Origin of the sequence: uncultured Sanguibacteroides sp., from assembly GCF_900543425.1 — a bacterium.
Taxonomy (GTDB): domain Bacteria; phylum Bacteroidota; class Bacteroidia; order Bacteroidales; family Marinifilaceae; genus Gabonibacter.
The window spans coordinates 1-54,565 of sequence record NZ_UQRQ01000021.1; the positions used below are offsets into that span (position 1 = coordinate 1).

Genomic DNA, 54,565 nt, shown 5'->3' on the forward strand with positions numbered 1-54,565 from the left:
AATTCTGATCTTGCCATCTTTAAATCTAAAATCGGCAATCAAAAATCCGAAATCGTAAATCTTTTTAATCTCAGAATCTACAATTCTATATATGTATCACCTCGTCATAAGCCGCGGCAGCCGCTTCCATTACGGCTTCACTCATGGTCGGGTGAGGATGAATGGTTTTAATGATATCGTGTCCGGTAGCTTTTAATTTCCGGGCCAATACCATTTCGGCAATCATCTCGGTCACGTTCATCCCTACCATATGAGCTCCCAGCAGGGTGTTGTCGGCGGCATTGAATATTAGTTTAATAAAGCCTTCGTTAGCACCTGCGGCGCTTGCTTTTCCTGAAGCGGTAAATGGAAATTTTCCGATTTTGATTTCATATCCGGCTTCTATCGCTTTAGCTTCGTTCAGTCCTACCGAAGCGACCTCCGGTGTTGTGTAGGTACATCCGGGAATATTGGAATAATCGATGGGATCGGTGTGAACTCCCGCGATATGTTCGACACAGCAAATGGCTTCGGCTGAAGATACGTGTGCTAAGGCTGGTCCCGGAACAATATCTCCGATAGCGTATATACCTTCGACATTCGTACGGTAATATTCATCTACCTTTACTTTTCCCCGATCCATTTCGATACCGAGTTCTTCCAAGCCGATATTTTCCACGTTAGGGGAGATGCCGACGGCTGAAAGCACAATCTCTGCTTCGTGTACTTCGATCTCTCCCTTTTTGTTTTTGATATTCACCTTTAGCAGTCCGTCGGTAGAGTCGACACTTTCTACTGAAGATTTTACCATGACTTCAATACCTGCTTTTTTAAATGAACGTCCTATTTGTTTGGAGACTTCTTCATCTTCCAGCGGGAGGATGTTAGGCAAGAACTCTACTAACGTTACTTTGGTCCCCATGGCGTTGTAAAAGAAAGCCAATTCGGAACCGATCGCTCCGGATCCCACAACGATCATGGACGCCGGTTTATGGTCGAGTGTTAAGGCCTGACGGTAACCGATGATGCGTTTCCCGTCTTGCGGAATGTTGGGGAGCTGACGAGAACGGGCTCCTGTTGCTAACAGGATATGGTCTGCCTCCACCGTGATTTTTTCTCCTTCATGAGGAGTTACTTCCACTTTTTTATCGGAGGTCAGTTTTCCATGTCCCTCGATAACGGTAATATTATTCTTTTTAAACAGATATTGGATTCCTTTACTCATTTTATCTGCAACACCCCGGCTTCTGGCGATGATTGCTTCAAAATCCGGTTCGGCTTGTTCGACCTTTATTCCATAATCGGCGGCATGGTGAGCGTATTCCAGCACTTGTGCCGATTTTAATAGGGATTTGGTCGGGATACATCCCCAATTCAGACAGATTCCTCCTAATTCGGCACGTTCTACAACGGCCACTTTCATCCCGAGCTGGGAAGCGCGAATGGCAGCCACGTATCCTCCGGGGCCACTACCTATTACGAGTAAGTCGTATTTCATATTTTAGTTTGTTTATGATGTAAATAATTTTTGACGCAATCATTTGCGTTACAAATTTAGGGGAATAGTTTAAAATCGGAAAATAAACGACTTTGTTTTCTGAAAAAGTTGGAAAATAGATGAATCCGGAAAGAAAAAATTAGCTTTGGTTGAGATGTCCGGAGCTATAGTCTTTGTTTTTCTTGGGTAACGGAAATGGGATGCGGACAAGTTAAAATTTTGTATTTATAACTTGAAATACTATCTTTACGCACTTAAAAAGAAATAGTGTTAATACAACTGTATATGGAGTATTCTATCGATAGTATTGGTATGAATTTATTGGTAAAAAGATGATTAGGATATTTCATGTCGCTTTAAACATAAAATTGGATTTATATGAAAGGACTAAAAATTGTTGTTCTTGCTAAGCAGGTTCCCGACACGAGAAATGTGGGAAAAGATGCGATGAAAGCAGACGGAACTGTAAACAGGGCAGCTTTACCTGCCATCTTCAATCCGGAGGACTTGAATGCTTTAGAGCAGGCTTTACGTTTAAAAGATACAATTGAGGGGACTACTGTTCATGTATTGACCATGGGACCGGGACGTGCTGCTGAGATAATTCGCGAGGCGATGTACAGGGGTGCTGATGGTGGATATTTGTTGTCAGATCGGGCTTTTGCCGGTTCGGATACGTTGGCTACTTCTTATGCTTTGTCTTGTGCGTTGCACAATTTAGAATACGATGTAATTATTTGCGGTCGTCAGGCTATCGATGGAGATACGGCTCAGGTCGGCCCTCAGGTTGCGGAAAAATTAGAATTGCCGCAGGTAACTTACGCGGAAGAAATTCAAAAATGCGACGGCAAGAAATTGACAATCAAACGTCGTTTGGAAAGAGGTATCGAGGTGGTTGAATGCCCGCTGCCTTGCGTGGTGACGGTAAACGGTTCTGCTGCTCCTTGTCGTCCGAGAAATGCTCGTTTCGTGATGAAATATAAATACGCGAAAGCTACTCAGGAGGCACAGGAAGCCGGAGAGGATTATATCACGTTGGTTAACGAACGTCCTTACCTGAAGTTAACGGAATGGAGCGTTAATGATATTACCAGTAAAGCGGAAGATTTGGGATTAAGCGGGTCTCCGACGAAGGTAAAAACCATCGAGAATGTTGTGTTCCAAGCTAAAGAGGCTAAGGTCTTAAGCGGAACCGATGCCGAAATCGATGAGATGATGAAGGAATTGATTACCAACCATACAATCGGATAAGTGAAGAGATTGAAAATCTAAAATCTAAAATATGAATAGTGTATTTGTATATTGCGAGATAGAGGAGAGTACGGTTGCCGATGTCAGTTTAGAGTTACTGACGAAGGGACGGACTCTTGCCAATAAATTAGGTGTAAAACTGGAAGCTATTGCTTTAGGACACGGATTAAAAGATATAGAGAAACAAATATTTCCTTATGGAGCCGATGTAGTATGGGTTGGGGATGACGCTCGTTTGGCTCCTTACACGACATTGCCTCACACGAAGATGCTGGTACGTTTGTTCGAGCAGGAAAAACCGCAGATTGCTTTGATGGGAGCTACCAGCGTGGGACGTGATTTGGGCCCTCGCGTCTCTTCTTTCCTGCATAGTGGGTTGACGGCAGATTGTACCAGCTTGGAGATCGGCGATTACTCGGATGCCAAGAGCGGCAAAAAATACGAGAATCTGCTTTACCAAATTCGTCCGGCTTTCGGAGGTAATATCGTTGCCACGATTGTCAACCCGGAATGCCGTCCGCAGATGGCTACCGTTCGTGAGGGTGTGATGAAGAAAGAGGTGGTTGATGCCAACTACAAGGGTGAGGTTAAAAAATTAAACGTGGATGAGTTCATCGATGACACGGATTTGGTCGTGAAAGTGATCGAACGTCAGATGGAGAAATCCAAGGTAAATATCAAGGGAGCTCCGATTATCGTGGCCGGAGGCTATGGCGTCGGATCGAAAGAGAATTTCAATCTGTTATACGAACTGGCTTCCGTGCTGGGGGGAGAAGTCGGTGCTTCTCGTGCTGCCGTGGATGCGGGCTTCTGCGAACATGAACGTCAAATCGGTCAAACCGGAACGACTGTTCGCCCCAAGCTGTATATTGCTTGTGGTATTTCCGGACAGATACAGCATACGGCCGGAATGGAGGAGTCCTCTATGGTTATTGCCATTAATACGGATTCGGATGCTCCGATCAATAAGTTTGCAGACTACGTGATCACGGGTGATTTGAACGTTGTAATCCCGAAGATGATTCAGTATTACAAGAAGAACAGCAAATAATATTTACGATTTACGATTTTAGATTGTCGATTCAGATCGTAAATTAAAAATCAAAAATTAAAGATATGGCAAATTTCTATATAGATAACGAGGATTTGAAGTTCCACCTGGAACATCCTCTCATGAAAAAAATTGTTGCGCTAAAAGAGCGTAACTTTGCGGATGCCGGAAAATGTGATACTGCTCCGAGGGATTTTGAAGATGCGTTGGACAATTATGATAAAGTGTTGGAGATTTTAGGGGAGATTTGTGGAGACGTGTTGGCCGAAAACGCAGAGGGAGTAGATGCAGAGGGACCGGAGGTGATTAACGGAAGAGTAAAATATGCAGCCGGGACCCAACAAAATCACGATGTGTTGACACAGGCCGGATTGTATAATATGTCTTTGCCGAGAGAGTACGACGGACTGAACTTTCCGATTGTTCCTTACGTGATGGCGGCAGAATTGGTTTCTCGTGCGGATGCCGGTTTCGGAAATATCTGGGGATTGCAGGATTGTGCCGAAACGATTCATGAGTTTGCGAGCGAAGAACAGAAGAAACATTACCTACCGCGTGGAGCTAAGGGAGAAACTTATGCGATGGATTTGACGGAGCCGGATGCCGGGTCGGATTTGCAAGCGGTACAATTAAAGGCGACTTATTGCGAAAAGAGCGGGAAATGGTATCTGAACGGGGTGAAGCGTTTTATCACGAACGGAGATGCTCAAATTGCCTTGGTATTGGCGCGCTCGGAAGAAGGAACACACGATGGTCGCGGACTTTCTATGTTTATATACGATAAAGCCAATGGCGGAATGACCGTTCGTCGCATCGAAAATAAATTGGGTATTAAGGGTTCTCCTACTTGTGAGTTGGTGTTTAAGGATGCTCCGGCAGAATTGGTCGGAGAGCGCAAGTTAGGATTGATTAAATACGTTATGTCGTTGATGAACGGTGCTCGCTTGGGAGTGGGAGCTCAATCGGTAGGTATAGCGGAGGCTGCTTATCGCGAGGGGTTGAAATACGCTCAGGAGAGACGTCAGTTCGGTAAAGCTATTATTGAATTTCCTGCGGTATACGAAATGCTGACCAATATGGAAGCAAAACTACAAGGGGCTCGTGCAATTCTATACGAGACAAGTCGTTTCGTGGATATGTATAAGACCTATACTCATATTTCCAGTGAACGGACGTTGGACAAGACTGAACGGGAGGAGATGAAAAAATACCAGAAATTGGCTGATATCTATACTCCCATGTTGAAGTTGTTTTCCAGCGAATACGCAAACGAGATCGCTTACGATGCGTTGCAGATTCATGGGGGATCGGGTTATATGAAAGACTACCCCATTCAACGTTTGGTCCGTGATGCCCGTATCACCAATATATACGAGGGAACATCTCAGTTGCAAGTTGTGGCGGCCATTCGCGGGGTGACTACCGGACAATACGCCAAGTATATTCGTGAGGAGTATGAAAAAGCACCTATATGTCCGGAACAAGAGTATATTCGTGAGATACTGAAAGGTATGACGGCTGCTTTCGAAGCTGCCGTAACGAATGTGACGGCTGTCGGGGATCCTGAATACGTCGATTTCCACGCTCGTCGTTTAGTGGAGATGGCCGGGTATGTGATCATCGGATACTTGTTGCTGTTGGATTCTCAGAGAGATGCTCGCTTCTATAAATCTACGGAAGTATTTGTGAGATACGGACAGTCGAAAGTTGCCGGATATGCGGCGTTTATCAATGATTTCGAACTGAAAGATATGGGGATGTATAAAAAATAATACAATCCCTCTCGGATATAAAAATCGTCTGCTTTTAAAGGCAGACGATTTTTTTTATTGCAAATTAATTTTTGATTTACGATTTACGATTTATGATTAAGATCTTACCCTCTTTAAATCGTCAATCTAAAATCTACAATCGTCAATCTTTTTAATCCCTTAATCCCCAATCCCTAAATCCCTGAATCCTTTAATCCCAGAATCCCTTGGTTTTTTAAATCATAAATCAAAAATCCGAAATCGTAAATCTCTTTAATCTCTTAATCCCCAATCCCTAAATCCTCTAATCCCTAAATCTTACAATTAGCGGGGTTATATTCAGCTCATTAACATCTTTCGTGTAAATAGATCTATATTGCGTGATTTATACAATAATGAATTATATGAGACTGACGTATTTAAAATAAAATATATTTCCTTGTTTTATATACATATATATTAGTTTAAAATATGTTAACATAATGATTAATTTTAACCATAAAATTTATAAACTGTTTTTTGATTTTTCATGTTTTTATTCTTGTCGAAATGAATGAATCGAATGGATGGAATTATTTCTTTCTATGTCTGTTGCATATATGATTTTTTATTTATAATATGTTGATTGTAATTATATTATCATCTTAAATCGATGAAAAAGATTTGTGGATTAATGTAACGGGGAAAGTAAAATGTAATATGAAAAAACGATCGTTTTTTAGTACATCCAATATTAAAATATTTTCCATAAATTAACATATTTAAACTACACGGAAATATTTGATAATGACCACTTATTTTGTTAGTTAAATTTTACTGTTATTATTTATTTAATTATATTTGCAGTTGAATTAAACGATCATTTATTGATCATTTTCTGATACTATTAATCAGTGTGCAGATATCAGAGTTTTATTGATCGGCGTGGAAAATGAATGTCGTATGAAGTTGCAAATGGTCGACCTGAAAGGTCAATACAACAAAATTAAAAACGAGATAGATGCCGGGATACAAGAGGTATTGAATAGCACGGCTTTTATAAACGGGCGGGAAGTGATGGAGTTTAGTGGAGAGCTTGCCCGTTACCTCGGAACAGAGTATGTAATTCCTTGTGCTAACGGTACGGATGCATTACAGATCGCTTTGATGTCTTTGGGATTAAAAAAGGGAGATGAGGTTATCGTTCCGGCTTTTACTTATGTGGCGACAGCGGAAGTCATAGGTTTATTAGGTCTTATTCCGGTTATGGTTGATGTCGATCCTGTTTCTTTTAATATAGAGGTAAAAGAATTGGAAAGAGCTTTGTCTTCCCGAACGAAAGCGATCGTTCCTGTGCATCTTTTCGGGCAGAGTTGCGATATGGAATCCATATTGGTGTTTGCCCGGGAACACGGCTTGTATGTGGTGGAGGATAATGCACAGGCGATAGGAGCTGTTTATACCTTTTCTTCCGGGAAATCTTTCCGAACGGGAACGATGGGAGATATCGGGTGTACCTCTTTTTTCCCTTCCAAAAATTTGGGTTGTTATGGGGATGGGGGAGCCTTGATGACTCGGGATAAAGAATTAGCCGAACGGGCTCGTTGTATAGCGAATCACGGTCAGGCGGTGAAATACTACCATGAGATGTTAGGCTGTAATTCTCGTTTGGATACGATCCAAGCCGCGATATTGAAAGTGAAATTAAAACATTTGGATAAATATAGTCGGGCCAGGCTGGAAGCTGCCCGGTATTATACTTCCCGCCTGAAAGGAGTAGAGGGAATTATAACGCCGGAGGAGATGCCTTATTCTACTCATGTCTATCATCAATATACATTGAAAGTAGAGGACGGGCAGCGGGATGGTTTGAAGGCATTTTTGGCGGAAGGAGAAATTCCGTCAATGATTTATTATCCGCTTCCCTTGCAGCGGCAAAAGGCTTTCGAGGAGATAGCGAAAGTTGCGGGAACGTTAGAGGTGTCGGAGAGGTTGGCGGATTCCGTTCTTTCGTTACCGATGCACACGGAGCTTACGCGGGAACAACAAGATCGGGTGATAGCAAGGATAAAGGCGTTTTTTAAGAGATAAAACGGTAGGAGATATACCGTATTTGGAGAGCAGGAAAGAAAAAGAGTATAAAAGTTCGGTATTTGGTTTCTGTTTAAGAAGCTAAAATATTGACGCGTGGTTAATTGAATGAAAGCCGGAAGAAGGTTCAGGCGCGAAGCGTGTCCGGTCGGTTCGTGAAAAAAGATTATTAAGAGATTATCGTTATAATTTTATGATAAAACGAGACAACGGGAAATACTGGTATGCGGCCTACACGCGGGTAAATCAGGAGATGAGTATAAAAAAGAGATTAGATGCCTTAAATATAGAAAACTACCTGCCTCTTCAGGAAGTGGTGCGACAGGGGCCGGAGGGACGAAAGAAGGTTCAGGAACTCCTTATTCGCGGTTTGATTTTTGTGCGTACGGATCGACGCACGAGTTTTGCCCTGCTGAATGATTATTCTCTTAACATTGTCTATATCAGAGATCGGGAGACCCGTCATTCGTTGATCATTCCGGATAAGCAGATGAAAGACTTTATGTTTTTACTCGACTTCTCTGATGAGGTGATCGAGGTTGTAAATAAGGAGTTGAGGCGGGGAGACAAGGTGCGTGTGATCAAGGGGCCTTTTCTCGGTCTGGAAGGTGAATTGGTCCGGGTGAAGGGGCATAGGCGGGTGGTAGTGCGGCTGGAGGGGGTGGTTTCTATTGCGACCTCTTACATACCGGGATCCTATCTGGAAAAAATAAACTAAGATTTTATATTGAACGTGTAATGAAAAATTTTGCATTAATCGGGGCTGCAGGCTATATCGCCCCCAGGCATTTGCGTGCCATAAAAGAGACCGGTAACCGGTTGGTGGCCGCTTACGATGTTTTCGATAGCGTGGGAATCATGGATAGCTATTTTCCGGAAGCGTCGTTTTTCACGGAGTTTGAACTTTTCGATCGTCACCTCTCGAAAAATAAAGGAACAGACAAAGAGGTGGACGTGATATCCGTTTGTACACCCAATTACTTACACGATGCCCATGTGCGTTACGGTTTACGCTTGGGGGTAGATGTTATCTGTGAGAAGCCATTGGTGTTGAACCCCTGGAATATCGATGCCTTGCAAAAGGTAGAGGAGGAAACGGGGCATCGGGTTTTCACGATCTTGCAATTAAGACATCATCCGGCTATCCTCGCTCTAAAGAAAAAGGTAGAGGAGGGGCCGAAAGATAAGATATATGATGTAGACTTGACCTATATTACCTCCCGGGGGAATTGGTATTATACCAGCTGGAAAGGGGATTCGCGGAAAAGCGGAGGAGTGGCGACTAATATCGGGGTACATTTTTATGATATGCTCTCCTGGGTGTTCGGTCCTGTTCAGGATAATATCGTGTACGTGACCAGTCATGACCGGGTGGCCGGTTTATTGCGTTTCGAAAAAGCTCACGTCCGTTATTTCTTAAGTATTAATTACGATACTCTTCCGCCGGAGGTAAAGGAAACGGGGAAAAGAACCTTTCGTTCGTTCTGTATGGAAGGAGAAGAGATCGAGTTTAGCGATGGTTTTACCGATCTGCACACGGAGAGCTACCGGCATATTCTTGCCGGTGAAGGATACGGTCTGGAAGATGCCCGTACCTCCATTCAAATCGTGCATGATATCCGTCACGCGAAACCCATTGGACGTTGTGGGGATTATCATCCTCTGGCTGAATTGGCATTGGAGAAACATCCTTTTGGTTGGTAATTTTAATAAATAAATGCATTATGTATACTCGATTGGTTTCTAAAAAGGCAAAGATAGCTTTGGTGGGCTTGGGCTATGTGGGGTTACCCATAGCCTTGGCATTTGCGAAAAAAATCTCCGTGATCGGTTTTGATATCAAAGAAGATCGGTTGGAGAAGATGCGGAACAGAATCGATCCTTCCGAAGAGTTGGCTCCCGAAGCGTTTGATCATAGTGATATAGAATTTACCTCTTCGGTGGATAAATTGCGGGAGGCCTCGTTTTTTATTGTGGCGGTGCCCACTCCTATTGACGAATACAATCAACCGGATCTGAAGCCTTTGCTGTCGGCGACCCGGACAGTCGCAAAAGCCTTGAAAAAAGGAGACTACGTGGTTTTCGAATCGACTGTTTACCCGGGGTGTACGGAGGAGGATTGTCTTCCCTTGTTGGAAGAGATCTCCGGTTTAAAAGTCGGTACGGATTTTAAAATCGGTTACTCTCCCGAGCGGATTAATCCGGGAGATTCCCTGCACGTTTTGACGAATACGATAAAAATTGTTTCGGGATGTGATGCCGAAGCGTTGGAGACGATAGCCAAGGTGTACGAGTTAGTAGTGGAACCGGGAGTTCATCCCGCTCCCTGCATTAAAGTCGCGGAAGCAGCCAAGATTATCGAGAATACCCAACGGGATGTCAATATTGCTTTGATGAACGAATTATCCATTATCTTTTCCCGGATCGGCATCAACACTTTCGACGTGTTGGAAGCAGCCGGGACAAAGTGGAATTTTTTGAAGTTTTATCCCGGATTAGTCGGGGGACACTGTATAGGTGTCGATCCTTATTACTTGGTTCATAAGGCGAAGGAGCTGAAATACCATCCCCAGATCATTAATGCCGGGCGTTTTATCAACGATTCGATGGGGGCCTATATCGCCAAAAAAATGGTAAAGAAATTGATTGCCATGGGCAAAAATGTGTTAGGTGCCCGGGTTTTGGTCATGGGAGTAACTTTTAAAGAGGATGTTTCGGATATCCGTAATTCGAAAGTAGCCGATATCATTCGGGAGTTACGGGATTTCGGGGTAGATGTGGATGTTGTAGATCCTCATGCCGATTCGGAGGCCGTACAGGAAGAGTACGGGTTTAAATTGGTAGAGAAACCCCGGGATAATTACGATGCGGTCGTTGTAGCCGTCTCTCATAAAGAATACGAAATGTTAGATGAGGCTTATTTTAAGTCGTTAACTTATGATAACGCTCTTTTGGTCGATATAAAAGGAATTCTACGGGAGAGAATACATTCGTTGAAATACTGGAGTTTATAACGGTTATAGGAAGAATCTGCGGTTTATTTATTTCTGAACATTAGCATGAAAACGACCCGGCGTTGGGGAATATTAACCCTTTTCGATCTTTTACTGGTTGCCTTGGCTTTTGGCGCTTCCGGTTGGGTGGGGAAGCTTCCCGGATGGTGGATATTGGGAAGTGCCGCGTGTCTGTGGGTTTTGTTAGGATTGATTTCGCAAAAACTTAATTTCACGAAATTCCAACGGATCCGTTATGCTTTTATTACGATCGGATTGGTAGATGTATTATCTGCCTTTATAATCTATGCACTTTATGAAATATCGGATCTGACCCTCCATTTCGGTTGGAACTATATCGTTGCTATCGGGATGTTGATCGTGTTGGAGTGTTGTTTTTATCTTGCCGTCCGATTGTTGGTCATGCGGAAAATTCCTTTCCAGCAGGAGGACGAGACTATAAAACGTTATCATCAACTTTCGGCAAAACATGCGGCCCGGATGTTAACCGGGGAGCAAACTCCCGATCTAAAGAAATTATTGGAGTTGATCCGGCGTTATCCTATTGTCAACCCCGTGAGGTGGAGAAATATTTACGAGACTCATTTTACCCGGGAAACGAAATTGATGGCGATCAGAGAACGGGAAGAATTAGAGGGATACTCCTGCGGTTGTTACAAAATGTTCGTGAATCTGACCCGGGTGAATAAGATTTGCCGTGTAAATAAGTTCTTTATCGATGTAAATAAATTATTGAATGTAGGGGATGTTTTCGTTTGTTGTTGCCAGACGAGTGAAATACGTAAATCACAAATATTAGGTATTTATCCCTGGGGATTAAACTATTTGATTTATACAGTGGATTACGCCTGGAACCGGATTTGCCCGAAGTTACCTTGTTTAAAAAAAATATATTTTACCGTGACGGGAGGAAGATACCGCGTATTTCCCCGTCCTGAAATATTAGGACGTTTGTATTGTTGCGGTTTCGAGGTGAAACAGGAAGAGTATATTCACGGCCTGCTTTACGTGATTGCGGTCAAAACCAAGCTGCCTTTCAATGACCCTTCGCCCAGTTACGGCCCTTTGGTTCGATTGAAACGGGTGGGGAAAGGTGGAAAATTGATCGGGATATATAAATTCCGGACTATGCATGCTTATGCGGAGTATCTGCAACCTTATATTTATCAGCATAATAAATTGCAAGAAGGTGGAAAATTTGCGGATGATTACCGGATCTCCGTTTTCGGCCGATTTATGCGAAAATGTTGGTTGGATGAACTGCCGATGCTGATCAATATTTTAAAAGGCGACATGAAGCTGATCGGGGTACGCCCGCTAAGCCAACATTATTACAGCCTTTACACCCCGGAGTTACAGCAACTGCGTATCCGTACCAAACCGGGACTCTTGCCTCCCTTTTACGCAGATATGCCTAAAAATCTGGAGGAAATAGAGGCCAGTGAACGCCGTTATTTGGAAGCTTATTTGCGGCAACCCTTTTTAACGGACTGGAAATATTTCTGGAAAATCTGGTACAACATCCTGATAAAGCACGAACGTTCGGCCTAAAAGTTTTAAGTATACTTAAAATTTTATGGAATTTCACGGAAAGTTTTAATCGTATTTAAAACTTTGCTACTTGTATTTATTGTATATTCTAATTTTATATTAAAATGACGATATGTTATTGACTTTGTATTTAAAACATAATAACTTTGATGTAAATAACAAAAATATGGAGTCATGACAAGGTGTTCATGGATGAAAATTTCTAAACAAGTGTAGTAAATGAATATAAATCCTGCATTATGCGATATAATTTAAGTGATATTATTTCAAATGGTGAAGGATTAACTGTAGAATTTAAGTCGACCTTCAATGTTGCGGCGATAGAATCTGTTGTTGCTTTTGCCAATGCAAAAGGAGGATGTGTGTTGCTCGGTATTTCTGATGCCGGAAAGGTAACAGGAGTAGAGGTCGCTCGGGAAAGTATTCAGCAATGGGCTAATGAAATAAAGAGCAAAACCGAACCTGCCGTCGTTCCGGATATGGAGGTCATGGCATTTCAAAATAAGAAAATTGTTGTTATACAGGTTTCGGAATATCCTGTAAAGCCGATATCTGTTCAGGGGAGATTTTATAAGCGAGTGGGGAGTTCCAATCATTTGATGAGCGTGGCTGAGATTTCGGATTTGTTTATGCGTTCCATGCAATATTCTTGGGATTCGTATCCTTATCCGAACGGTACACATAAGGACTTGAATTTGCAAAGTGTCAAAAAATTTATTACCAAGGTCAATAACATAGGACGTTTTCATCTGTCAATAGATCCTTTGGAAGCGTTGACAAAGCTTCATTTACTGAAAGATGGAGTTCCTGTAAATGCTGCCATGTTGTTATTTTCGAAATCGAATCTTTTATATAATGTCCATATAGGGCGTTTTAAGACGCCCAGTTTGATCATTGCGGATAATATGGTGAACGGAAATCTATATGATGTGGTTGATGAATCGATGCGGATTATAGTATCGCATCTTAAATTTGCCTTCGAGATTACCGGAAAGACAACCCAACGAACCGAGATACCGGAATACCCTTTGGAAGCTATCCGGGAAATGCTTTTGAACGCTGTTATTCATAGAAATTACCAGAGTTCTACGGATATACAAATAAAGATTTTTGATCAGAAGATTGTCTTTTTTAATCCGAGTGGATTATACGGAGATATTACGGTCGATGAGTTGAAGACGGATAATTATACGGCAAGTACAAGAAATAAACTAATTGCAGAGGCTTTTTATTTGACCAACGACATTGAAAAATACGGTAGCGGATTTACCCGTATTCGGGAAGCTATCGCATCTTATCCCACGATGAAGTATGATTTTTACGTGATGGGAAACGGTTGTTTTTCGGAATTAAGCTATGAAAGACAAAAAATATCAACGGCCGAAATCGAAGATAGCGGATTAAAAGATTCTGTGGAGAAAACTGTGGAGAAAACTGTGGAGAAAACTGTGGAGAAAATAGTAGAAGCGATAAAGCTTAATCCTTTTATAACACAAAAAGAGTTGGTGAAAATAACAGGATTATCGCGTCGTGGAGTCGAATGGAATCTACAACAGTTAAGGAAGAATGAGATAATTTTGAGAGTGGGGCCTGCTAAAGGAGGTCATTGGGAGATCAATAAAGAAACGGAGTAAAAACAGCTATACCGTAATTTGAATATTTTTTCGGATATAACTTATCGTTCCTCTTCTGTTCTTGGATAAGAGGATATCTATTTGCGTTTAGTAATGAATAAAGTTGAAAATACAGATCACCCTTGCCTCGTGGACAATAGGCGTGGAACTCCGCTATGGAAAGTCAATTACTATCGTTCGAAGATTTTGACAGCTCTTTTGGATGATTTTGTGGAAATGGAATCGGTCGAGATAGATGCCGGGAGTTTTGCCGAGATCAGACGTTCTTTGGAGTACTATATCAATGCCATAACGGAGGTCCCGAATACTTTACTATCCGGTAAACCCTTGTACGAGACGGTGGAGGACTTTTTGGATTTGTGTCAGGAGTGGAGTGAGGTAAAGGGGACAGGCCGGGATAGCGTCATGCAACGGCGGGCCGTCATTCGAAAACTCAGGAAAGTCAGGCAACGAATTTCCAATAAAACGCGTAAGCTACAATACCAATTGGAGAATAATACCGATATACAATTACTGTCCAATGCCTATAAGGCCATTGGAGGTATAATGAATCTGCTTCCGGATACATTTAGGCATGTCGGGAAAGCGGTAAAGAAATACCTGAAGATCGATTAAGATTCAGTGATTCTAAGATTAAAGAGATTTACGATTTGAAGAATCAAAAGATTCTGGGATTAAAGGATTCAGTGATTGCCGATTTTAGATTTAAAGATGGCAAGATCAGAATTGAATCATAAATCGTAAATCTTAAATCAAATTAATTTACAATTGATTAAAGGGAGAAAAACGGAGGGGTATAAATAGAGAACGGCGAGCGTCGTGTTCGAGTTTCGGAACGGCCACCCGATGGTTTGTTTGAACGAAGTGAGTCCCGGAGGGTAGTGAACGAAAAGCGTTTACACGACCGACGAGAACGTCTCGACCCCGGAGGAGTTATCCCTTCCAATTGTAGATTTACGATTTCGGATTTTAGATTGACAATTTAAAGAGGGTAAGATCAGAATCTTAATCATAAATCGTAAATCTTAAATCAAAAATGAATTTACAAGCTACAATTTAAAATTTACAATTAGAAGATGCATATTTTGAAAATAGTAGTAACCGGAGGCGCAGGCTTTATCGGTTCGAATCTTTGTGAGTATTTTTTGCAACAGGGCTATCAGGTTGTTTGTTTAGATAATCTGGCAACCGGGCATATGGAGAATATGACGGAGTTTATCGAACATCCGGCTTTCACTTTTATCAAAGGCGATATCCGGGATTTGGAAACGTGCCGGAAAGCTGTTGAGGGAGCCGATTACGTGTTACACGAGGCTGCTTTGGGGAGTGTTCCCCGTTCCATTGAAGACCCCCTTACCACGAATGAAGTAAATATCGGAGGATTCTTAAATATGTTGGTTGCGGCCCGGGATGCCGGGGTAAAACGATTTATTTACGCGGCGTCTTCTTCTACTTACGGGGATTCCAAAGAATTACCCAAAGTGGAGGAACATATCGGTCGTCCGCTTTCTCCCTATGCCATCACCAAGTATGTCAATGAGCTGTATGCCGATGTCTTCAGTAAAACCTATGGAATGGAGTGTGTCGGGTTACGCTATTTTAATGTATTTGGGAAGCGTCAGGATCCGAACGGGGCTTATGCGGCCGTAATTCCGCTTTGGGTAAAACAATTGCTTCGAGGAGAGAGTCCCGTGATCAATGGAGACGGTTCCTTTTCCCGGGATTTTACTTATATCGACAACGTGATTGAAGCCAATGAAAAGGCTATGATTACTCCCACCGAATTGATCCGGCAACGAGCTAAATTTTACAATTTGGAGTTATCGGACGATCATGCAATCAATTTAGTGTTTAACGTGGCTTTTGGCGGTAATACCACGTTAAAAGCTCTATATAAAACCCTTCGGGACAACCTGGCATTCCATGACTCCCGGATTGCAACCCTTGAACCGGTCTACGGTCCCGAACGTGCCGGAGATATTCCGCATTCCCAGGCTTCCATATTAAAAGCTCAACGGATATTGGAATATGCCCCGAAATATGATGCGGCTGAAGGTTTTAGAATGGCTTGCGAATGGTATTGGAAAAATTTGAAGTAAAAATTGATAGGTATTTTGCAGAATATGAAAGGAATAGTTTTGGCAGGAGGAAGCGGAACGAGATTGTATCCGATTACCAAAGGAGTATCTAAACAGCTTCTTCCCGTTTATGATAAGCCGATGATTTATTATCCGGTTTCAGTGTTGATGCTGGCAGGCATACGGGAAATATTAATAATATCAACACCTCAGGATATTCAAGGTTTTAAACGCTTATTGGGAGATGGTTCCGATTATGGTGTTCGTTTCGAGTACGCGGAACAACCTTCACCCGACGGATTGGCTCAAGCTTTTATTATAGGCGAGAAGTTTATAGGTCATGATGCTGTATGCTTGGTACTTGGGGATAATATTTTTTATGGACAAGGTTTTAGTCCTATGCTAGTTGCGGCCGTGAAGCAAGCGGAACGGGAAAATAAAGCTACTGTATTTGGTTATTACGTGACTGATCCTGAGCGTTATGGTGTTGCTGAATTTGATAAAAACGGGAATGTTTTAAGCATAGAAGAAAAACCGCTTTGTCCAAAATCAAACTATGCCGTAGTTGGACTTTATTTTTATCCTAATGATGTTGTAGGAGTGGCTAAAAATATAAAACCTTCGGCACGTGGAGAGTTAGAAATAACAACAGTAAATCAAGAGTTTTTAAAGAAGGACGCTCTTAAGGTACAGTTATTAGGAAGAGGATTTGCTTGGTTGGATACCGGGACTCATGATTCTTTAGCTGAAGCTTCTATTTTCGTCGAGGTGATTGAAAAGCGGCAAGGGTTAAAAATTGCTTGTTTGGAAGCAATTGCTTTTCGAAAAGGGTGGATAAGTGAAGAAAAATTACGTTCCGTAGCTTTACCTATAGAGAAAAATCAATATGGGCAGTATTTGTTGAAAATTATTCAGGAATCAGGAAGCTGATAACTACCTTTTATTTTGAATTTATGAAAAATATATTTACAACTCAATTATCTTCAGTAAATAATTGTTTCCAAAAGCAAGTACTTATTCCGGTATTGCATGCTATCCAAAGTTATCCGGAGAAGAATGCATTTTGTATTAACGAGCAATTTTATACCTATAAATATTGGGGGGAATGTATTTCGAAAATCAGATTTGCTTTAAAGGAGAAAAATTTCTCAAACGATAAAGTAGGATTAGTTGTTAATGATGATCTGGAAACATATGCTTCCATTTTTGCTTTATGGTTGGAAGGGAAATGTTATGTTCCGCTTCATCCGGGGCAACCTTTGGAGAGGTGTAACGATATTATCGAACAAGTGGGGATAGACTTAATTTTAGACTCGAGTGAAGTATCTCGTTATCCTGAAAATATGATTATTTCAACAATCATTTCGTCTCGTAAAGAGACGAAGATTGCACTGGACGTGAGTGAGTATTCGGATGATAAGTTAGCTTATATATTATTTACTTCTGGTAGTACAGGAAAGCCTAAAGGAGTGATGATTTCCCGAAGAAATATCGGGGCGTTTATGGATTCTTTTTGGAAAACCGGAATCGTAATAACACAAGAAGATAGATGTTTACAGTGTTTTGACTTAACTTTTGATGTCTCTGTTCAGTCTTATTTAGTTGCTTTGACGAGGGGTGCTTGTGTATATACTGTCCCGTCCGGGAATATTAAGTATGTTTCTGCGGCAACTTTAATAGAGGAACATAAGATTACTTTCGGAGCGATGGCTCCTTCCATGTTAAGGTATTTAAAACCCTATTTTGAAGAGCTGGATGCAACAAGTCTCAAAGTGTGCATTCTCACAGCTGAGGCATGTCCGTTAAGATTAATGGAGGAATGGCATATCTGTGCTTCCAATACAGATATATATGACTTTTATGGGCCTACAGAAGCCACAATCTATTGTACGTACTATAAGTTAGTTCGGGAAGGAGATAATAAATCGTTTAATGGAATCGTCTCTATTGGAAAACCATTGTCAAATGTAATTTCTATAATTATTGACGAAAATGGTATAGAAGTACCAAATGGTAAGAAGGGAGAATTATGTGTAGCGGGAGACCAAATTACTCGAGGATATTGGAATAATACTCGGAAAAATAATGAGGCCTTTTTCGAGAAAATCATCAATGGCCAAAGTGTAAGATTTTATCATACAGGAGATTTGTGTTTCAGAGATGATGAAGGAGATATAATGTATTCCGGACGTATAGACAATCAGGCAAAAATTCAGGGTTTTAGGGTTGAATTAGGAGAAATTGAATTTCATGCAAGAGATTTTTTAAAAGAGATCAATGTCGTGGCTTTGGCATTTGAAAATAGTTTAAATATCACAGAAATAGCATTGTTTATTGAGTCGGAGATATTTGATACAATTAAACTTTTTGTCTATTTACGTTCAAAGATGCCATCTTATATGATTCCTACAAAAATAATATTTGAGCCTGTGTTTCCTTTAAATTCAAATGATAAAATCGATAAAAATAAATTAAAGTCTTTAATAAAATGACCGAAAATTTTGTTATCAGAGAAGCAAATCTGAATGATATAGATTTTATTGTTGAAATTATTATACAGGCAGAGAAAAGTGGAACTGATAAACTGGGTTTAGCGACACTTTTGGGATTAACAGAAGAACAAGTTCGTGAATTTTTATACCGGGTGTTAGAGGAAGAAGTAGATGGATGTGAATTTTCAATTAATCGTTTTTTGTTAGCTGAAGTAGATTGTATTCCAGTGGGTGGAGTTTGTGGTTGGATAGAGGGAATGAATGAAGAAAATATGCCTTCAGCTTTATTGAAAGCAAATGTATTGAGTTGTGTTTTGTCTGTAGAAAATTTAGAATACATACGTAATTTATCTTCTATAATTGAGGGGATTCAGATTACTAGAGAAGTTGGAACATATCAGATTGAGTATGTATATGTTGTTCCTGAATATCGTAGACGTGGAATTATTAGAAGTTTGTTACAAGCTCATATAGAAAAAGGATTGAATGAAAAGGAATCTTTAGAAAAAGTTCAGGTTCAGGTTTTTGCCGATAATTTGGAAGCAATAAAAGCTTATACAAAATCGGGATTTGGGATTTTAAAAGAATATAAAGCAAATAATAAATTGATATTAAATTATTTGCCAGGGGAAGTGAAGTTATTGTTGGAAAATAAACTAAAATAATTTAAAATGAAAATAAATGAAATTATTGAAAAGCTGACTCTTATTTTCAGAGATATTTTTACAGAGCCAGCATTAGAGTTAACAAGTGAAATGACAGCTAATGATGTCGAGAAATGGGATTCATTGACTCATATGTTAATGGTAGCTGAAGTCGAAAAACAATTTGGGATTAAATTCAAATTAAAGGATTTGAATAAGATGAAAAATGTAGGGAGTTTAATCTCTATCATAGAAGAAAAATCAGCATAAATATTTTATGACTTTTACCTCGTTTAATTTTCTGGTATTTTTCCCGCTTGTCGTTCTTCTATACAATTTAATCCCACAAAAGGGGAAGGTTGTATTTTTATTGGTTGTCAGCTATTTTTTCTATCTGAATATGCAACCCGTATATGCAATATTATTGTTGGGAGTAACCTTATGTACTTACTTTTTTGCAAGATGGATTTCTGTTGTTTTGACCGAAAAAAAGAAACACCGGCTGTTAATACTTGGAGTCATTGTTGTTATTTCTCCTCTTTTCTTTTATAAGTATTTTGGGTTTATCAACGATTCGGTTACTTCTCTTTTAGAATCTACGGGAATTGCGATTTCTTTGCCTCGAATAACGTATATGTTACCGGTAGGGATCTCTTTTTATACTTTTATGGCAATTGGGTACCTGGTTGATGTGTATAATGAAGATATTGAATTTGAAAAAAATATCTTGTCAACGGGCTTATTTCTTTCTTTTTTTCCTATTATTCTTTCAGGACCAATTGAAAGGGCGGGTAACCTGTTCCCCCAATTCAAATATTTGAGATCCAGTACTTATGATGATTTGGTAGTCGGGCTGAAATTGATGTTGTGGGGATATTTTATGAAATTGTGTGTTGCTGATCGTTTGGGATTGTACGTGGATGCTGTTTTTGATAATCTATCCCATCATAATGGAACAACATTGGCTTTTGCATCCGTGTTATATCCATTTCAGGTTTATGCAGATCTCGGTGGATACTCATTAATTGCAATTGGTGTTGCAAGATGTTTAGGAATTAAGGTTATTGAGAATTTCCATCGTCCTTTTTTTGCAACTTCTATGTCTGAATTTTGGCGTAGATGGCATATATCTTTGATAAAATGGTTGACGGATTACATTTATACGCCCCTTTCTTTTAGTTTGCGAAGCTGGAGGATGTGGGGAATATTTACGGCTTTGATGTTGACTTTTCTGATTAGTGGCATATGGCATGGTGCAGCTTTAACATTTATTGTCTGGGGATTTATACAAGGTGTTTACCTGTGCATCGATGCAGCAATGAATAAGAAGCGTACTCGCTTGGAAAACAAATATAATTTGAAAAATAAGTGGTGGTGGATTCTTGTTTGTTGCGTTCTTGTTTTTGTGTTATTTGCTTTTTCTCAGATATTTGGTAGGTGTGGAAGAGTAGAAGAGGCTATAGAGGTTATAAAGAAAATATTTGAAGAAAGAGGAAAACTGTTTGTGGATACGATGTCTGTTGTACTGGGAGGAATATTTCTATTCATCTTATTCGTGAAAGATTTTGCAGATGAATTTGGCCGGAGGTTTCAGTTGTTAAGTCTGAAATGGAAGGTAATCCGGTATTTCTATATTTCATTTCTTATTGCGGCAATTGTACTGTTTGGTGTTTTGGACGGAGGACAATTTATTTATTTCCAATTTTAGAAAATGAAAAAGCCTGTACATGTTATATATGATATATTAATTGTTCTGGTAATATTGATTCTTGTGGATTGTGGTGTCGGAAGAATTGGTAGTTGTTTAATAAGTCAGTTGGAGGAATCTTCATTTTATGGGGAAATAAATAATTCGCTTAATAGTATCACTCCTGATGTTTTAATTATCGGAGCTTCTACCGCAAAATCTGATGTAGTTCCTCAATTGATTATGGATAGTTTAGGGATATCTGCTTATAATGCCGGAAGTGACGGAAAAAATATATTATATCATAGCTGTGTTGGCAACGCAGTTATTAATCGGAAACCTCCGGAAGTTATCATTTGCGTATTATTTCCATTTGAATTTCAGCACAATCTTAATGACAGATTATCAGTCTTAAATCCTTTTTATGATAGAGATTCTTTAATTCATGCAACCGTAAATCTAAAAAGTCCTGCAGAATGGATCAAGATGAAATCAAATTTGTACCGGTATAATTCGAAAATATTAACTATTATATCAAATAAATTTCAGAAAAAGGACTCTTCAAAAAGTTTTGGTTATAGAGCTTTACCGATCGTGACTCCGTATCCTGAATTGAAAAGAATAGAAAGTGGAGCTGATTATTTTGTTGATTCTGTAAGTGTAAAACGATTTGTTGACTTTGTCCGTTTATGCAAGGAAAAGAAAATACATTTAATAACAGTAATTTCTCCTTATTATGGGATATATGATGAGGGAGAATCGTCAATTCCAATTATATCAAAAATTTGTTCCCAAGAAGATATTGTATTTTTAGATTATAGTCAGGATAAATATTTTTTAGATCATCCTGAAATGTTTAAAGATCAATCTCATTTGAATCATCATGGGGCAGAACGATATACCGGAATATTAATAAATAATTTGCGAGACGTTTTATATCCAGTGGAAAATTCTGAAAATAATAATTTATGATAAGATTGAAAAATTACCTGTCTAATGGAAATTGATTATTTAATTATAGGTGCAGGAATTATTGGTTTAGCAACAGCTAAGGAACTAAGGGTTCGATTTCCTGAATCAAGTATTGCCGTGCTTGAAAAAGAGACTGATGTTGCTTTTCATAGTAGTGGAAGAAATAGCGGAGTCTTACATGCGGGCTTTTATTACACCGCAGATTCCTTAAAAGCTAAATTCACGAAAGAAGGAAATGCTCTGATGCATCAGTATTGCTACGACCATCGATTACGTATAAATGAATGTCGTAAAGTGGTTGTAGCACAAAATGAGGAGGAATTAAAATCCTTGTTCGAATTGCAGAAAAGAGGCGAGGCAAATGGCGTGGATGTAAAATTGATCACGGCCGAAGAATTAAAAGAAATAGATCCCAATGTCGTTACTTATAAATACGCTCTTTATTCTCCGACAACAGCGACAGTCGATCCGGTAGAAATTTGTAACTGTTTGAAACAGGAGTTACAAGCTAAAGGAGTACAATTCTTTTTTAATGAGGCTTACTGTCATAAGTGCTCTGGCAAGGTAATAGAAACGGTAAGCGGGAAACAATTTTCCTATAAAAAACTTATTAATGCTGCTGGATTGTATGCAGACAAGGTGGCTAAAGATTTTGGCTTTTCTCGAAACTATACCATCATTCCTTTCAAAGGAATTTACTTGAAATATATGGCAAAAGATAAACCGATAAAGGTAAATGTTTATCCTGTTCCTAATTTGAGGAATCCGTTTTTAGGTGTACACTATACGATAACCGTGGATAACATTATAAAAATTGGTCCTACGTCAATTCCTGCTTTCTGGCGAGAGAATTATAAGGGTTTCAACAGGTTTCGTTTTGATGAATTGGTTCGTGTTCTTTTCTGGGAAGCTAAATTATTTTTATTGAATTCATTTGGTTTTCGTTCGCTTGCCTTGGAAGAAATAAAAAAATATAACAAAAAATACTTTTGTGGATTAGCCTCTAAAATGGTGAATCAAATAGATAGGAAAGGATTTAACGAGTGGAGTAAACCGGGAATAAGAGCTCAATTATTGAATACCGAAACGAACAAATTGGAAATGGATTTTGTAGTTGAAGGAGATAAAGATTCCATCCATATACTAAATGCCGTTTCTCCCGCATTTACGGCTAGCTTTCCTTTTACAAAGTGGGTGGTAGAGCATTATGTATTAAAAAATATAGATAAATAATTCATATTATAAATTAGATGAAATTATGAAAAAAGTATTGGTTTCAGGTGGTGCCGGTTATATCGGTAGCGTTTTGGTAAAACTTCTTTTAAAAGAGGGATATCAGGTTCGTGTCATTGATAATTTACGTTTTGGCGGAGAAGCCATCGTGGAGTTGTTAAACGATAATAATTTTGAATTTGCAAAAGGAGATATTAGAAATGAGGATGATCTGAGATTAGCCTTGGCGGATATAGATTATGCCGTCAACCTTGCTGCTATCGTGGGTGATCCTGCTTGTGCCAAAGAACCCGAATTGGCTAAAAGTATAAATGTTGATGGAACTAAACTTTTTTACGATCTGGCTGAAAAAGCGGGAGTAAAAAAATTCGTGATGGCCTCTACCTGTAGTAATTATGGAAAAATGGATGACCCCAATAGTTACGTGAATGAAAATTCAAAATTGGCTCCGGTTTCTCTCTATGCAGAGACAAAAGTGATTGTCGAGCAGTACTTGATGTCACAGCCTCGCACGAATACCTGTAAGCCGACCTGCTTAAGATTTTCGACCGTTTACGGTTTATCTCCGAGAGTCCGTTTTGACTTGACTGTTAACGAGTTTTCGAAAGATTTAGCCATGGGGAAAGAATTAGTGGTTTTTGGTGAACAATTCTGGCGTCCTTATTGTCATGTCGTTGATCTTTGTCGGGGTGTAATAGCTATTTTGAATACTGATGATGATAAAGTCGCTTTTGATGTATTTAATGTCGGATGTACGGAGGAAAATTACACGAAACAAATGATCGTGAATGAAATCCAGAAACAACTACCCGATTGTCAAATCAAATACGTGCAAAAAAATGAAGATCCGAGAGACTATCGTGTATCGTTTGAGAAAATCAAAGAGGTTCTTGATTTTAAAATAACTAAAACTGTTCCCGATGGAATCGCACAAATAATAGCTGCCGTAAAGTGTGGATTTATTAATAATCCTGATGATCAGAAGTATAAAAATATTTGAATGATTTATTTTTTGAACACGGAAAAATCAGGTAAAAATAAATTTGTAAAACGAAGAAAATGAATTATCAAATACCTTTATTTCAACTCAATTTTGGAGAGGAGGAGATTCAGGCAGTAACTGAAACCATCCGGTCCAAATGGATTTCAACGGGACCTAAATGTGAGGAATTGGAACAGCTTTTTGTCGAAATGTTTCATGTAAAGTATGCGGTAAGTCTTTCTAATTGCACGAGTGCCCTTCATCTGGCATGTATCCTCTGTGATGTTCGACCGGGAGATGAAGTCATATGTCCATCATTGACATTTGCAGCTTCGGCAAATTGTATTCGTTATGTTGGGGCTACCCCTGTGTTTTGTGATATAGTGGGAGCCGAACATCTTAATATCGATCCTTTGGAAATTGAAAAGAAAATAACTCCAAAGACGAAAGCTATTCTTGTTGTTCATATGGCAGGCTTCCCTGCTAAAATGGATGAGATCATGGCTATTGCGAGAAAATACGATTTAAAAGTGATAGAAGATGCTTGTCATGGACCTCTTTCCGAGTATAAAGGGAAAAAATTAGGGACAATAGGAGATGTCGGATGTTTTAGCTTTTTTTCGAATAAAAATATCAGTACGGGTGAAGGAGGTGCACTGATCACAAATAATGAAGAGATGGCTAAACGGGCGAAATTATTACGTTCTCATGGGATGACTACCATGTCTTACCAACGGGCTTCCGGCCATGCCACTTCATATGATATTAATGATCTGGGATATAATTTCAGAATGGATGATATACGGGCCTCTATCGCTTGTGTACAACTAAGAAAATTGCAAGCAGACTTGGAGAAACGTGTATCGGTTCGTAAAAAATACGTGGAAGAACTTTCGAAGATTAGTAATATCATAGTCCCGTTTGCAAATAATATAGAGTTTGCTTCGAATTATATTATGCCGATTGTATTGCTAAACTCTACAAAAGGGAAACGCGATTCGGTGAGAGATCGATTACATGAAGCGGGAATACAGACAAGCGTACACTACCCCGCTGTTCATAAATTTTCTATCTATAAAGATTGTAAGGCTATCTTGCCTCAAACTGAATATATTACCGATAATGAGATCACATTGCCAATGTACGCTGCTTTAAAAAATGAAGAAATTGATTTTATTGTTCAAAACCTAAATAAATCAATTAATGGCTAAGGAAGTTATTCTAGTTGGTGGCTTCCATGAGATTATAGAATTATGTGAAGATTGCAATTATAGTATTATTGGGATCATTGATGACATGTCTAAGAGTAATTATTGGAATTATCCCATTATAGGAACAGATGATAATGCAACAGAGTTGTTTAATAAGTATTATTCGATTCCTTTAGTAATTACTCCAGATAGGCCACAATTAAGAAGTAGGTTAACAGATTATTATAGAAAAATTGGTTACACTTTTGCCACTCTTATAAGTCCTGATGCAAAAGTTTCAAAGAGTGCAATTATTGAAGAAGGAGTTGTGATTCAGGCAGGAGTTAATGTCTCTGCGGCATGTAGAATAGGTGCTTTTTCTAAATTGAATACTGGCTGTAATATTATGCATGATGTAGTTATTGAAAATTTCTGTACAATAGCTCCCAATGCAGTTGTTTTGGGAAGAGTAAAAATAGCTGAATTTTCCTATATAGGTTCAAATTCTACGATATTATCTGAAATCCAAATTGGAAAAAATGTTACAATTGGTGCTGGTGCTGTTGTGACAAAGAATATTACGAATGGATTAACTGCAAAAGGGGTTCCTGCAAGGTGATTTCATGTTTACAAGTAACAATAAATTTTAGAAGAAAGATTCTCAAAACGTTTCGGGGATTTATAATGAAAAATCTTGATTTAATAATATCACTATTCGAAATTTTTAATATAAGTATATCTCATTTGAATATTAAATTTTAAAATTTATGAGATGATCTTATGGCAAATATGTTATCGTAGTTGTGAAAAAAGATCTTTTTAAGATATTCATAAATATTGTTTATGTATGAATTATAAAGAAAAAATATCTAATAAAATTGTTCAAGTTACGCAGAGTATCATTCGGGCATTGAAGATAATGGATGCTCAAAAAGTGAAATTATTGTATGTATACGATAACGATGTTTTTGTATCAATTCTTACAATAGGAGATATTCAACGGGCAATTATCGCAAATGTGGATTTAAATGCTTCTATTCGAGGGATATTGGATTTTGATAAAAAATATGCCAGCCCATCAGATTCATTAGAAGATATAAAGCAGAAGATGTTGTCATTAAAAGCAGAAAGTATGCCTGTTCTGAATGAGGATAATGAACTTGTGGATGTATATTTATGGGAGGATTTTTTTGATAATCAGGAAAAAAGAGAGAGAAGAAAACTTTCTCTTCCGGTTGTCATAATGGCCGGGGGAAAAGGGATTCGATTGCAGCCATTGACAAATATTATTCCTAAACCTTTGATACCTATTGGAGAAAAGACGATCGTTGAAACTATTTTAGATCAGTTTGAGTCTATCGGGTGTGACCAATTTTACATGTCCGTAAATTATAAATCGGAAGTGTTAGAGTATTATTTTGATCATCTTACACGCAAATATGATATCACTTTTTTTAAAGAGGACAAACCGTTAGGTACGATAGGTAGTGTTACACTACTTAAAAATAAAATCAGTACCCCGTTTTTTGTTTCCAATTGTGACATATTGATTGATCAGGATTTTATAGAAGTGTATGATTATCATGTTGTAAATAAAAATGATTTGACAATCATCACTTCCGTGAAGTCGTATCAAATTCCTTACGGAGTGATTCAAACCGGTGAAGATGGAATTATGGAAGGTTTAAGTGAAAAACCGGAAATGACTTATATGATAAATACCGGGGTTTATATCATTCAGCCAGAATTAATAAATGAGATACCTGAAAATCAGTTTTTTCATATTACGGAGTTGATGGAGAAGGTAAAACAAAGAGGAGGAAAGATTGGATGTTTTCCTGTTAGTGAAAAGTCTTGGACGGATATTGGAGATTGGAAGGAATATTTGAGAATAATCAATAAGTAAATAATGGAAAATACTTTTTTAAGTCAAAGAATTATTGATTTACCCAAGATTATTGATCAACGAGGTAATTTATCTTTTGTGGAAGAAAACCACCATATACCCTTTAAGATAGCACGAACTTATTGGATATATGATGTCCCCGGGGGAGAGAAGCGTGGTGGTCATGCTTACAAGGAAAATCAGGAATTTATTATAGCTCTTTCGGGGAGTTTCGATGTTGTGTTGGATGACGGAAAGGAGAAACACACGTTTCAATTGAATCGCTCTTATTATGGGCTTTATGTACCCAAAGGTTTATGGCGTCAGATGGAAAATTTCTCTACAAATTCTTTGGCATTAATTTTAGCTTCAACATCTTATGATATTGAGGATTATATTTATGATTATGAAGAATTCAAATTGTTGGTACAATGAAGAAAACATCCGTTTATGATTGTTTTATCATAGAATTGGATAAACATCATCATGAAAAAGGTAATATATCTGTAGTCGAGAACAATGAAACGATCCCTTTTGATGTAAAACGGATCTATTATTTATATGATATTCCGGGTGGAGAATCGCGTGGCGGACATGCGCATAAAGAGTTGAAACAGTTGATTATTGCGGCGAGTGGGAGTTTCTCCGTGACTCTTAATGACGGAAACGTAAAGAGAACATTTCTACTTAATAGACCTTATGAAGGATTATATGTTGTTCCTGGTATATGGAGAACGTTGGATGATTTTTCTTCCGGTTCTGTTTGTTTGGTGCTGGCTTCCATGAAATATGAGGACACTGATTATATCCGGGAATATGATGAATTTTTAAATTATAAAAATGTTTGAAATAGAATTTTATACTCCGGAAAAGAAAGAACTTTGGAATTCATTTGTATCTACTTCCAAAAACGGTACTTTTCTTTTTGACCGGGATTATATGGACTATCATTCCGACCGTTTTCTGGATTGTTCTGTCATGGTTTACCGGAAAGGACAATTGTATTGTATTTTGCCTGCTAATTGCTCCGGAAATGTGTTATATTCTCATCAGGGTTTGACTTATGGCGGAATGATTATGAATTCTAAAGTAGTTGTATCCGAGTTTTTGGAGGCGTGGACGCTGATGAATGATTTTTATAAGAATGCCGGTATTAAAAAAGTTGTTTATAAAACCATGCCGTTTATTTATCATCGAATGCCGGCTCAGGAAGATATATACGCATTATTTAAAATTTCTCATGCACATCGGTCAGGGGTAAATATCTCTTCTGCCATTTTTCAAAATAACAAACTACGGTTTACTGAGTCCCGGAAAGGTGGAGTCAGAAAGTCAATAAAAAATGGAGTAAGTGTTTTTGAAACAACTGATTTTGCTGGATTTTGGGATATATTGAATAATAATCTACAGCATAAATATGGTGTGAAGGCAGTCCACACATTAGATGAAATTTTATTGTTGAAAAACCGATTTCCTCAGAATATTAAACTATATGCAGCCTTTAAAGAGGAAATAATGTTGGGAGGGACGGTCATTTATATCACTTCACACGTTATTCATACTCAATATATTTCTGCTTCTCCGGAAGGAAAAGAAATAGGAGTGCTGGATCTTATTTTTGATTTTCTGCTTAATCAGGAGTTTGTGAATTATCCTGTTTTTGATTTCGGCCAATCCACGGAAGAAATGGGGAATATATTGAATGAATCTTTAATTTTCCAGAAGGAAGGATTCGGGGGCCGGGGAGTAACTTATGATATTTATGAATATGAATTATGATGCTGTCGTAGTTGCTAGAGACGTTTGAGGAGCTGTTTCGGCTTTCAAAAGTGTGAATTCCATTTTTGAAAATGTCCGTGTAGGTTCAGATGATGAACAGTTCGTGGGGAGTGTACCGCCTGACAGGTGCCTTCGGAGGATAGATAAATGTAGAAGAATGCTTCTGATTTTTGCTGGTTATAAACCTGTCGTTTCTCCGGAGGTATTGAAAGAAAATATTTGTATTAATATTCATTATTCCTTACTGCCCGCATACCGTGGGGTACATTCGACTGCTTGGGCGATTTTGAACGATGAATCTTATCTGGGACTGACGATCCATGAGATAAACGAATATATAGATGCTGGTCCGATTATTCATCAATATCAGGTAAAAAATGATTTTGTTTCAACTTTCTGCGATTATTTGGAAGGATTTAACCAGTATATTGAACTTAATCTGGGAAGAATATGTAAAGAAGGCATAAATGGTTTGCTTACTCCCTGTGTATAGGGTAAGACGAGGGCATCCTGGGTGGGGAAAAGGAAATTGTCGCATTGTAAGATCGATTTTAGTCGGGGTATAAGGCATCAGAAGGCCTTTTTCAGAGCTCTTGTTTTTCCTTATCCATTGCACGTGATGTTAAGGGACAAAAATATATGGTGAGGGAAGTAGCTTTTCATCTGGTGAATGTTGATACGGATATCGGCTGGATATTGAATATTGATAATGATAGGATATGGATGAAATGCCTAAGGATACCTTGTTCTGAAAGATGTAGCCGGAGAGGACGGAATAGAAATTCCTCCTTCTTTTTAGGACAGGTTAATATTTGTAACAATATGATGATAAAATTTTTAGATTTGCAAAAAGTAACGGCTAAATACCGTGCTGAAATACAGGAGTCTATCGATCGTGTAGTGAATTCCGGTTGGTATCTTCAGGGTAAAGAAAATGAAACGTTCGAGGCAAATTACGCTCAATATATTGGAACGGATTGTTGTGTGGGGTGTGCGAATGGTTTAGATGCTTTAATCTGGATTTTCAGAGCCTATATTGAAATGGGTATAATGAATCCGGGTGATGAAGTAATCGTTCCGGCCAATACTTACATCGCCTCTATTTTAGCAATCACGGAAAATGGTTTAAAGCCCGTATTGGTTGAACCTGATATAAAAACTTATCAAATAGACAACTCTAAAATAGACGAAGTTATTACTGCTAAAACAAGAGCTATACTTATGGTGCATTTATATGGGCAGTGTGCCTATACAGAAAAAGTCAGTGAATTGTGTCGGGTCTATAATCTTAAATTGATTGAAGATAATGCTCAGGCACATGGCTGTTTATATAAAGGAAAAAAGACAGGAAGTTTGGGAGATGCTGCGGGGCATAGTTTTTATCCGGGTAAAAACTTGGGAGCCTTGGGTGATGGAGGAGCTATTACCACAAATGACAGGAAGTTAGCTGATATCGTACGTATTTTAGCAAATTATGGATCCTCTAAAAAATATGTGTTTCAATATACCGGACGAAACAGTCGTTTAGATGAAATTCAGGCTGCTGTATTGAATGTGAAGCTTCAGTATTTGGATGAGGATAATGCCAGACGGCGGGATGTTGCAAGATATTATATTGATCATATAAATCATCCCGATATAACATTACCGAAAATAATGGATTGGAATGCTCATGTATTTCATATATTTTCAATACGCAGTAACCGACGAGACGAGTTGCAGCAATATTTGACCGATAACGGTATTCAAACACTTGTTCATTATCCGATACCCTCTCATAAACAAGAATGTTATAAAGAATGGAATAATTTATGTTTTCCCGTGACGGAGCAAATCCATAAAGAAGAATTAAGTTTACCGATAAGTCCGGTAATGGATAAACATGAGGTTGATACAATTGTAAATATAGTAAATAGGTTTAGGTAATATTATCATGAAGCAAAGCATCGGGCTTGTTGTTTTACAGATTATATCCATTATTGTCGGTTTTTTAATTACATTTTATATTGCGGGAGTTTTATCTGCAAAAGTGTATGCCGTTTTGGGAGTTTACTCTGTAATTACTTCATCAGTTTCTGTTTTTTCTAATGTCGGGTTAGAGACGTATGCCGGGCGAAATGTGTTATTCTGGAATAACTCGGGTTCTCTTCGAAGAACAAGAATGATTATAACTCAAGCTATTGTTACAAGGACGGTTATGGCTGTTATGCTTTCCATATTATTATTAGGCTATGCTTTTGGTATGTCTAAATATAAATTTGATGGAATGTATTTCTCGTTGTTTTGCGGAATGTGTTTTTGTAGTATATTTCAAGCTTTAAATGATTCGTTGTGTCTGTTATTGAAAGCTTTTAATAAATATTTATTGGCAGCTTTGTCTACTTATAGTATTAACGTTTTTGGACGTGTTTTGGCTCTGATACTTTTTATAAAATTCGGTTTTTATGCTTATGTATATTGCGTGCTTGTACTCCCCATAATCGTTTCAATCCCTCTTGTAATAATTATGTGGAAGTGGTTTGATTTTAAGTATATCATGCATTTTTCATCTATAAAAAACAATATTCTCCAAACCAAGTTCTATACCATTTCAGCTTATTTGAATTATGGAGCTAAAAGTTTGGATGTTTTCTTGGTTTCGATTTTTTTAAAACCGGAGATATTGGCTACTTATTCTCTTGTTAAGAGAATGGGTAGTATTATAGATGGTTTTCTGAGTAATTTATTTGATCCGTTATTACAAAAGCTTGTAGCTTATAAAAGGGATATCGATGAATGGCGTTTGCGATTTAAGACTATCCTCAAATTGCAAAAAATTATCTTTGTACTTGCGATTTTAGGGTGTTTTCTTGCCTTTTATTTTGTAGATTATTTTATAAAAATAATGAACCTGACCCATTATCCTCATATCAAAATATACTTGTTGTGCATGTTGGTTGCCGAAGTGTTATTGATTTTATATAAGGTGAAATACATGGTAATAATGCTATTTTATTCACCCGGGCAGATTTTTGTCACTTATATTATAACGACAATCGCTTTGTTAGGTTCTTTTGTTATAATACAGTTTTTCCCGGAGAAGTATTTATATGCTTATATGATTGTAGGTTACATCTTTGTGTGCTTTTATACTTTCTTTCGAGTACCTTCGATTTCTTGTATTGAAAAGAATCTTATTGAGAACTTAAATAATTAAAATTATGAAGCTGATATTTTTATCATTTAGTGAAGTAAGGAATAATGTTTTTGGTGGAATGATGAAAGTACTACTACCTGTAATTAATTATTTTACAAGGAATAATGAGGATGGAACGGTGTGTTATGTACTTTACACGGATGGGAAAAGCAATATAAGTATAAAAACATTGAATACTATCCTTTATTTATTTTTAAAGACACTGGGACGCTTCTGTAAATACATATTGAGGCTGAAGTCGTATAAAACAAGGTATATATTAGGAGAGATTTACGATTATTTTGCCGCTAAAAAAATAAAAGAGGGGGTTATATTGGTCAATACAACCACGCTTAAAAGGACATTAGTCAAAAACAAGAAAAAGAATGGGATAAATATACTTTTATGGGGAAATCCTAATGATATAGAGATATATAGAATCTACAAAGAGGAACAAAAAAAGTATTCTGTTGTTTTAGATGATGCTTATACGTATAAGAAGAGATTGGGTCGCTATCGTGATACATTGTCGTATTCCGATCATATCATTGCTTTAACACAGGTTGCTTATGACTCTCTTGTTAAGACCTTGGATAAAAGTAAGATTAGTTTGTGTTTCTATCCTTTATTTCCTTCCGTAAAACCTTTGGAAGTTGATGTTAGAAAAAATGACAAATTGACATTTTGTTATGTGGCTCATCCCTTTTGGTTGAAAGGGCTTCCCTATTTATTAGAAGCATGGTCAAAGATCGATTATAATCATGTCGTGCTTCGGGTTGCAGGACATATTGATTTAACTTTACAAAAATTTATCAATGATCGGTATTCGAGTTTGAAAAATGTCGAGTATCTTGGGTGGGTACCGGATTTAAATCGTTTTTTTCGATCATCTCATGTTTGTATTATTCCGAGTTTACTTGATGCGGGGCCACAAACGATTTTGGAAGCGATGGCTTGCCGATTACCTGTTATTGCGAGTAAAGGATGCGGCTTTCACGTTTTAATTAAGGATGGGGTAAATGGGTTTTGTGTTCCTCCGTTTGATGCCGATGAAATATATAAAAAAATCGCTTGGTTTATAAATAACCAAAATAGGATATCGGTTATGGGGGATGCTGCATTTGAAACGATTCAAAATGAGAATAAAAAAGATTTTGTGAGTTCTTTGCAAGAACACGTTGCGGCTATAGTACGGCATTATCAGGTAATGTCATTATAACTTCTAAGACAAGAACTATCTTAACTTGATTTGAAATGAAAATATTATTGATCGGAGAGTTTTCGAATGTAAATAACTATTTGGCCGATGGATTAAAGTTTTTAGGACATAATGTCTTTTTAGCTAATACCGGAGATGGCCAGAGGGCTTTTTATTATGACTATAATTGGAAGCAGGGGACGAAACCAAATTTTGTCGGTAAAATACAACAGATCGTTAATTTATATACTCATAGATATTTATTTCGTGGATATGATATTGTTCAAGTCATAATGCCAAGCTATAACGGAAGACTTCCTTATATTAATAAACTATTTGCGAAATATCTTATCGATAATAATCATAAATTGTTTTGGACCCCGGCTGGTACAAGTGATATCATAACAAAATTTTGGGTCGAGAATAAAATCATGAAGAGTGCTATTTATGATTATTATTTTGAAACTGCCAGACGAGAACATAAAAAACTTAATTATGAATGGAGGAATCGTTTAAATTACGAAAAGTGGTTCGTTGATAATATCAATGGAATCATCCCCATTTGTTTTGAGTATGCCGAACCCTTTAGAACTCATCCAAATTTTTTAGGTACGATTCCATTGCCGATAAACACCGATAAATTGAAATATCAGGAAAATATTGTTTCGGATAAGATCATTTTTTATCATGGGGAAACCCGTCCCGTGAAGGGAACGGTGTATATAAAAGAAGCTTTTGATCGTTTGAAGGATAGTTATAATGGTGTAGCCGAATTTATTTGTAATAAGCAGTTGCCATATAATGAATATGTGAAAATTATTAATAAGGCGAATGTAATTATAGATCAAACAAATAGTTATGGTTCTGGCATGAGTGGATTAATTTCCATGGCAAAAGGGAAGGTTGTAATGGGAGGTGGAGAACTACAGGCGATACGTGAGATGAAATATGATTTTTGTCCTATTGTAAATATTACTTCAAATGTCAATCAAATATGTAATGCGATTGAATCTATTATAAACAGGAAAAATGAAATTAATCAAATGGGTGTTGATTCCAGACGATTTATTGAAACGTATCATGATTATAGAGTGGTTGCTAAACAATTTATTGAGAAATGGAAGGTTTAAGAATAAAAAGTAAATGAAATACTTTATGAAGAATAGACTCAAATACTATATATTAGCTTTTTATTTTTTAACAATAGGTTCTTATTTCAATTTTGCCTATCCTTGGTTCTCTTCTATGATATTAATAGTAATTATAATCCCTTTGTTAAAAATAAAATATTCTTTGCGTCCAAGAAATTTATTTTTTGCTGCAGGATTATTGTTATTATACGTGATGTCTTCGATCAGTTCCGATGGCTCTTTTACTCCATTAAAATATGCAATTGTGATTCCATTATTGCCATTAATACAGAAAGTCGAAATTTTAAGAATATATCATATGTTCAAGATATTATTCTTGTACTCTATGATTCCGTCTATTCTCGTCTTAATTCTGTATGTTTTAGGCGTACAAGAGATTCTACCCTCGTACGTAATAGATGTTGGGCGTTCTTTTATCGTTTACCCCGGAACTGTCGTTCAAGAAAAAGAACTTTTAAGAATAGGTTTTTTTACATTTTATCGAGTTTCTGGAATTTTAGGGGAACCAGGTGGAGTCGGAACAGTAGCTTGGCTTATTTTATTGATTGAACGTTGTAATTTTAAGATATTGCGAAACAGATTGATACTTTACACGGGTTTAATCTCTTTTTCTCTGGCTTTTTATGTTCTGTTTTCTTTGACCTTTTTGTTTTTTCTTTTGTACGAGAAAAAGGAAAAGTTATTCGACAGAAAATTATTGACAGTCTTGGCTTTCCTGATTATTTTAGGAGGAACTTCTCTTTTTGATAGCTTAATAGCGTCTCGCTTTACTAAACTTGACAAGACTGAATCGATCGAGTTACAATTGCGAGCCAGGGCAACGACTGAAGACTTTTTTAAGTTTTTTTTGCGTCAAGATTACATTTCCATTTTTTTGGGCCGTGGTAATGATGTGTCTAATGAAGAAATAGGGGGAGTAAATTTTGGGGTTACTTATATGTCCTATTTATATTTGTATGGAGTGGCAAATGCTATTTTAATGTTTTGGTTGATATACTCTATTTTCAGAATATATCTACCTGGGAAAGAATCTTTTATTTTTTTATTATTGATATTGGCCTCATTTTATCAGCGACCTTATATTTTTAATGGTAATTATTTCTTCTTATTTTTTTGCATAGCATATAGTTCGATCAATAAATTTATCTGTTATAAACGAGTAAATATTCGTTATAGGCGTTGTGTGAGAATGTAGTTTTGATAGTAGCACGATACTACCTTAAAATAAGATAACAACAATCTATTTAGATATATATATCTTGATATAAGATTATAGATCGCCTTGAAATATTTTTAAACCGGATAATAGGATTTTCTTCTTTCGGTTTAACGATAAAAGAAGCAATTGTCTGGGTTCGAGGAATTCGGATTAATACTAAATTATCAAAATGATTCAAATTAAATTGATAATGTAAAAATGGTAATAATGATTTAATGCGTACTGTGTGTATTTCATGTATAATAATTAAAATAAATATGATTATGAAAATAGGATTTATAAAACCAAATTATCCTTATGAAAAAAGGGTGGCTGTATTACCGGAGCACATTGTAAATTCCCCAAATGAGTTGATAATAGAACAAAATTTTGGAGAGTATCTTGATATTCAGGATGAAGCTTATTCGAAAGTGGGAGCTAAGATAGAGTCGAGAGAGCATATTTTTGCTACATGTGATATAATCTTTTGTATGAAATTAATACAAGAATCTGATTATGATAAATTAAGAGAAGGGCAGACTATTATTGGTTGGACTCATCCTACTGGTTCTGGTACTACATTTATGCAAAATCAAGCTATTCCTAAGAAATTGATTATTGTAGATTTAGATAATATTTATCCTGCAGTTTATTATTTGGGTAAAAAATATCCTATTTCATTTATAAAACCGAATTTTATTTGGCGTAATAGTTATAATGCTGGATTATGTGCAGTATATCATGCAGTTTTAGCTCATGGTATATTACCTGATTCTAATACTAAAGTGGCTGTATTATCTATTGGTAATGTTTCTCAGGGGGCGGTGGCTTCTATTTCAAAATTTAATACAAATACTCGTATTTTTTATCGTAAAACGATGCATTTATTTTATGAGACATTAGAAGAATATGATATTATTATAAATGGGATAGAAGTGGAAAATTCGAATGAACATATATTAACAAAGGAGCAACAGAAACGATTAAAGAAAGGATGTTATATTATAGATGCAGCAGCTGATGCTGGTAATGCTATCGAAGGGACTCATTATACGACAATCGGTAATCCTATTTATGAAGAAAATGGCTTGTATTTTTATGTAGTAAATAATGCACCTTCTATTTTGTTTAGAGAAACTAGTCGTGCAATAAGTGAATCATTTGCAAAGGTTGTATATAATGCCGATATCCGGACGTTTTTAGATTTAATTCGAAATGAATAATAAATGAAATTAGGTATATTAAAAAGCTTTAAAGAACTGGCTCCGCTAGTTGATAGTTATCGTGATGCATGCGAATATTTGAAGGTGGATTATGTTATACTGGATTTATTTGCTGATGGATGGATTGAGAAAATTAGGCAATCAGGTGTAGATGGAGTATTGGTAAGGGTGAAAGGTAATATTCAAGAGCATAAGAGTTGTTTTGATGAACGATTGAGTATTATCGAAGAAGACTTGGGTATACCTACTTATCCTTCGAGAAAAGAACTATTTTTGTATGAAAATAAGCGGATGTATGCTTATTTTCTGGATACTTATAAATATCCTCATCCTCAGACATATGTTTTTTATAATAAAAAACAGGCATTGGAATTTGTTGAAAATACAAAATACCCGATTGTTTTTAAAACGAATGGAGGTGCAAGTGGTAGTGGTGTCGAGATTGTTACAAGAAAAAGCCATGCCAGAAGAAATGTTCAAAAAATTTTTGGACGAATAGAACCAAGGCTTACTTTCGGCAAGGTATTCTGGACAAAATATAAAAGCATTATTCCTATTCCAAAGTTAGGGATGATACAAAAACATTATGCTATTATTCAAGAATATATCCCAATAAAATGGGAGTGGCGTATCATTAAAATCGGAGAATCCTATTTTGGGCATCAAAAGTTATTAAAAGGTCAATTTGCTAGTGGTTCTGGTCGTGTCGGATGGGTGGAGCCTCCTAAAGAACTATTGTTCTTAATTAAAAATATTTGCGAAAAACACCAATTTGATTCTATGGCAATGGATGTTTTGGAGTCGAAAGATGGGGAGTTCTATATCAATGAGTTACAATCTCTTTTTGGTAGTTTTTTACCTTATCAGATGAGGATTGATGATATTCCCGGTCGGTTTATATTTAAAGAGAACGACTTTGTTTTTGAAGAGGGGGAGTTTAATATGATTAATAGCAATGTATTAAGAGTCTCTGATTTTATGAAAAAAATTAATGACGGTTATTATAGGAGAAAAGATGGGAAACAAGCTTAAAATTAATTTTTTAGGAGATACGGCTTTAAATGATGATTATATCCATTTGTATAATAGGGGGATAAATCCGTTTTTAGTTTTTGAACCTTTATTGAAAAATAGTGTTAATATCGGAAATTTAGAATGTTTTATCAAAGGGGAAAAGGGAGAAAACTTACTGAAAAATCCACGTTTAAGCACCAGTGTAGAAACATTAGGTTTCTTGAAAAATATATATCTTAATATAGCCTGTTTAGCTAACAATCATGTGTATGATAATTTACGGGATGGTTTTGAAAAGACAACCAACGTGTTGGATGAGTATTCAATTCGCTACTTAGGAGCATCTTTAGTCAAAGATGAAGAAGAGTTGCCCTGTATTCTTGATAAAAATGGAATTAGGATAGCTCTTTTGAATTATGTAACTCGTGATACGAATCCTCATTTGCCTCAGGACTGTGATGTATATGTTAACTTTTTGGATTTAAATACGGCTAAAAAGGATATTAGAAAGATTAAGTCAGAAGTTGATCACGTTGTGTTAAGTTTACATTGGGGGGGGCGATGTGAAGGAGGATTATTCCCCGATTTCGATCAACCTGCTATGGCGAGAGAATTAATTGATGCTGGAGCAGATTTAATTATTGGTCATCATTCACATACGGTGCAACCCTATGAAATATATAAGGGGAGATATATATTTTATAGTATCGGAAACTTTTGTTTTGCAAATATGTATGTGAATGGGAGATTATCTCCGTTAAGTAAAAGAGGACGAAGATGTTTTATTCCCACTTTTGTTTTTTATCAAAATAAATATGAGGTAAAATGGAATTTTTACTACAATAATACTTTTTCTTTTATTGAAAATCGAAAATATGAAAAAGCATTTCTATTTAGATCTCGGGTATTTCCTTTGATCAGAAACTATAGAATTATTTGGAAGATTTATTTCTTGTTTTATAGATATGTACGTCCTTACATTTTGTTTATTTTATCCAATGATATTAGTTGGGCAGATAAAGCAACAAGAGGGTTTCGTATGTTAACAAGAGTATTTGTTTAAACTTTCAGTATAATAGTTTTAGTGTATATCTTTTAATTGCACATAAATGAGAGTGTTATTTGTTTGTAGCGGGAATACAAAAGAGGGGATAAGTCCAATTATTAAAAATCAAGCAAATTCTTTGGAAAAAGAAGGATGTAAAATAGAGTATTATACAATTAAAGGAAAAGGATTGTGGGGATATCTAAAGAATGTTTTACCTCTTAGGAGATTTTTTAAACAAAATGACGTTGATATAGTACATGCTCATTATTCATTATCTGCTTTTGCAGCCAGTCTTGCTGGTGCGAAACCGTTGATTGTTTCGTTGATGGGGAGTGATGTTCAGGCGGGATATTGCTATAAATTCATTATTCGGATATTTGCCTTTTTGTTTTCTTGGAAAGTAATAATAGTCAAATCGGAAGATATGAAGGAAATGTTGGGCGTAAGAAGGGCTTTAGTCATTCCTAATGGAGTAGATCTGGAGCGTTTTAAACCTTTAGATAAAATTGAATGTCAAAAAAGATTAGGATGGAATATTAATAAGAAGCATCTACTTTTTGCCGCAAATCCTGGACGGTATGAAAAAAATTACTCTTTGGTTGAGAGTGCAATTGATATAATTAATGATGCTAATATACAGATACATTTTTTAAAGAATATCCCTAATGCAGAAACTCCTTTTTGGTATAACGCTGCTGATGTAGTAATATTAACAAGTTTGTGGGAAGGTAGTCCTAATGCGATAAAAGAAGCTATGGCCTGTTGTCGTCCGATTGTTGTAACAAAGGTTGGAGATGTTGAATGGTTATTGGAGAAAGAGAATGGTTGTTTTTTAATAGATTTTGATATTAGTATTTGTACTCGGCAAATAAATGAGGCAATTGCATTTTCTCAAAAAAATGGTAAAACTAATGGACGGAGGAGGATAAACATGTTGGGACTAGATAGTAAAAGTGTTGCTGAAGAAATAGAATGTATATATAAATCTATGTTATGAAAATTTTAATAGATATAGGGCATCCAGCACATATCCATTATTTTAAAAATATGGTGGATGTTTTATCAAAAAAAGGGTATGAGTTTCTGTTCACGGTACGTGAACGTGACAGTACAATCGAGTTAATGAAAAACTTAGGTTATAAATATGTTAATCGAGGAAAGGGAGGTAAAGGGTTAGTTTCTAAGTTTCTACAGGTTCCTATAATAGATTGTAAAATATTGAAGATTGCATTAAGATTTAAACCTGATTTATTTTTATCATTCTCTTCACCCTATGCAGCTCATATTGCCACGATCTTAAGAAAACCTCATATAGCTTTAGATGATACAGAGCATGCTGTTTTAGAACATTTGTTGTACCGTCCATTTAGTCGTGTGATTTTAAGTCCTTCATGCTATAATAAAAAATTAAGTAGGAATCAAATAACTTTTAATAGTTATTTGGAATTATGTTATATGCATCCGAAATATTTTAAACCAGATGAATCGATTCTTAATAAACTTGGATTAAAAAAAGGAGAGAAATATTGTGTTTTGCGTTTTGTTTCTTGGGATGCTAATCATGATGTTGGACAACATGGACTAAGTCTTGAAAACAAAATAGAAATGGTGAATAAATTAAGTCAATGTTGTAAAGTGTTTATCTCATCGGAGCAAAAATTGCCTGATAAATTATTAGGATATAAACTAAGTATTCATCCTTCATTATTACATAGTGTTTTAAGTTTTGCACATTTATATATTGGTGAAGGTTCCACGACTGCGTCCGAGGCCTCTGTTTTGGGTGTCCCCACGATATATGTAAATACATTACAAGTTGGTTATTGTGAAGAAGAAGAAAAGAAATATGGTTTATTATATCGTTTATTTAACATAAATGATATAGTATCTAAAGCTATGGAAATTCTTAGAGATCCGGAATCAAAAAATAAATATATAAGGCGGAAAGATCAATTATTAGATGATAAAATTGATGCGACAGCTTTTATGATTTGGTTTATTGAAAATTGGCCTGAAAGTTATGAGGTAATGAAAGTAAATCCGGATTATCAAAATCGATTTAAATGAGGATGGATTTTACTTTAAAGATTTACAGGGAGTTACTTGTGGCTTTGAAAACTCGTTATGTTTTTCAGACCTTTGAAGATTATATCAGAAAGCCGGAAAATAAAAAGTTGGTTGTTTTACGCCATGATGTGGATAAACATCCGAAAAGATCGTTAACTTTTGCTAAGATACAAGCTGAGTTGGGGATTCGGGGTTCTTATTATTTTCGGGCTGTCCCGGAAAGCTGGAATGAGGGGATTATCCGGGAAATTCGGGACTTGGGACATGAAGTAGGGTTTCATTACGAAAGTTTGACCACTTGTCATGGAGATGTCGATAAAGCTTATGAGGATTTTTGCTGCAATTTAGAGCAATTGAGAAAATTAGTTCCGGTTTCTACTATTTGTATGCATGGAAGTCCTCGTTCTCCTTGGGATAGCAAGAATATTTGGAAAAAATACGATTATCGGGAATTGGGAATTGTCGGAGAACCTTATTTAGATACGGATTTTTCCAGGATGTTTTACCTGACGGATACCGGTAGACGGTGGGATGGATATAAGGTGAGTGTAAGGGATAAAATTCCTGAATTTCAAGAGCAATGGGAGCGAAAAGGATGGGTTTATCACTCTACGTCGGATATTATTCAGGCTGTAAAAGCCGGACTCTTCCCGGAACAGGGGATAATTACCAATCATCCGCAACGGTGGACGGATTCTAAATTTGTCTGGATGCAAGAATTACTTATGCAGAAATTAAAAAACCGAATAAAGAAATTTATAATCAGACAAACGTAGACACATATTAATTGATCTGACTCCAATATTGAATAAAATGTGATTTTATTTTGTTTTTATGATAAAATATTGTAATTTTATAGTTCATTGTTTATTTATTTTCCGCCGATCACGGAGAAAGGAGCATAAAGATCGGTTTGTATGTAATTATTTTTAAGAAATGTGCACGATGATCTATGATGTATTTCAGGACCGTCAGTAAGAATTTATCCTGTTTGATTTAAATTTACAAATGATGTCTGAAAATTTTGATTCTATTTTTTCGCAACTCGATGAGATAGCGGAAAAGGCCGGACTTGCCATGACGGAGAGTAATAATTTAAAAATCAGTGGAGACATCGATTTTGAGATGAATCTGGATGCACAAGGGAATGGGAGTTATTCCATTAGCAAAAACGGTTGGGGAGCCACGATCAAAGCTACTGCCACTATTTTGGCCCCGCCTAATGCCTTGTTTGACGTTTCGGTCAGAAGCTCGAAAGGCGGTGGGGGTGATTGGAGCGGGATTCCTACAGGCGGGAATGTGAGTTGTAGTTTAAAAACTTATTTCGGTAAGAACACGACGATTTCGGTACACGTTCATAGTTCTGTTCCGAACGCTCATTTTAAAGCCAGATTGCATTATTCCACATGATGATTTCATGATTTTAGTTTTAAGGTTTAGTAATGATGGTGCTATCCGGCGTAATCTTCGGGTAGTACCGTTTTTTATCGATGAATACAGCTTGTTTAAGAACGAATGAATTTGTCATTTGAGGATATAAAAGAATTAGTTTTGTCTAAAGAATCTTGTTCATTGGAACTGAAGGTTACAACCGGGCAATTAACACGTGGAATGGAGACGGGATGTGCTTTTATGAATTCTCAAACGGGTGGTTATGTTCTATTTGGTGTTAATGATCAAGGACAAGTTATAGGGCAGGAAATATCGGATAAAACTCGGAGAGAGATTGCGAGTGTTTTAAAAAGGTTTGAACCGACAGTATTGGCAGATGTGCAATACGTGAAAATTCCGGGGGGAAATAAATATGTAATAGCAATCTATTTTGAAGATTATATGGCAAAAAAGCCTTATCTCTTTGATGGTAGGGCTTACCTAAGGATAGAGAGTACGACGTCGGCAATGTCACAAGATATCTATCATGAACTTTTAATAGAGCGCAATAGAGAACAATTTCGATGGGAAGCATGTCCGAACACGAAGATTTTAATAGATTCTTTTGATAAAGAAAAGATTATTGGGACAATCAGATTGGGAATCGAAAATGGACGATTACCAGAGTCTTCATTGGAGAATTTGGATATTAAAGTATTACTGGATAAATTGAATTTAGTAGAAGATGGTATTTTTCGGAATGCTTCTGCGGTACTGTTTCAAAAACAACCTTTTCAATATTTTCCTCAATGTAAATTACGCTTGGCCAGATTCAAAGGTATAGATCGTTTGGAGTTTATTGATAATATTCAAATTACTGGAAATGTTTTTGTACTTTTTGATACTGCAATGTTATTCTTTTTTAAACATTTATCCCTGTCTGGAAGTATCGAAAAAGCAGAGAGAGAGGAAGAGTTGTCTGTTCCTTATAAAGCATTGCGAGAAGCAACGGTAAATGCTTTATGCCATAGAGATTATGCTTGTCCGGAAGGTTCTGTAGGGATTGCTATTTATGATGATCGAGTCGAGATAATGAATTCGGGTTCTTTACCTAAAGAAATTGTTTGTACTAACTTGCGACTTCCTCATAAGTCTTTTCCGCATAATCCTTTGATTGCAAATATTTTTTTTAGAAGACGTATGGTGGAAAGTTGGGGGCGAGGTTTGGAGTTAATGCATCGAGAATGCGAGAGAGTAGGACTTCCTGTTCCGGTTTTATCGAGTGAACATGGGGAGGTGATGGTTGTATTTCATTTTAAACAGGTCGAACAAGTAACCGAACAAGTAACCGAACAAGTAGCCGAACAAGTAACCGAACAAGTAAAAAGGCTTCTTGAAGTTTTAAATAGTCGGGAGTTGACGCTGAAAGAGGTACTTGTTGAATTGGGGTTGAGGCATCGTCCCACTTTAATTTATACTTATATTCAACCTGCCTTGCATGATGATCTGATCGAACAAACTCAACCGGATTCTCCCAATAGTCCTACTCAAAAATATAAATTGACAGAGAAAGGACGAAAACTGTGGATTAAAATTCTCTCTAAAAATGGACAATTGTAAATTTTAAAAAATTAAGGAATAAGGTAATTAAAGAGATTTACGATTTTGGATTTTAGATTTATGATTTGAAGAACCAAGGGATTCTGGGATTAAAGGATTCAGTGATTGAGTGATTGGGATTAAAAAGATTGACGATTGTAGATTTTAGATTTACGATTTAAAGAGGGTAAGATCTTAATCATAAATCGTAAATCTTAAATCAAAAATTAATTTACAATCAGAATGGATCAACTACAACTAATTCGAAGTAAGATATATGAAATACGAGGTCAGAAGGTGATGATTGATAAAGATTTGGCTGAATTGTACCAGGTTACAACCGGTAATTTGAATAAGGCTGTTCAACGGAATATTAAACGTTTTCCCGGCGATTTCATGTTTCAACTCACGAAAGAGGAATTTGATCAATTAAAAGTAAACTTGATATTCCATTTTGGAAGATCAAGTTGGGGTGGAGTTCGTAAACTTCCGTATGCTTTTACAGAACAAGGTTTGGCAATGCTTTCAGGAATATTAAATTCCGATATTGCAATTCAGGTAAATATCAATATAATGCGTGCTTTTGTTGCTGTTCGACAATTGATAGGTAATTCTTCTGTTGATAAAATAACGGAACTTCAAAATGAGTTAAAAGAGCTCAAAGAATATTTAGAATCGGTATTCGTTGATTACAATGATATTAATGATGATACCCGAATGCAATTGGAGCTTATCAATCAAACGTTGGCAGAATTACAAGTACAGAAGAAATTAGAAAATAAGCCGCATAATCCTATAGGATTTGTCAAATGACAGAAAGAGATTTACGATTTCGGATTTTAGATTTATGATTTAAAGAACCAAGGGATTCAGTGATTTAGTGATTTAGTGATTTAGTGATTGGGATTAAGAGATTAAAAAGATTGACGATTGTAGATTTTAGATTTACGATTTGAAGAGGGTAAGATCAGAATCTTAATCATAAATCGTAAATTAAAAATTATTTTGCAATCAGCGATTTGCAGTCGAAATTATCTGTTTTATCATGAATTTTAGGGTGGTGCTATTCAAAAGCAGATGGATAGCACTTTATTTATAAAATAAAAGAGATAGATTCTTTTCCAATAGAAAATATCGGGATTTTTTTGATTCGGAGTTTTTGTAATTTACAATCTACAATTTAAAATTTACAATTATTGAAGGCTATTTTATTCGGGATAATGTTGTTATTATCCCTTGCACTTTGTGCACAAAAACGTGAGGTGAGGTATTTCGGGGAGCTTAGTGGTTATGCCGGAAGAGGAGGGGTGTTACCGTTCTGGATGGGGGCGGATCGATGGGGTGCCGTGCCGGACCGGACGGGAGGGGTGTTGAAGGTCGGGTTGTTTTCCGGTTTTCGGGAGGGAAGAAAGATTCAGATGGCTTATGGCTTTTCGGGAGTCGGAATTGGAGAAAAAGGCGATAACCGGGTGTGGGTGGATGAACTTTACGTTAGTTCCCGGTGGAGGCGTTTGCGTTTGGATATCGGGATGATACACCCGGACACGGAGTATAACGGGGTCTCCTCGACAAACGGGGATATTGTACAATCGGCTAATGCCCGGGTCAATCCGGGATATAATTTGCGAAGTGAGTTTATACCGTTTCCCTTTATCGGCAAGGTACTGGCTTTTCGTTTTAGTTACGGGGATTATCGAATGATAGGGGATCGGTACGTGGAGAAGGTTCGTTTACATCACAAATCGTTATTCTTGCGAATCAGTCCGCATAAAAGGTGGGAGATCATCGTGGGACTGGACCATTATGCCCAATGGGCCGGAACTTCACCGGAATTGGGAAAACAACCCTCCTCTTTGAAAGATTATATCCGCATCGTGGCCGGTAGCGAAGGAGGAAGTGATGCTTCGGGTAGTGCGCAGAACAATGCCCTGGGAAATCATTTGGGACGAGAGCATTTGAGGATTAATTACAAGGGGGACAATTACACGTTGACGTTTTATCATGATATTCCTTTTGAGGATGGTTCGGGGACGGATTTTCGTTCGTTTCCGGACGGGACCTATGCTCTCTATTATGGGGCGAAAGATCGGTCGGGATGGTGTACGGATGTAATCTACGAATTCCTTTACACCAAATACCAGTCGGGGCCTTATCACGATCGTCCGGCTACCCCGGCGGAGATGGAGAAGCAGGATCCCAACGCTCCCGGTTACGGTTGGAAAAAAGTCGGAGGCCGGGATGATTATTTTTTACATGGTGAATATAAATCGGGATGGACGACTGACGGTCGGATTATCGGCACACCTTTTTTGCAAGCTAACCCGAAGAATGAAGACGGTATCGTGGTCGGTATGTACAATAACCGGGTGATTGCCCATTATTGGGGTATTAAAGGGAAAATAGCCCGAAAGATTTCTTACTTGGGAAGGTTTTCTTATTCGTTGAATTACGGGAGATACCGGGAGCCTTTTGAGCGGGTAAAACGGCAATGCTCCTGGGGTATGGAGATAGGAATCCCCTGTAAACAGTTACCGTTCAACATGGAGGCTGGAATTTATGGAGACGAAGGAAAGTTATTACGGGAGAACGTGGGAGTGATGTTGCGATTAACAATAGAGGGATTAAGAGATTAGGTGATTCAAAAGATTTGTGATTTTGGATTTTAGATTTACGATTTAAAGATGGCAAAATCACTGACTGAATCATAAATTATAAATCGTAAATCATAAATCAAAAATAAATTTTCAGGTCTATTCGACTTTCGTTAAATCAATAATTTTAATTATATGGGAATTTTGAAAAATGGAATATGGATTCTGTTGTGGGGGCTCATGTGTGTGTCCTGCGGATCGAGTAAAAAGGTGGTTTATTTACAGGATGCCGACGTGAATAAACGTATTAAAGCCGAGTGCGAGTATAAAACGGTGATTCAGCCGGATGATTTGTTGTCGATTATCGTTTCCTGCGATGATGTGGAGGCGGCAGTCCCGTTTAATACCCCGATGATCGGGTTAGGGAGAGAGACGGTGAGTTCGTCTAATCAACAGGTTCCCCAAGGGTATCTTGTCGATAAAGAGGGGTATATCGATTTTCCGGTATTGGGTAAATTGAAAGTAATGGGAATGACTCGAAATGAGTTGGCCGATTTGTTAAAGGAGCGTTTGGAAAAATATTTAAAGAATCCGATCGTGACCATACAATACTTGAATTTCAGGGTGACCGTGTTGGGGGAGGTAAAAAATCCGGGAAGTTATAAGGTGTTGGGAGAACGTATTTCCATCTTAGACGCTTTGGGTATGGCGGGAGACTTGCAGATTAATGCCAAGCGAAAAAACGTGTTGGTCGTACGGGAGGTGGACGGAGAAAAGCAGTTTGCTCGTATCGATCTGACCTCAACGGAGTTTATGGATACTCCTTTTTTCTTTTTGCGACAGAATGATGTGATTTACGTGGAACCGAACCGGGGACGGATTGCCGGGGGAAATGCCGGAGCTTTCTTACCCTATATTTTGTCGAGCGTCTCCACGATGGTAGCCATTATTGCCTTAATTGTCAGATAATAGAGTGTGTAAAAATAATATCGGGCTTATGAATGAGTTGAACAATGATCTATTTTTGGTTGAAGAGGAGGAAAGTTTTGATTTCCGGAAGTTTTTTAACAAAATTCTATATAGATGGTGGTGGTTTGCTATTAGTGTACCGCTATGTTTGGGTGGGGCTGTCTACTACTATATGAGGCAGGTTCCTGTATATAACGTGGAGGCAAAGGTGATGATAAACGATTCGAGGAAGGGGGAACTGGGAACCAATGCTATGATGAAAGAATTGGGCTTTTTTCAGGGAGATGTATTCGTGGAGAACGAAATGATCGAATTGCGTTCGAAAAATTTGATGCGGGACGTGGTGAAAGAATTGGATTTGAACGTGCGTTATTTCGAGAAGGGAGGAGTACGGGAAAAGGAATTTTATAAAGATGTACCGTTTCGGGTGTTGATCGATTATCCGGAAAATATTCGAGATACCTCGTTTTATGTCAACGTAGAGGGAAACGATCGGGTGGAAGTTTTGACCCCGGAAGGTGAATCTGTTTTTAAGGGGAACTATTCGGAAAAAATACCGGTAGGGGAATATGCGATTTCGATAGAAAAAGAACCCGTGAACGCGAAAGAGGGACAATACCGGGTGAGTATAAATTCCTACCCGGTAGCCACGGAAGTATTTTATGGAAAACTTGATATTAGTAATTTGGAGAAAAACACGAATGCCATCGGGCTTTCCGTGAAGGATGAATCGCCAGCCCGGGCCATCGATCTAATTCATCGGTTGATTGCTGCCTATAACGATAACGGGGTGAGTAATAAGCGGATTGTGTCGACAAGTACGGTGAATTTTATCAATAGCCGGTTGGAGGTGATTAATCGGGAATTAGGAGAGATCGAGGATAAGGCGGAGAATTTTAAAAAACAGAATCAACTGACAGATTTGACTTCAGATGCCACTTTTATCATGGAACGGAAAAAATCGGCTGGAGTCGAGTTGCTGAAATTAGAGACGGATTTGGACGTGGTAAGAAGTATCCGGGATTTTTTGAATCAAGAGGAGGAAGAGTTTCGTTTATTACCGGAAAACCTGGGATTAACGGATGTTACGTTGAACAACGGTATCGGGAAATATAACGAGATGATCCTGCGAAGAAATAAATTATTGCAGACTGCCCGGGAGAGTAACCCGCTGGTAAAAGGAATCGAGAGTCAACTGAGGGAATTAAAGGAGAATATTCGGGTCGCCATAGAGAACGTGGAGAAGGGATTGGAAATTAAGGTACAAAGTTTGGAGAAAGAGCGTCGATTGGTGGATAAAAAATTGACTTCGGTACCTACGCAGGAGAAGCAATACCGGGAGATTTCCCGTCAACAGGGATTGAAAGAGAATCTTTTCCTGTTCCTGATGCAGAAACGGGAGGAGGCGGAGATAGCCAGGTTGATGTACGTGCCCATGGCAAAAATTATAGAAGATCCGAATACTCAAGGCAGTCCGATATCGCCGAAAAAATCCATGATTTTATTGATCGGATTGGTGCTGGGATTTGCATTCCCTTTCGGGGGAATATTTCTATTGGATCTATTAGATTCCAAGGTGCGGGATACCGAAGACGTAGAGAAGGCCGTAAATGCTCCTGTTCTGGGAAGTACGCCAGAATTGCCGGAAGGAGATGAGGATATTTTTCAAGAGAATTTTATAGTATCGGAATCCATGCATCTGATCCGGGAGAATTTGAATTATATGGTGCAGCAGACGGCGTGTCCCGTCATTATGGTGACCTCAACCATTCCTCAAGAGGGGAAATCTTTTATTTCTGCTCATCTGGCTAATGCTTATGCCAAATCCGGTAAAAAGACGATCGCTATCGGTTGTGATTTGCGAAACCCGAAGATGGATGTCTATTTTAAATGTAATCATTATAAAGGACTATCTGCTTATTTGGCCGGAATAGAAAATGATAAACAAAGCATTGTAAATAAGATAGATGATTGTCTTTACGCTATATTCGGGGGAAGCGTACCTCCTAATCCGACTCAGTTGATAGCCAGTTCTCGGATGGAAGAGTTAATAACGGAATTAAAGAAGGAGTTTGATTGTATTGTGCTGGATACTCCTCCGTTGGGTATTCTGGCGGAAGGTTTTACATTAAGCCGACTGGCCGATGCATGTGTGTATGTTGTACGAGCTCACGTATTGGATCGAAAAGACTTGAGGCTGGTTGCGGATTTGGAAAAGAAAAAAAGATTGCCTAACCTTGGGATAGTTGTCAACGGGATAAAGATCAGACGGGGCGGTTATGGATACGGTTATGGTTACGGGGCTAAATACGGTTATGGTTACGGACAAAAAACGAAAAAAGATGAAGCATGAATTTTTTATACACGAGACTGCGGTTGTCGATGAAGGGTGTCAGATCGGGCACGGTTGCAAAATATGGCATTTTAGCCATATCATGAGCGGCTGTGTGTTGGGAAAGAATTGTAATATCGGTCAGAACGTGGTGATCTCTCCGGAAGTGGTGTTGGGAGATAACGTGAAGGTACAAAATAACGTGTCTGTTTACACGGGTGTAACTTGTGAAGACGATGTGTTTTTAGGGCCTTCCTGTGTTTTTACAAACGTGATAAACCCGAGGAGTGCCGTGAATCGGAAATCTCAATACGCTAAGACTCTTGTAAAGAGAGGAGCCTCTATCGGGGCTAACGCTACGATTGTTTGCGGTCACGATATCGGTAGATATGCTTTTATTGGGGCAGGAGCAGTCGTGACCAAAACGGTTTCCGATTATGCTCTCGTGGTGGGAAATCCGGCCCGGCAGATTGGTTGGATGAGCGAATACGGGCATCGCTTGTTTTTTGACGCGGAAGGTTTGGCTGTTTGTCCGGAAAGCGGGGAAAAATATCAGTTACAAAATGACACGGTCATAAAAATTTGAATTCATATGTTTTTCAAAAAACGTTCGGTAAAGCAATATTTTTTTTACGAACACGATTTGCATTCCCATATTTTGCCGGAATTGGACGATGGTGTGAAAAATATGGAGGAGTCGGTTGAGATCGTAAAGCGTATGTTAAAGTTAGGCGTGAAACGGTTCACGTTTACTCCGCATATTGCCTATCCTTTACTTGTGAATGGTCCCCAAAATATAGGAAAACGATGGGGAGAGCTGGAGGGACGTTTGGGGCGAGAGGATATTCGCTTGGATGCAGATTTGGGTGCGGAATATCGTGTCGGAAGGTATATATTTGATCTGATCGAGCAAAAACAAATCATGGCTTCCAGAGAGGGGAATGTATTGCTTGAACATAGTTTTTTGGCTCCTTCCCTTTATTTTGAAGAGTTATTATTTAAATTGCAAGCGGAAGGATTCGGACCTATATTAGCTCATCCGGAACGTTATCGTTTTTACGGCGAAGACATTGAAAAACCGTGCCGGGAATTGAAGAGCAGAGGCTGCCGGATGCAGGTAAATCTTTTGTCGTTTGTGGGTTATTACGGGAAAGAGGCTCAGAAGGGGGCTTACGCTTTATTGAAAAAGGGGTTGGTCGATTATCTGTCGGGTGATATTCACTCTTTGCGGCAAATCGAATTGTTGGAGGATTTTCTAAAATCAAAAGAGAGCTGTTGCCTGAATAAATACATGCTCTTTTAGACCTTTCCGTTTTTAGTTGTTTTCTCGATCTCTATCGGTTTGTAGGTTGCCCGTTCTTTGCGATCGGTGGTGGCGGCACAACTGATACCCCGATCATTCATGGCTTTGTTGCGGCCGATATGAGTTTCCGGAAATTTTTTCTTCTTGGAAAAAAAAGTGGAGATTCCCAGTCCGATAACAGCCAATCCGATTAGTACGAAGACAATAAGAAAGATTTTCCAAATCATTTTGATGTAGATTTTAAATTATGAGTTCAAAATTAGCTTTTTTCGGTATATATGGCTCGAAAAAGGTAAGTTTTGTTCTGTACCAATGTCGATATTCTTTATTTCAACGTTGATTAAGGAAAAAAGTTAAAAAAAAAGGATTAAAAAAGTTTATTTTTACTTTGTTTTTCCTACATTTGGGCAGCAAAGTCAAATAAAATTCAAAAGCAATGGAAGGATACGAACAAAATGAAGGAATGGATACGATTGATAGAGAGGAGATCTATTCTAACGCAGTGAAAGCAGGGAAAAGAACCTATTTCTTTGATGTGAAGGCAACCCGTAATAGTGATTATTATCTTACTATTACCGAGAGTAAAAAGAAATTTGATAAAGACGGGAATCCTAGTTACGAGAAGCATAAAGTATTTTTGTATAAAGAAGATTTCGATAAATTTGTGGAAGGTTTAGAAGAAGCTATTGGTGTGGTAAAAGCGGCCATCAATGGCGAATTGCCTAAAAGAGAAGATTAAACGCTGTAGTGTGCTGCGATATAGACGGGTGATGCGTACGTGTCACCCGTTTTTTAATTTTTGCTTATTCTACTTATTATGTCTTTGTGAAAAATCATGCAGGTGCAAAAGGAGTCATAAAACGTTCGAAACTGATAATCGAGTAGGCATGAATAGGCTTAAAATCGGTCTCTTTTTTATTTCGTTAGTATGCCTTTTTTATTTCGTTGGAAATATTGTGTTATCTTTGTGTAGGTAAATGACGATTGTAGATTAAAATGATTAAGTGATTGAAGGATTAAGAGATTGAGATGGATAACAAGCCGTTAGCAGAACGAATGCGACCGAAGTCTTTAGAAGATTACATCGGTCAACAACATTTGGTAGGGCCGGGAAAGGTGCTTCGTAAGATGATTGATTCCGGAGTTGTCTCTTCGTTTATTTTGTGGGGACCTCCGGGGGTCGGAAAAACGACCTTGGCCATGATTATTGCGGAGCAGTTACAACGTCCTTTTTATGTGTTGAGTGCGGTGAGTTCGGGAGTTAAGGATGTACGGGAGGTAATTCAAAAAGCCGAAAGTCAACGGTTCTTTAATACTCCGAACCCGATTTTGTTTATCGATGAGATCCATCGATTTTCTAAAGCACAGCAGGATTCTTTGTTGGCTGCCGTGGAGAAGGGAACGGTGACGTTGATAGGGGCGACCACGGAAAACCCCTCTTTTGAGGTCATTTCCCCTTTGTTGTCCAGGTGTCAAGTGTACGTGTTAAAAGCGCAGGATAAAGCTGATTTGGAAAAATTGATAGACCGGGCTATTCAAAAAGATTTTTACCTGAGTACTCGGAATATTACCGTGAAGGAGAAAGAGGCTATGATCTCGTATAGCGGGGGGGATGCCCGAAAGTTATTAAATATATTGGAGTTGGTAGTCAATGGATTAGGAGATGGAGATATTGTCATAGACAATGAAGCTGTCCACCGGGAATTGCACGAGAATCCATTGATGTATGACAAGGACGGGGAGCAGCATTACGATATCGTATCGGCCATGATAAAGTCTATCCGGGGAGGAGATCCGGATGCCGCATTGTATTGGATGGCTCGTATGTTAATGGGAGGAGAAGATCCGAAGTTTATTGCCCGTCGATTAATCATATCCGCTTCGGAAGATATCGGTCTGGCCAATCCGAATGCCATGTTGATTGCCAATGCCTGTTTTGAGGCGGTCCATAAGATCGGAATGCCGGAGGCTCGTATTCCTTTAGCCGAATGTGTTATCTATCTGGCAACATCACCGAAAAGTAATTCGGCTTATTTAGCTATCGGTGCAGCGATGGAAGCGGTTCACAATACCGGTAATTCGCCTGTTCCCCTGCATTTGCGTAATGCTCCGACCAAGTTGATGAAAGAGTTGAATTACGGGCAGGACTATAAATATCCGCATGATTTTCCGGGGAATTTCGTGGAACAAAACTATCTCCCGGAAGAGTTGAAGAATAGGAGATTTTATAAACCTCAAGCTAATGCCCAGGAACAGAAGATATGGGAAAGATTGGTGTTGTGGTGGAAAAACAGAAGAGATTAGGTGATTAAGTGATTAAGTGATTAAGAGATTAAAAGATTAAAAAGATTTACGATTTTGGATTTTAGATTTATGATTTGAAGAACCAAGGGATTCTGGGATTAAAGGATTCAGTGATTTAGTGATTGGGGATTCAGTGATTAAAAAGATTTACGATTTTGGATTTTAGATTTATGATTTGAAGAATCAAGGGATTCTGGGATTAAAGGATTCAGTGATTTAGTGATTGGATGAAATTTACGATTTCTGATTTTAGATTTACGATTAAAAGAAGACAAGATCAGAATCTAATCATAAATCGTAAATCATAAATCAAAAATTAATTTACAATTAGAAGGATCGGATTAGGCAAGAGTAGCGAGTTATAAATTAAAAATATATGAATTAATTAGGATATAGATATGTATAGAGAATTGGTTGATAAAGAGATGTTTTTTTTGTTGGCGGGACCTTGTGTGATAGAGGGAGAAGAGATGGCCATGCATATAGCGGAACACGTTAAAAAGATAACGGAACGCTTGCAGATACCGTATGTTTTTAAAGGATCGTTTAAAAAGGCCAATCGTTCTCGTTTGGATTCGTTTACGGGGATCGGAGATGAGAAGGCATTAAAAATATTGGCAAAGGTGAGACGGGAATTTGGAATTCCGGTGGTGACGGATATTCATAGCGAACGAGATGCCGTGTTGGCCGCTGAATATGCGGATGTATTACAAATTCCGGCTTTTTTATGTCGCCAGACCGATCTGTTGGTTGCTGCTGCTAAAACCGGGAAGATTGTTAATATTAAGAAAGGGCAATTTTTATCTCCGGAAGCCATGCGTTTTGCTTCCGATAAAATCAGGGAGTCCGGAAATGATGAGGTTATGGTGACGGAACGGGGAACTACTTTCGGTTATCAGGATTTGGTGGTCGATTTCAGAGGGATCCAAATGATGCAAAATGTTTGTAAATGTCCTGTCATCGTGGATGTCACACATTCGTTGCAACAGCCCAACCAGACTTCAGGCGTCACCGGAGGACAACCGGCTTTGATAGAAACGATTGCCAAGGCAGGAATTGCCGTGGGAGCGGATGGACTCTTTATCGAAACACATGCTGATCCGAGTCAGGCAAAATCGGATGGAGCCAATATGTTGCGTCTGGATTTATTGGAAGGATTACTGGAAAAATTGGTAAGGGTTCGTAAAGCCATTCTTTAATTGTAAATTAAAGGATTCAGTGATTGTCGATTTCGGATTTTTGATTGCCGATTTTAGATTTAAAGATGGCAAGATCAGAATT

General features: G+C 37.8%; 50 protein-coding genes. 48 read left to right on the top strand and 2 right to left on the bottom strand.

Annotated features, from left to right (window positions below; translation table 11 throughout):
* Positions 1 to 85: 85 nt before the first annotated feature.
* Positions 86 to 1,477, bottom strand: a complete 1,392-nt coding sequence (gene lpdA / locus QZR76_RS11020) for a dihydrolipoyl dehydrogenase (RefSeq protein WP_294142871.1) — start codon at positions 1,475 to 1,477, stop codon at positions 86 to 88.
* Positions 1,478 to 1,855: 378 nt separating this feature from the next.
* Between lpdA and QZR76_RS11025 the strand changes: the two genes are divergently transcribed.
* From QZR76_RS11025 to QZR76_RS11245, 45 genes are all read left to right on the top strand, one after another.
* The gene (locus tag QZR76_RS11025; RefSeq protein ID WP_294142872.1) at positions 1,856 to 2,728 is read left to right on the top strand and encodes an electron transfer flavoprotein subunit beta/FixA family protein; all 873 of its coding nucleotides are present in this window, start codon (positions 1,856 to 1,858) and stop codon (positions 2,726 to 2,728) included.
* A gap of 31 nt (positions 2,729 to 2,759) precedes the next feature.
* Complete coding sequence (locus tag QZR76_RS11030; RefSeq protein ID WP_294142873.1) at positions 2,760 to 3,779, top strand: electron transfer flavoprotein subunit alpha/FixB family protein; 1,020 nt, start codon at positions 2,760 to 2,762, stop codon at positions 3,777 to 3,779.
* A gap of 65 nt (positions 3,780 to 3,844) precedes the next feature.
* The gene (locus QZR76_RS11035; RefSeq protein ID WP_294142874.1) at positions 3,845 to 5,551 is read left to right on the top strand and encodes an acyl-CoA dehydrogenase family protein; all 1,707 of its coding nucleotides are present in this window, start codon (positions 3,845 to 3,847) and stop codon (positions 5,549 to 5,551) included.
* A 921-nt stretch (positions 5,552 to 6,472) separates the two neighbouring features.
* On the top strand, positions 6,473 to 7,600 hold the full coding sequence (locus tag QZR76_RS11040; RefSeq protein ID WP_294142875.1) for a DegT/DnrJ/EryC1/StrS family aminotransferase: 1,128 nt from the start codon (positions 6,473 to 6,475) through the stop codon (positions 7,598 to 7,600).
* 193 nt (positions 7,601 to 7,793) lie between these two features.
* Positions 7,794 to 8,318 (top strand): UpxY family transcription antiterminator, encoded by a 525-nt coding sequence (locus QZR76_RS11045; protein WP_294142876.1) that lies wholly within the window; start codon positions 7,794 to 7,796, stop codon positions 8,316 to 8,318.
* A 20-nt stretch (positions 8,319 to 8,338) separates the two neighbouring features.
* Positions 8,339 to 9,304 carry a Gfo/Idh/MocA family oxidoreductase gene (locus tag QZR76_RS11050; RefSeq protein WP_294142877.1) on the top strand — a complete coding sequence of 322 codons (966 nt, stop codon included), beginning with the start codon at positions 8,339 to 8,341 and terminating at the stop codon, positions 9,302 to 9,304.
* A gap of 20 nt (positions 9,305 to 9,324) precedes the next feature.
* A complete protein-coding gene (locus tag QZR76_RS11055) occupies positions 9,325 to 10,614 on the top strand; it encodes a nucleotide sugar dehydrogenase (RefSeq protein WP_294142878.1) in 1,290 nt (429 codons plus the stop codon).
* 45 nt (positions 10,615 to 10,659) lie between these two features.
* Positions 10,660 to 12,165, top strand: a complete 1,506-nt coding sequence (locus QZR76_RS11060) for a sugar transferase (RefSeq protein WP_294142879.1) — start codon at positions 10,660 to 10,662, stop codon at positions 12,163 to 12,165.
* Positions 12,166 to 12,404: 239 nt separating this feature from the next.
* On the top strand, positions 12,405 to 13,799 hold the full coding sequence (locus tag QZR76_RS11065) for an RNA-binding domain-containing protein (protein WP_294142880.1): 1,395 nt from the start codon (positions 12,405 to 12,407) through the stop codon (positions 13,797 to 13,799).
* 93 nt (positions 13,800 to 13,892) lie between these two features.
* Positions 13,893 to 14,414: a hypothetical protein gene (locus tag QZR76_RS11070; RefSeq protein ID WP_294142881.1), complete on the top strand. Its 522-nt coding sequence runs from the start codon at positions 13,893 to 13,895 to the stop codon at positions 14,412 to 14,414.
* 461 nt (positions 14,415 to 14,875) lie between these two features.
* The gene (locus tag QZR76_RS11075; RefSeq protein WP_294142882.1) at positions 14,876 to 15,898 is read left to right on the top strand and encodes an SDR family oxidoreductase; all 1,023 of its coding nucleotides are present in this window, start codon (positions 14,876 to 14,878) and stop codon (positions 15,896 to 15,898) included.
* A 24-nt stretch (positions 15,899 to 15,922) separates the two neighbouring features.
* Positions 15,923 to 16,807, top strand: coding sequence for a glucose-1-phosphate thymidylyltransferase RfbA (gene rfbA, locus QZR76_RS11080; RefSeq protein ID WP_294142883.1), 885 nt, complete (start codon positions 15,923 to 15,925; stop codon positions 16,805 to 16,807).
* 23 nt (positions 16,808 to 16,830) lie between these two features.
* Complete coding sequence (locus QZR76_RS11085; protein ID WP_294142884.1) at positions 16,831 to 18,369, top strand: AMP-binding protein; 1,539 nt, start codon at positions 16,831 to 16,833, stop codon at positions 18,367 to 18,369.
* The gene (locus tag QZR76_RS11090; RefSeq protein ID WP_294142885.1) at positions 18,366 to 19,034 is read left to right on the top strand and encodes a GNAT family N-acetyltransferase; all 669 of its coding nucleotides are present in this window, start codon (positions 18,366 to 18,368) and stop codon (positions 19,032 to 19,034) included. Before QZR76_RS11085 ends, QZR76_RS11090 begins: the two co-directional genes overlap by 4 nt.
* 6 nt (positions 19,035 to 19,040) lie before the next feature.
* Complete coding sequence (locus QZR76_RS11095) at positions 19,041 to 19,283, top strand: acyl carrier protein (protein ID WP_294142886.1); 243 nt, start codon at positions 19,041 to 19,043, stop codon at positions 19,281 to 19,283.
* Positions 19,284 to 19,290: 7 nt separating this feature from the next.
* Positions 19,291 to 20,721, top strand: coding sequence for an MBOAT family O-acyltransferase (locus tag QZR76_RS11100; RefSeq protein ID WP_294142887.1), 1,431 nt, complete (start codon positions 19,291 to 19,293; stop codon positions 20,719 to 20,721).
* Positions 20,722 to 20,724: 3 nt separating this feature from the next.
* Entirely contained in the window at positions 20,725 to 21,672 is a 948-nt protein-coding gene (locus QZR76_RS11105) for a hypothetical protein (protein WP_294142888.1), read from the top strand.
* Positions 21,673 to 21,696: 24 nt separating this feature from the next.
* The gene (gene lhgO, locus QZR76_RS11110) at positions 21,697 to 22,905 is read left to right on the top strand and encodes an L-2-hydroxyglutarate oxidase (RefSeq protein WP_294142889.1); all 1,209 of its coding nucleotides are present in this window, start codon (positions 21,697 to 21,699) and stop codon (positions 22,903 to 22,905) included.
* Positions 22,906 to 22,930: 25 nt separating this feature from the next.
* The gene (locus tag QZR76_RS11115) at positions 22,931 to 23,905 is read left to right on the top strand and encodes an NAD(P)-dependent oxidoreductase (protein ID WP_294142890.1); all 975 of its coding nucleotides are present in this window, start codon (positions 22,931 to 22,933) and stop codon (positions 23,903 to 23,905) included.
* A gap of 59 nt (positions 23,906 to 23,964) precedes the next feature.
* Positions 23,965 to 25,098, top strand: coding sequence for a DegT/DnrJ/EryC1/StrS family aminotransferase (locus QZR76_RS11120; protein ID WP_294142891.1), 1,134 nt, complete (start codon positions 23,965 to 23,967; stop codon positions 25,096 to 25,098).
* On the top strand, positions 25,091 to 25,696 hold the full coding sequence (locus tag QZR76_RS11125) for an acetyltransferase (protein ID WP_294142892.1): 606 nt from the start codon (positions 25,091 to 25,093) through the stop codon (positions 25,694 to 25,696). Before QZR76_RS11120 ends, QZR76_RS11125 begins: the two co-directional genes overlap by 8 nt.
* 228 nt (positions 25,697 to 25,924) lie before the next feature.
* Positions 25,925 to 26,983, top strand: coding sequence for a nucleotidyltransferase family protein (locus QZR76_RS11130; protein WP_294142893.1), 1,059 nt, complete (start codon positions 25,925 to 25,927; stop codon positions 26,981 to 26,983).
* A gap of 3 nt (positions 26,984 to 26,986) precedes the next feature.
* Positions 26,987 to 27,397, top strand: a complete 411-nt coding sequence (locus QZR76_RS11135; RefSeq protein ID WP_294142894.1) for an FdtA/QdtA family cupin domain-containing protein — start codon at positions 26,987 to 26,989, stop codon at positions 27,395 to 27,397.
* Entirely contained in the window at positions 27,394 to 27,810 is a 417-nt protein-coding gene (locus QZR76_RS11140; protein ID WP_294142895.1) for an FdtA/QdtA family cupin domain-containing protein, read from the top strand. Before QZR76_RS11135 ends, QZR76_RS11140 begins: the two co-directional genes overlap by 4 nt.
* Complete coding sequence (locus QZR76_RS11145) at positions 27,803 to 28,741, top strand: GNAT family N-acetyltransferase (protein ID WP_294142896.1); 939 nt, start codon at positions 27,803 to 27,805, stop codon at positions 28,739 to 28,741. Before QZR76_RS11140 ends, QZR76_RS11145 begins: the two co-directional genes overlap by 8 nt.
* Positions 28,742 to 28,844: 103 nt before the next feature.
* Entirely contained in the window at positions 28,845 to 29,234 is a 390-nt protein-coding gene (locus QZR76_RS11150) for a formyltransferase family protein (RefSeq protein ID WP_294142919.1), read from the top strand.
* A gap of 332 nt (positions 29,235 to 29,566) precedes the next feature.
* A complete protein-coding gene (locus QZR76_RS11155; protein WP_294142920.1) occupies positions 29,567 to 30,667 on the top strand; it encodes a DegT/DnrJ/EryC1/StrS family aminotransferase in 1,101 nt (366 codons plus the stop codon).
* 7 nt (positions 30,668 to 30,674) lie between these two features.
* Positions 30,675 to 31,937 carry an oligosaccharide flippase family protein gene (locus tag QZR76_RS11160; RefSeq protein ID WP_294142897.1) on the top strand — a complete coding sequence of 421 codons (1,263 nt, stop codon included), beginning with the start codon at positions 30,675 to 30,677 and terminating at the stop codon, positions 31,935 to 31,937.
* Positions 31,938 to 31,941: 4 nt separating this feature from the next.
* Positions 31,942 to 33,135 carry a glycosyltransferase family 4 protein gene (locus QZR76_RS11165; protein WP_294142898.1) on the top strand — a complete coding sequence of 398 codons (1,194 nt, stop codon included), beginning with the start codon at positions 31,942 to 31,944 and terminating at the stop codon, positions 33,133 to 33,135.
* A gap of 35 nt (positions 33,136 to 33,170) precedes the next feature.
* Positions 33,171 to 34,244 (top strand): glycosyltransferase, encoded by a 1,074-nt coding sequence (locus QZR76_RS11170; protein ID WP_294142899.1) that lies wholly within the window; start codon positions 33,171 to 33,173, stop codon positions 34,242 to 34,244.
* Between the two features lie 25 nt (positions 34,245 to 34,269).
* On the top strand, positions 34,270 to 35,460 hold the full coding sequence (locus tag QZR76_RS11175) for a hypothetical protein (RefSeq protein WP_294142900.1): 1,191 nt from the start codon (positions 34,270 to 34,272) through the stop codon (positions 35,458 to 35,460).
* A 287-nt stretch (positions 35,461 to 35,747) separates the two neighbouring features.
* A complete protein-coding gene (locus QZR76_RS11180; protein ID WP_294142901.1) occupies positions 35,748 to 36,686 on the top strand; it encodes a hypothetical protein in 939 nt (312 codons plus the stop codon).
* Positions 36,687 to 36,689: 3 nt separating this feature from the next.
* The gene (locus QZR76_RS11185) at positions 36,690 to 37,718 is read left to right on the top strand and encodes a hypothetical protein (protein WP_294142902.1); all 1,029 of its coding nucleotides are present in this window, start codon (positions 36,690 to 36,692) and stop codon (positions 37,716 to 37,718) included.
* Positions 37,702 to 38,763, top strand: a complete 1,062-nt coding sequence (locus QZR76_RS11190; RefSeq protein ID WP_294142903.1) for a CapA family protein — start codon at positions 37,702 to 37,704, stop codon at positions 38,761 to 38,763. Before QZR76_RS11185 ends, QZR76_RS11190 begins: the two co-directional genes overlap by 17 nt.
* A 46-nt stretch (positions 38,764 to 38,809) precedes the next feature.
* Positions 38,810 to 39,745, top strand: a complete 936-nt coding sequence (locus QZR76_RS11195) for a glycosyltransferase (protein ID WP_294142904.1) — start codon at positions 38,810 to 38,812, stop codon at positions 39,743 to 39,745.
* A complete protein-coding gene (locus QZR76_RS11200; RefSeq protein ID WP_294142905.1) occupies positions 39,742 to 40,815 on the top strand; it encodes a DUF354 domain-containing protein in 1,074 nt (357 codons plus the stop codon). The genes QZR76_RS11195 and QZR76_RS11200 overlap by 4 nt, the downstream gene beginning before the upstream one ends.
* Positions 40,812 to 41,591: a hypothetical protein gene (locus QZR76_RS11205; RefSeq protein WP_294142906.1), complete on the top strand. Its 780-nt coding sequence runs from the start codon at positions 40,812 to 40,814 to the stop codon at positions 41,589 to 41,591. The genes QZR76_RS11200 and QZR76_RS11205 overlap by 4 nt, the downstream gene beginning before the upstream one ends.
* A gap of 235 nt (positions 41,592 to 41,826) precedes the next feature.
* Positions 41,827 to 42,225 carry a hypothetical protein gene (locus QZR76_RS11210; protein ID WP_294142907.1) on the top strand — a complete coding sequence of 133 codons (399 nt, stop codon included), beginning with the start codon at positions 41,827 to 41,829 and terminating at the stop codon, positions 42,223 to 42,225.
* Positions 42,226 to 42,330: 105 nt separating this feature from the next.
* Positions 42,331 to 43,806, top strand: a complete 1,476-nt coding sequence (locus QZR76_RS11215) for a Fic family protein (protein WP_294142908.1) — start codon at positions 42,331 to 42,333, stop codon at positions 43,804 to 43,806.
* A 222-nt stretch (positions 43,807 to 44,028) separates the two neighbouring features.
* On the top strand, positions 44,029 to 44,598 hold the full coding sequence (locus QZR76_RS11220; RefSeq protein ID WP_294142909.1) for an ORF6N domain-containing protein: 570 nt from the start codon (positions 44,029 to 44,031) through the stop codon (positions 44,596 to 44,598).
* A 383-nt stretch (positions 44,599 to 44,981) separates the two neighbouring features.
* Positions 44,982 to 46,418, top strand: coding sequence for a capsule assembly Wzi family protein (locus QZR76_RS11225; RefSeq protein ID WP_294142910.1), 1,437 nt, complete (start codon positions 44,982 to 44,984; stop codon positions 46,416 to 46,418).
* Between the two features lie 153 nt (positions 46,419 to 46,571).
* Positions 46,572 to 47,345 carry a polysaccharide biosynthesis/export family protein gene (locus QZR76_RS11230; RefSeq protein WP_294142911.1) on the top strand — a complete coding sequence of 258 codons (774 nt, stop codon included), beginning with the start codon at positions 46,572 to 46,574 and terminating at the stop codon, positions 47,343 to 47,345.
* Positions 47,346 to 47,373: 28 nt separating this feature from the next.
* Positions 47,374 to 49,698 (top strand): polysaccharide biosynthesis tyrosine autokinase, encoded by a 2,325-nt coding sequence (locus QZR76_RS11235; RefSeq protein WP_294142912.1) that lies wholly within the window; start codon positions 47,374 to 47,376, stop codon positions 49,696 to 49,698.
* Entirely contained in the window at positions 49,688 to 50,263 is a 576-nt protein-coding gene (locus QZR76_RS11240) for an acyltransferase (RefSeq protein ID WP_294142913.1), read from the top strand. Before QZR76_RS11235 ends, QZR76_RS11240 begins: the two co-directional genes overlap by 11 nt.
* 6 nt (positions 50,264 to 50,269) lie before the next feature.
* A complete protein-coding gene (locus tag QZR76_RS11245) occupies positions 50,270 to 50,980 on the top strand; it encodes a CpsB/CapC family capsule biosynthesis tyrosine phosphatase (protein WP_294142914.1) in 711 nt (236 codons plus the stop codon).
* Here the strand turns inward: QZR76_RS11245 and QZR76_RS11250 are convergent.
* Positions 50,977 to 51,207, bottom strand: coding sequence for a hypothetical protein (locus QZR76_RS11250; protein ID WP_294142915.1), 231 nt, complete (start codon positions 51,205 to 51,207; stop codon positions 50,977 to 50,979). The two genes, QZR76_RS11245 and QZR76_RS11250, sit on opposite strands and share 4 nt — an antisense overlap.
* A gap of 209 nt (positions 51,208 to 51,416) precedes the next feature.
* On the opposite strand from QZR76_RS11250, the gene QZR76_RS11255 reads away from it, so the two are divergent.
* The 3 genes from QZR76_RS11255 to kdsA all read left to right on the top strand — a co-directional run bounded on the left by QZR76_RS11255 (position 51,417) and on the right by kdsA (position 54,483).
* Positions 51,417 to 51,719, top strand: a complete 303-nt coding sequence (locus QZR76_RS11255) for a DUF3276 family protein (RefSeq protein WP_294142916.1) — start codon at positions 51,417 to 51,419, stop codon at positions 51,717 to 51,719.
* A 290-nt stretch (positions 51,720 to 52,009) separates the two neighbouring features.
* The gene (locus QZR76_RS11260; RefSeq protein ID WP_294142917.1) at positions 52,010 to 53,284 is read left to right on the top strand and encodes a replication-associated recombination protein A; all 1,275 of its coding nucleotides are present in this window, start codon (positions 52,010 to 52,012) and stop codon (positions 53,282 to 53,284) included.
* A 398-nt stretch (positions 53,285 to 53,682) separates the two neighbouring features.
* Positions 53,683 to 54,483, top strand: coding sequence for a 3-deoxy-8-phosphooctulonate synthase (gene kdsA / locus QZR76_RS11265; protein ID WP_294142918.1), 801 nt, complete (start codon positions 53,683 to 53,685; stop codon positions 54,481 to 54,483).
* Positions 54,484 to 54,565 lie beyond the last annotated feature (82 nt).

What these genes read in the sequence shown, in the direction of transcription:
- lpdA (WP_294142871.1), bottom strand. Translation starts at nt 1,477, where the DNA reads ATGAAATACGACTTACTCGTAATAGGTAGTGGCCCCGGAGGATACGTG.
- QZR76_RS11025 (WP_294142872.1), top strand. Translation starts at nt 1,856, where the DNA reads ATGAAAGGACTAAAAATTGTTGTTCTTGCTAAGCAGGTTCCCGACACG.
- QZR76_RS11030 (WP_294142873.1), top strand. Translation starts at nt 2,760, where the DNA reads ATGAATAGTGTATTTGTATATTGCGAGATAGAGGAGAGTACGGTTGCC.
- QZR76_RS11035 (WP_294142874.1), top strand. Translation starts at nt 3,845, where the DNA reads ATGGCAAATTTCTATATAGATAACGAGGATTTGAAGTTCCACCTGGAA.
- QZR76_RS11040 (WP_294142875.1), top strand. Translation starts at nt 6,473, where the DNA reads ATGAAGTTGCAAATGGTCGACCTGAAAGGTCAATACAACAAAATTAAA.
- QZR76_RS11045 (WP_294142876.1), top strand. Translation starts at nt 7,794, where the DNA reads ATGATAAAACGAGACAACGGGAAATACTGGTATGCGGCCTACACGCGG.
- QZR76_RS11050 (WP_294142877.1), top strand. Translation starts at nt 8,339, where the DNA reads ATGAAAAATTTTGCATTAATCGGGGCTGCAGGCTATATCGCCCCCAGG.
- QZR76_RS11055 (WP_294142878.1), top strand. Translation starts at nt 9,325, where the DNA reads ATGTATACTCGATTGGTTTCTAAAAAGGCAAAGATAGCTTTGGTGGGC.
- QZR76_RS11060 (WP_294142879.1), top strand. Translation starts at nt 10,660, where the DNA reads ATGAAAACGACCCGGCGTTGGGGAATATTAACCCTTTTCGATCTTTTA.
- QZR76_RS11065 (WP_294142880.1), top strand. Translation starts at nt 12,405, where the DNA reads ATGCGATATAATTTAAGTGATATTATTTCAAATGGTGAAGGATTAACT.
- QZR76_RS11070 (WP_294142881.1), top strand. Translation starts at nt 13,893, where the DNA reads ATGAATAAAGTTGAAAATACAGATCACCCTTGCCTCGTGGACAATAGG.
- QZR76_RS11075 (WP_294142882.1), top strand. Translation starts at nt 14,876, where the DNA reads ATGCATATTTTGAAAATAGTAGTAACCGGAGGCGCAGGCTTTATCGGT.
- rfbA (WP_294142883.1), top strand. Translation starts at nt 15,923, where the DNA reads ATGAAAGGAATAGTTTTGGCAGGAGGAAGCGGAACGAGATTGTATCCG.
- QZR76_RS11085 (WP_294142884.1), top strand. Translation starts at nt 16,831, where the DNA reads ATGAAAAATATATTTACAACTCAATTATCTTCAGTAAATAATTGTTTC.
- QZR76_RS11090 (WP_294142885.1), top strand. Translation starts at nt 18,366, where the DNA reads ATGACCGAAAATTTTGTTATCAGAGAAGCAAATCTGAATGATATAGAT.
- QZR76_RS11095 (WP_294142886.1), top strand. Translation starts at nt 19,041, where the DNA reads ATGAAAATAAATGAAATTATTGAAAAGCTGACTCTTATTTTCAGAGAT.
- QZR76_RS11100 (WP_294142887.1), top strand. Translation starts at nt 19,291, where the DNA reads ATGACTTTTACCTCGTTTAATTTTCTGGTATTTTTCCCGCTTGTCGTT.
- QZR76_RS11105 (WP_294142888.1), top strand. Translation starts at nt 20,725, where the DNA reads ATGAAAAAGCCTGTACATGTTATATATGATATATTAATTGTTCTGGTA.
- lhgO (WP_294142889.1), top strand. Translation starts at nt 21,697, where the DNA reads ATGGAAATTGATTATTTAATTATAGGTGCAGGAATTATTGGTTTAGCA.
- QZR76_RS11115 (WP_294142890.1), top strand. Translation starts at nt 22,931, where the DNA reads ATGAAAAAAGTATTGGTTTCAGGTGGTGCCGGTTATATCGGTAGCGTT.
- QZR76_RS11120 (WP_294142891.1), top strand. Translation starts at nt 23,965, where the DNA reads ATGAATTATCAAATACCTTTATTTCAACTCAATTTTGGAGAGGAGGAG.
- QZR76_RS11125 (WP_294142892.1), top strand. Translation starts at nt 25,091, where the DNA reads ATGGCTAAGGAAGTTATTCTAGTTGGTGGCTTCCATGAGATTATAGAA.
- QZR76_RS11130 (WP_294142893.1), top strand. Translation starts at nt 25,925, where the DNA reads ATGAATTATAAAGAAAAAATATCTAATAAAATTGTTCAAGTTACGCAG.
- QZR76_RS11135 (WP_294142894.1), top strand. Translation starts at nt 26,987, where the DNA reads ATGGAAAATACTTTTTTAAGTCAAAGAATTATTGATTTACCCAAGATT.
- QZR76_RS11140 (WP_294142895.1), top strand. Translation starts at nt 27,394, where the DNA reads ATGAAGAAAACATCCGTTTATGATTGTTTTATCATAGAATTGGATAAA.
- QZR76_RS11145 (WP_294142896.1), top strand. Translation starts at nt 27,803, where the DNA reads ATGTTTGAAATAGAATTTTATACTCCGGAAAAGAAAGAACTTTGGAAT.
- QZR76_RS11155 (WP_294142920.1), top strand. Translation starts at nt 29,567, where the DNA reads ATGATAAAATTTTTAGATTTGCAAAAAGTAACGGCTAAATACCGTGCT.
- QZR76_RS11160 (WP_294142897.1), top strand. Translation starts at nt 30,675, where the DNA reads ATGAAGCAAAGCATCGGGCTTGTTGTTTTACAGATTATATCCATTATT.
- QZR76_RS11165 (WP_294142898.1), top strand. Translation starts at nt 31,942, where the DNA reads ATGAAGCTGATATTTTTATCATTTAGTGAAGTAAGGAATAATGTTTTT.
- QZR76_RS11170 (WP_294142899.1), top strand. Translation starts at nt 33,171, where the DNA reads ATGAAAATATTATTGATCGGAGAGTTTTCGAATGTAAATAACTATTTG.
- QZR76_RS11175 (WP_294142900.1), top strand. Translation starts at nt 34,270, where the DNA reads ATGAAGAATAGACTCAAATACTATATATTAGCTTTTTATTTTTTAACA.
- QZR76_RS11180 (WP_294142901.1), top strand. Translation starts at nt 35,748, where the DNA reads ATGAAAATAGGATTTATAAAACCAAATTATCCTTATGAAAAAAGGGTG.
- QZR76_RS11185 (WP_294142902.1), top strand. Translation starts at nt 36,690, where the DNA reads ATGAAATTAGGTATATTAAAAAGCTTTAAAGAACTGGCTCCGCTAGTT.
- QZR76_RS11190 (WP_294142903.1), top strand. Translation starts at nt 37,702, where the DNA reads ATGGGAAACAAGCTTAAAATTAATTTTTTAGGAGATACGGCTTTAAAT.
- QZR76_RS11195 (WP_294142904.1), top strand. Translation starts at nt 38,810, where the DNA reads ATGAGAGTGTTATTTGTTTGTAGCGGGAATACAAAAGAGGGGATAAGT.
- QZR76_RS11200 (WP_294142905.1), top strand. Translation starts at nt 39,742, where the DNA reads ATGAAAATTTTAATAGATATAGGGCATCCAGCACATATCCATTATTTT.
- QZR76_RS11205 (WP_294142906.1), top strand. Translation starts at nt 40,812, where the DNA reads ATGAGGATGGATTTTACTTTAAAGATTTACAGGGAGTTACTTGTGGCT.
- QZR76_RS11210 (WP_294142907.1), top strand. Translation starts at nt 41,827, where the DNA reads ATGTCTGAAAATTTTGATTCTATTTTTTCGCAACTCGATGAGATAGCG.
- QZR76_RS11215 (WP_294142908.1), top strand. Translation starts at nt 42,331, where the DNA reads ATGAATTTGTCATTTGAGGATATAAAAGAATTAGTTTTGTCTAAAGAA.
- QZR76_RS11220 (WP_294142909.1), top strand. Translation starts at nt 44,029, where the DNA reads ATGGATCAACTACAACTAATTCGAAGTAAGATATATGAAATACGAGGT.
- QZR76_RS11230 (WP_294142911.1), top strand. Translation starts at nt 46,572, where the DNA reads ATGGGAATTTTGAAAAATGGAATATGGATTCTGTTGTGGGGGCTCATG.
- QZR76_RS11235 (WP_294142912.1), top strand. Translation starts at nt 47,374, where the DNA reads ATGAATGAGTTGAACAATGATCTATTTTTGGTTGAAGAGGAGGAAAGT.
- QZR76_RS11240 (WP_294142913.1), top strand. Translation starts at nt 49,688, where the DNA reads ATGAAGCATGAATTTTTTATACACGAGACTGCGGTTGTCGATGAAGGG.
- QZR76_RS11245 (WP_294142914.1), top strand. Translation starts at nt 50,270, where the DNA reads ATGTTTTTCAAAAAACGTTCGGTAAAGCAATATTTTTTTTACGAACAC.
- QZR76_RS11250 (WP_294142915.1), bottom strand. Translation starts at nt 51,207, where the DNA reads ATGATTTGGAAAATCTTTCTTATTGTCTTCGTACTAATCGGATTGGCT.
- QZR76_RS11255 (WP_294142916.1), top strand. Translation starts at nt 51,417, where the DNA reads ATGGAAGGATACGAACAAAATGAAGGAATGGATACGATTGATAGAGAG.
- QZR76_RS11260 (WP_294142917.1), top strand. Translation starts at nt 52,010, where the DNA reads ATGGATAACAAGCCGTTAGCAGAACGAATGCGACCGAAGTCTTTAGAA.
- kdsA (WP_294142918.1), top strand. Translation starts at nt 53,683, where the DNA reads ATGTATAGAGAATTGGTTGATAAAGAGATGTTTTTTTTGTTGGCGGGA.